Origin of the sequence: Dapis hubbardiae BLCC-M172 (assembly GCF_050016015.1) — a bacterium.
In the GTDB taxonomy this organism is placed as follows: domain Bacteria; phylum Cyanobacteriota; class Cyanobacteriia; order Cyanobacteriales; family Microcoleaceae; genus Trichodesmium.
Genome location: NZ_JBNHEQ010000069.1, coordinates 1 through 57,671, shown reverse-complemented (window position 1 = coordinate 57,671; position 57,671 = coordinate 1). Strand labels below are relative to the sequence as shown.

Annotated in this window: 39 protein-coding genes and 1 pseudogene (1 of these 40 running past the window's edge); 20 read left to right on the top strand and 20 right to left on the bottom strand. The window is 34.5% G+C overall.

The annotated features are described in order from the left end of the window. Together ACP6PK_RS07060 and pcrA are read right to left on the bottom strand one after the other, a co-directional pair. Positions 1-1,688: the 5' portion of an ArnT family glycosyltransferase gene (locus ACP6PK_RS07060; protein ID WP_426558971.1), read on the bottom strand. 67 nt of this gene lie to the left of the window's left edge; 1,688 of the gene's 1,755 nt are visible here — the first part of the coding sequence; the start codon lies at positions 1,686-1,688; its stop codon lies beyond the left edge, outside the window. A 610-nt stretch (positions 1,689-2,298) separates the two neighbouring features. Next, a complete protein-coding gene (gene pcrA / locus ACP6PK_RS07055; protein ID WP_426558969.1) occupies positions 2,299-4,635 on the bottom strand; it encodes a DNA helicase PcrA in 2,337 nt (778 codons plus the stop codon). 678 nt (positions 4,636-5,313) lie between these two features. Between pcrA and ACP6PK_RS07050 the strand changes: the two genes are divergently transcribed. Next, positions 5,314-6,402, top strand: coding sequence for a pentapeptide repeat-containing protein (locus tag ACP6PK_RS07050; RefSeq protein ID WP_426558967.1), 1,089 nt, complete (start codon positions 5,314-5,316; stop codon positions 6,400-6,402). Between the two features lie 131 nt (positions 6,403-6,533). On the opposite strand, the gene ACP6PK_RS07045 is transcribed toward ACP6PK_RS07050, so the two are convergent. Both ACP6PK_RS07045 and ACP6PK_RS07040 read right to left on the bottom strand, forming a co-directional pair. Beyond that, positions 6,534-6,791 (bottom strand): type II toxin-antitoxin system Phd/YefM family antitoxin, encoded by a 258-nt coding sequence (locus tag ACP6PK_RS07045; RefSeq protein WP_426558965.1) that lies wholly within the window; start codon positions 6,789-6,791, stop codon positions 6,534-6,536. Positions 6,792-7,126: 335 nt separating this feature from the next. Then, a pseudogene (locus tag ACP6PK_RS07040) lies at positions 7,127-8,215 on the bottom strand (AAA-like domain-containing protein). A gap of 389 nt (positions 8,216-8,604) precedes the next feature. On the opposite strand from ACP6PK_RS07040, the gene ACP6PK_RS07035 reads away from it, so the two are divergent. Beyond that, on the top strand, positions 8,605-9,375 hold the full coding sequence (locus ACP6PK_RS07035; RefSeq protein WP_426558963.1) for a hypothetical protein: 771 nt from the start codon (positions 8,605-8,607) through the stop codon (positions 9,373-9,375). 262 nt (positions 9,376-9,637) lie between these two features. Here the strand turns inward: ACP6PK_RS07035 and ACP6PK_RS07030 are convergent, their stop codons facing one another. From ACP6PK_RS07030 to ACP6PK_RS07020, 3 genes are all read right to left on the bottom strand, one after another. Further along, on the bottom strand, positions 9,638-9,832 hold the full coding sequence (locus tag ACP6PK_RS07030) for a hypothetical protein (protein WP_426558961.1): 195 nt from the start codon (positions 9,830-9,832) through the stop codon (positions 9,638-9,640). Between the two features lie 186 nt (positions 9,833-10,018). Further along, positions 10,019-10,426 carry a phosphomannose isomerase type II C-terminal cupin domain gene (locus ACP6PK_RS07025; RefSeq protein WP_094676149.1) on the bottom strand — a complete coding sequence of 136 codons (408 nt, stop codon included), beginning with the start codon at positions 10,424-10,426 and terminating at the stop codon, positions 10,019-10,021. A gap of 132 nt (positions 10,427-10,558) precedes the next feature. Then, positions 10,559-12,787: a PDC sensor domain-containing protein gene (locus ACP6PK_RS07020; protein WP_426558959.1), complete on the bottom strand. Its 2,229-nt coding sequence runs from the start codon at positions 12,785-12,787 to the stop codon at positions 10,559-10,561. A gap of 832 nt (positions 12,788-13,619) precedes the next feature. On the opposite strand from ACP6PK_RS07020, the gene ACP6PK_RS07015 reads away from it, so the two are divergent. Beyond that, complete coding sequence (locus tag ACP6PK_RS07015; RefSeq protein ID WP_426558957.1) at positions 13,620-14,747, top strand: mechanosensitive ion channel family protein; 1,128 nt, start codon at positions 13,620-13,622, stop codon at positions 14,745-14,747. Between the two features lie 702 nt (positions 14,748-15,449). Here the strand turns inward: ACP6PK_RS07015 and ACP6PK_RS07010 are convergent. From ACP6PK_RS07010 to ACP6PK_RS07000, 3 genes are read right to left on the bottom strand one after another with little or no spacing between them, the layout of a single operon-like run. Beyond that, positions 15,450-15,551, bottom strand: a complete 102-nt coding sequence (locus ACP6PK_RS07010) for a zinc ribbon domain-containing protein (protein WP_426558955.1) — start codon at positions 15,549-15,551, stop codon at positions 15,450-15,452. Then, a complete protein-coding gene (locus tag ACP6PK_RS07005; RefSeq protein WP_426558953.1) occupies positions 15,526-15,756 on the bottom strand; it encodes a zinc ribbon domain-containing protein in 231 nt (76 codons plus the stop codon). The genes ACP6PK_RS07010 and ACP6PK_RS07005 overlap by 26 nt, the downstream gene beginning before the upstream one ends. Before the next feature lie 19 nt (positions 15,757-15,775). After that, on the bottom strand, positions 15,776-16,408 hold the full coding sequence (locus ACP6PK_RS07000; RefSeq protein ID WP_426558951.1) for an RNA-guided endonuclease InsQ/TnpB family protein: 633 nt from the start codon (positions 16,406-16,408) through the stop codon (positions 15,776-15,778). Between the two features lie 559 nt (positions 16,409-16,967). On the opposite strand from ACP6PK_RS07000, the gene ACP6PK_RS06995 reads away from it, so the two are divergent. Both ACP6PK_RS06995 and ACP6PK_RS06990 read left to right on the top strand, forming a co-directional pair. Then, on the top strand, positions 16,968-18,935 hold the full coding sequence (locus ACP6PK_RS06995; protein ID WP_426558949.1) for a CASTOR/POLLUX-related putative ion channel: 1,968 nt from the start codon (positions 16,968-16,970) through the stop codon (positions 18,933-18,935). 235 nt (positions 18,936-19,170) lie between these two features. Continuing rightward, the gene (locus ACP6PK_RS06990; protein ID WP_426558947.1) at positions 19,171-20,607 is read left to right on the top strand and encodes a TIGR03985 family CRISPR-associated protein; all 1,437 of its coding nucleotides are present in this window, start codon (positions 19,171-19,173) and stop codon (positions 20,605-20,607) included. Positions 20,608-20,739: 132 nt separating this feature from the next. On the opposite strand, the gene ACP6PK_RS06985 is transcribed toward ACP6PK_RS06990, so the two are convergent. Further along, positions 20,740-21,300, bottom strand: coding sequence for an HD domain-containing protein (locus ACP6PK_RS06985; protein ID WP_426558945.1), 561 nt, complete (start codon positions 21,298-21,300; stop codon positions 20,740-20,742). Positions 21,301-21,508: 208 nt separating this feature from the next. Between ACP6PK_RS06985 and crn3 the strand changes: the two genes are divergently transcribed. From crn3 to ACP6PK_RS06915, 14 genes are all read left to right on the top strand, one after another. Further along, entirely contained in the window at positions 21,509-21,838 is a 330-nt protein-coding gene (gene crn3, locus ACP6PK_RS06980) for a CRISPR-associated ring nuclease Crn3/Csx3 (protein WP_094670694.1), read from the top strand. 333 nt (positions 21,839-22,171) lie between these two features. Next, on the top strand, positions 22,172-22,774 hold the full coding sequence (locus ACP6PK_RS06975; protein WP_426558943.1) for a hypothetical protein: 603 nt from the start codon (positions 22,172-22,174) through the stop codon (positions 22,772-22,774). Positions 22,775-23,426: 652 nt separating this feature from the next. Further along, positions 23,427-25,937, top strand: coding sequence for a type III-B CRISPR-associated protein Cas10/Cmr2 (gene cas10, locus ACP6PK_RS06970; RefSeq protein WP_426558941.1), 2,511 nt, complete (start codon positions 23,427-23,429; stop codon positions 25,935-25,937). A gap of 353 nt (positions 25,938-26,290) precedes the next feature. Next, positions 26,291-27,043 carry an RAMP superfamily CRISPR-associated protein gene (locus ACP6PK_RS06965; protein ID WP_426558939.1) on the top strand — a complete coding sequence of 251 codons (753 nt, stop codon included), beginning with the start codon at positions 26,291-26,293 and terminating at the stop codon, positions 27,041-27,043. Positions 27,044-27,350: 307 nt separating this feature from the next. After that, a complete protein-coding gene (locus ACP6PK_RS06960) occupies positions 27,351-27,494 on the top strand; it encodes a hypothetical protein (RefSeq protein WP_426558989.1) in 144 nt (47 codons plus the stop codon). Between the two features lie 109 nt (positions 27,495-27,603). Then, positions 27,604-28,962, top strand: a complete 1,359-nt coding sequence (gene csx10, locus ACP6PK_RS06955; protein WP_426558937.1) for a type III-D CRISPR-associated RAMP protein Csx10 — start codon at positions 27,604-27,606, stop codon at positions 28,960-28,962. Beyond that, on the top strand, positions 28,959-29,381 hold the full coding sequence (locus tag ACP6PK_RS06950) for a hypothetical protein (RefSeq protein ID WP_426558935.1): 423 nt from the start codon (positions 28,959-28,961) through the stop codon (positions 29,379-29,381). Before csx10 ends, ACP6PK_RS06950 begins: the two co-directional genes overlap by 4 nt. 40 nt (positions 29,382-29,421) lie before the next feature. Then, positions 29,422-30,588, top strand: a complete 1,167-nt coding sequence (locus ACP6PK_RS06945; protein WP_426558933.1) for a putative CRISPR-associated protein — start codon at positions 29,422-29,424, stop codon at positions 30,586-30,588. Beyond that, entirely contained in the window at positions 30,569-31,471 is a 903-nt protein-coding gene (gene csx7, locus ACP6PK_RS06940; RefSeq protein WP_426558929.1) for a type III CRISPR-associated RAMP protein Csx7, read from the top strand. Before ACP6PK_RS06945 ends, csx7 begins: the two co-directional genes overlap by 20 nt. 434 nt (positions 31,472-31,905) lie before the next feature. Then, positions 31,906-32,868 (top strand): RAMP superfamily CRISPR-associated protein, encoded by a 963-nt coding sequence (locus tag ACP6PK_RS06935; protein WP_094677230.1) that lies wholly within the window; start codon positions 31,906-31,908, stop codon positions 32,866-32,868. After that, on the top strand, positions 32,865-33,389 hold the full coding sequence (locus tag ACP6PK_RS06930; protein ID WP_094677232.1) for a hypothetical protein: 525 nt from the start codon (positions 32,865-32,867) through the stop codon (positions 33,387-33,389). The genes ACP6PK_RS06935 and ACP6PK_RS06930 overlap by 4 nt, the downstream gene beginning before the upstream one ends. Further along, positions 33,382-34,443: an RAMP superfamily CRISPR-associated protein gene (locus tag ACP6PK_RS06925; protein ID WP_426558926.1), complete on the top strand. Its 1,062-nt coding sequence runs from the start codon at positions 33,382-33,384 to the stop codon at positions 34,441-34,443. Before ACP6PK_RS06930 ends, ACP6PK_RS06925 begins: the two co-directional genes overlap by 8 nt. Then, positions 34,443-35,102, top strand: a complete 660-nt coding sequence (locus tag ACP6PK_RS06920) for a hypothetical protein (protein WP_094677236.1) — start codon at positions 34,443-34,445, stop codon at positions 35,100-35,102. Before ACP6PK_RS06925 ends, ACP6PK_RS06920 begins: the two co-directional genes overlap by 1 nt. Before the next feature lie 242 nt (positions 35,103-35,344). Then, positions 35,345-36,010 (top strand): HEAT repeat domain-containing protein, encoded by a 666-nt coding sequence (locus ACP6PK_RS06915; RefSeq protein WP_426558923.1) that lies wholly within the window; start codon positions 35,345-35,347, stop codon positions 36,008-36,010. Between the two features lie 173 nt (positions 36,011-36,183). On the opposite strand, the gene ACP6PK_RS06910 is transcribed toward ACP6PK_RS06915, so the two are convergent. From ACP6PK_RS06910 to ACP6PK_RS06900, 3 genes are all read right to left on the bottom strand, one after another. After that, positions 36,184-36,954, bottom strand: coding sequence for a peroxiredoxin-like family protein (locus ACP6PK_RS06910; protein ID WP_426558921.1), 771 nt, complete (start codon positions 36,952-36,954; stop codon positions 36,184-36,186). A gap of 404 nt (positions 36,955-37,358) precedes the next feature. Beyond that, complete coding sequence (locus ACP6PK_RS06905) at positions 37,359-39,350, bottom strand: adenylate/guanylate cyclase domain-containing protein (RefSeq protein WP_426558919.1); 1,992 nt, start codon at positions 39,348-39,350, stop codon at positions 37,359-37,361. 584 nt (positions 39,351-39,934) lie between these two features. Next, the gene (locus tag ACP6PK_RS06900; RefSeq protein ID WP_426558917.1) at positions 39,935-42,691 is read right to left on the bottom strand and encodes an adenylate/guanylate cyclase domain-containing protein; all 2,757 of its coding nucleotides are present in this window, start codon (positions 42,689-42,691) and stop codon (positions 39,935-39,937) included. Positions 42,692-43,076: 385 nt separating this feature from the next. Between ACP6PK_RS06900 and ACP6PK_RS06895 the strand changes: the two genes are divergently transcribed. Beyond that, positions 43,077-45,140 (top strand): ATP-dependent nuclease, encoded by a 2,064-nt coding sequence (locus ACP6PK_RS06895; protein WP_426558915.1) that lies wholly within the window; start codon positions 43,077-43,079, stop codon positions 45,138-45,140. A gap of 417 nt (positions 45,141-45,557) precedes the next feature. Here ACP6PK_RS06895 and ACP6PK_RS06890 read toward each other — a convergent pair whose 3' ends face one another. From ACP6PK_RS06890 to ACP6PK_RS06865, 6 genes are all read right to left on the bottom strand, one after another. Further along, positions 45,558-46,838, bottom strand: a complete 1,281-nt coding sequence (locus ACP6PK_RS06890) for a CO2 hydration protein (RefSeq protein WP_426558913.1) — start codon at positions 46,836-46,838, stop codon at positions 45,558-45,560. Positions 46,839-47,283: 445 nt separating this feature from the next. Next, a complete protein-coding gene (locus tag ACP6PK_RS06885) occupies positions 47,284-48,777 on the bottom strand; it encodes an NADH-quinone oxidoreductase subunit M (RefSeq protein ID WP_426558911.1) in 1,494 nt (497 codons plus the stop codon). Positions 48,778-49,244: 467 nt separating this feature from the next. Next, a complete protein-coding gene (locus ACP6PK_RS06880; protein WP_426558909.1) occupies positions 49,245-51,083 on the bottom strand; it encodes an NAD(P)H-quinone oxidoreductase subunit F in 1,839 nt (612 codons plus the stop codon). Between the two features lie 577 nt (positions 51,084-51,660). Further along, positions 51,661-52,476 carry an SAM hydrolase/SAM-dependent halogenase family protein gene (locus ACP6PK_RS06875; protein ID WP_426558907.1) on the bottom strand — a complete coding sequence of 272 codons (816 nt, stop codon included), beginning with the start codon at positions 52,474-52,476 and terminating at the stop codon, positions 51,661-51,663. Between the two features lie 175 nt (positions 52,477-52,651). Beyond that, a complete protein-coding gene (locus ACP6PK_RS06870) occupies positions 52,652-54,856 on the bottom strand; it encodes a tetratricopeptide repeat protein (protein WP_426558905.1) in 2,205 nt (734 codons plus the stop codon). Positions 54,857-55,297: 441 nt separating this feature from the next. Beyond that, a complete protein-coding gene (locus ACP6PK_RS06865; RefSeq protein ID WP_426558903.1) occupies positions 55,298-57,508 on the bottom strand; it encodes a tetratricopeptide repeat protein in 2,211 nt (736 codons plus the stop codon). Between the last annotated feature and the right edge of the window lie 163 nt (positions 57,509-57,671).

The following is a 57,671-nucleotide window of genomic DNA, read 5'->3' as shown; positions in this document are numbered from 1 at the left end:
TCTAGAAAATAATTTACTTCTAAATATTGATTCAGAGCATTTCTATATTCAGGACTAATATTATCTTTTTCTGCCAGTAAAATATAACAGGGATTTTTCGCCATAATTTTATCTAATTCTTGCAAAGGATTAGTAGGCAAAATCTGAGACATGGCTGTTAAATGACTAGGAAAAGCATATTTTGTGGGAATTTTTGTCGGCACCAAGTAATAAATTATCGGTTCATAGTTGACTACATAGATATAATCCGTCGATTTAATTCTCTGTCTCAAATATTTAGCAATAAAAGCTTCTCTGTCATCCCATGTATCTATTTTTTGGATATACCGATAATAGATAAATTCCCAATTTTTAGTTAACTTATTATAGCCAGCTTGAGCAAAAGGATATATTAAAATTAAGACCATAATTATATTGGGAAAGGAAGGTAATACAGGAGTTTTTGGCAGAGATGTGCGGAGAATTTCCGGGAATTTTTGGGAAATTATCAAAGTAGGGATTTGACTTTTACCACTTGTTTTTTTCAGTTCTCTTGCTTCCCCATAGTTATGTGCCTCTACTGATTTTTTTTTAGACAAATAAACAGACTTAATAATCACATATCCACTAATCAAACATAAAGGAGGTAATAACTGTAAAAAGTAATGATTATAAAATCGCTTAGATAACAAAACTGCCAAAAAAGCACAGCACAACCAGAGAAATAAATAGATTAAATTTCGTTCCTGTTTAAACTTACCCCTAGCAAATACAAATAAATAAATCGGACTCCAGAACAAACATAACCACAATAAAATATTTCCCAATACCTGTTTTCTAAGTCTACTCAAAAGGTCAGACCAGGAAAAATTAAACATCCCCACATACTTACTATTAGCTATGAGAGTCGCATAAATATACTCATCAAAATATCCAGAAAATTGATAAATAGCTACGATAATAACTGCGGGTAAAATTAAGCCTGCACCTAAAATTAGATAAAACCTAAATAAGGAAAAAGTAAGATTATTCAAAACAAATGAAAATTTTTCCTTTGTTAATCCCTGAAAATTATTTACAGGTTTTCCATTTTCTTTCCTCCTTCCTCCTTCCTTCTTCCTTCTTCCTTCTTCCTTCTTCCTTCTTCCCAATAAAACTAATCCCAAAACATCCATAATTACCAAATATTTTATTTGCATCCCAATTCCAAGAATTAGACCTATCAGAAATACTTTAATATTTGATAATTTCCTATCCTGAAACAATAACAAAAATGCCCCAGTAACAAAAGGAGCAAATAAAATTTCTGCATTGGCAGCCGCACCATCATTATGTAGAGAAAAAATCGCATATAAACTTCCTGCTAATAATCCTATTTTGTCTCCTTGCTTTGGGTCGATATTTGCACCAATTCTATATAAAAAATAACTGGTAAAAGTTGTAGCAATAATAGACAAAATTCTGATAGATACTATAGAATTTCCCAAGATTAGCATTGTTAGGGAAAACAAGATAAAAATACCTGGAGGTTTATTATCCCAAATTTCTATATAAGGGAGGTTGCTATTTAATAGACTATCTGCTGCTAAAATATAGATACTTTCGTCTTTGTCTAGTACAGATACAAATAAAGTCCAGAATCTTAGGAAAAATGATAATAGTATAAATGCGAGAAAAATTATTAGTTTTTGATTGATTTTTTTGGTCATATTGATAAAAGTTTAATGCTTTCTTTCATGGTAGTTTCTTTTGCTGCTATTTCTAGAGAAATTTTTATTGAATATTATTTACTTACCGAAAAATTAAGGTATAAAGCCTCTCCATTCATGGAGAAAAGACAAAAAAAAATCTTTTGAGTCAATCCTCTTCTTTATAAAAAGAGGTAATAATTAATTATTAATTATTAATTATTGAACCTAGCTACTTCATTGTTAGTTCATTCTTTCGTAAACATTCAGATATTAGCCTTTCCTACAGAATGCCACCCATTTATGTCGCGCAGCGTTATGTTGGTGACAGCCGCAAACAGCTTTTAATTAGTAATAATCCTACACCAAGTAATTAATAAGAAAGATTACCAAAGAATGCTGAAAGTAAGTTTAAATTTTCCCTCAATCTTTCAACTTTGATTCTTCCTTGACAAAGAATAATTTATATCAAGTAACATTAATTAACCCTACTGTACGGACGTTGCTACTGTAGGGACGTTGCATGCAACGTCCCTACGAGGTTGGGGAAAGATGTTTATTACAGTCATTTAATGAAACATGATATTAATGGATTACAACTAATAGCTGATGGCTAAATACTTAAATTATTTCAATTCAACTTTTCCATGGGTGCAGTTTTCGGGTCAATAATTTTTTTACTCTTACCAAATTTGATACCTAAACTCATTTTCCTTCCCTCTCCCAAAACATTAGTTACTAACCCCACGCCAAAATTTTCGTGCATCACTTTATCCCCTACTTGCCAACCTTCTGTTTGATTAGTTGTCGCTTTTTTCACAACAGTATTTTTAATCTGACGTTTTGACCGATAAATTACTTTTTTAACAGCATTAGTATTAACCAAATCTCCTGGTAATTCTCCCAAAAATTGAGATGGAATTGTGGCATCTCGCGCTCCCCAAAATTGTCGTCTTTCTGTGGCATAAGAAAGAAATAATTGTTCTTGCGCTCTGGTAATTCCTACATAACAAAGTCGCCTTTCTTCTTCCAAAGATAAAGGGTCATCTATACTCCGAAAATGAGGTAACAAACCCTGTTCTAAACCTACCATAAATACTACCGGAAATTCTAAACCTTTAGCCGAATGTAACGTCATTAACGATACAGCTTCCTGCCCATCTTGGAGGTTATCTAAATCAGAAGCCAAAGAAGCATTTGCCAAAAAACCCCCTAAACTTGTATCCTCATTATCCTCTTGAAACTGAGCAACAGCACTACATAATTCACCTAAATTTGCCAGTCTGTTATCTGCATCTTCCGTACCCTGTTTTTTCAAATCTTGAATATAACCAGAATCCTCCAAAATTCCTTCAACAATTTCCATAGCAGTCAAATTTTCTACCTCATCTTGCCAATGTTGAATTATCTCAGCAAATTTATTCACCGCTTTTGATGAACGACCTGCCAAAGCATTAACTGAAGTTGGATCATTAATAATTTCCCACAAAGGTATTGCCATCTGGGAACTAGCATTTAATAAACTATCAATTGTTGTCTTACCAATACCTCTTCTGGGAGTATTAATAATTCTGATTAAACTAACAGTATCAGCCGGATTAGCAATTACCCGCAAATAAGCCAAAGCATCCTTAATTTCTTTCCGATCATAAAATCTCAATCCCCCAATTATCACATATTTAATATCATAATGAATCAACTTTTCTTCAATAGGGCGTGACTGAGAATTAGTTCGATAAAGCACAGCAAAACTACCTAAATCTAACTCTGGGTTTTGGTCTGTAATTTCCTCAATTTTACTACAAATAAACTCAGCTTCTTCTCGCTCACTTTCAGCCTCATAACAATAAATTTCTTCTCCTAAACCCCTGGTTGGTTTGAGAATTTTATCGATACGTTGAGTATTATTTTCAATCAATTTATTCGCCACTTCCAGAATATTTTCCCGCGACCGATAATTTTCCTCCAACTTAATCATTGTCCGGGTATCTTCATCAGGCAAACCATCACCAAAATCATTCTGAAAATCCAACAAAATTGTATAATCTGCCATGCGGAAAGAATAAATAGATTGGTCTACATCTCCCACCACAAAAACAGAACGATTTTCCCAGTTATTAAAATATCTAGGCTCTTCACCATTAGTAGCTAAATATCTAATAAAATTATATTGAGTCCGATTAGTATCTTGATATTCATCCACTAAAATATGATTAAAACTTTGATGCCAATAAGCCAATACTTGCTCATTTTGGCGAAATAATTCTACAGGTATTCTGATTAGATCGTCAAAGTCAAGAGCATTATTTGCAGCTAAATTATCTTGATAAATTCCGTAGACTTCAGCAATTACTCTGCCCCGATAATCTGGCTGTGATTTTTGAAATTCTTGAGGTGACATTCCTTGGTTTTTAGCATTACTAATAGCATATCTCATAGAACGTGGTTCAAATTTTTTATCGTCTAAGTTTAGCTGTTTAGTAACAATTTGCTTAATCAAACTTTGAGCATCACTTTCATCAAAAATAGAAAAATTTTTATCCCAACGACGTTTTTTTTCATCCTGATATTTGTTAATATCAAACCGCAGAATACGAGCGCAAAGACTATGAAAAGTTCCCATCCATAAATGCTTCGTAATATTTTTATAGACCTGCGATCGCAACCTTGTCTGTTCTTCTGCTGTCAAAGCTGAAAAGGGTTTACCATATTTAGCTTCCGCCTGTTGTTGGGCAAACAATCTCTCAATGCGGTCTTTCATTTCCCGTGCAGCTTTATTTGTAAATGTCACCGCCAGAATATTTTCTGGGTGTACCCGATGATGACGTATTAGATGGGCCACACGATAAGTCAACGCCCTAGTTTTGCCGGAGCCAGCACCCGCCACAACCAACATTGGTCCGCAGAAATGTTGTACTGCTTGGCGTTGAGATAAATTTAGCTGAGAGAGAAAGTCAGTAGTTTGCATAGTTTGGATATTATATACAGCAGTTAATATATTGCATATTATCACTAAAGAGTCCATCTAGTAGGGTGTGTTAGACGGCTTAAATTCAGACTATGAAAGAGATTTAGTAATCCGTCGTAACGCACCATCAATAGTAACAAATGGTATATAGTCTGTTAGACAGTAACGCAACAGAGTGCAATAAGCGTAGGTTGGGTTGACGCAGGAAACCCAACATCAAGAAACGTCGTTTACATTAGCATAGTTTTTTTGTATAAGGTCAGGACTTACGCAAAAAACGAAATTATAAACCATCTGTAGGGGTTAACGTAGTGGTTATGCGTAACTCCTGTAGGTGTAAACCTAGGGTTCGTGCAACGAGTGGCAACCTTATAAAGTTTTGTAAAGATTATAGCCCCCACAATACTGAGGCATTTTTGTATCAATTCTGTTGTTGAACCAGAAAATAAATAAACTTGTCCGCCATCAAACCCTTTAAACAAATCTGCAACATTGACGGAGAACAGTTGAGTTGTTGCTGTAATTATCCGATTGTTATTCCTTGAGGATTATTGGAGGTCAAAAGTAAAATGTAACTATTCAGGTTGAGGTTAGCAAAGTCAAATTAAGTATTTGTACTGTTTGACTTGAGTGAAATTTTGAATAGACTGGAAATACAAAAATTGGAGATTAAATATAATGGCTAATACTGAGCAGCTAGAAATTTTAAGAAAAGGGATTGATACTTGGAATCAGTGGCGAAAACAACAAAGAGATGTTCAAGTAGACCTTAGTGAAGCTAACCTTAGTGAAGCTAACCTTAGTGGAGCTAACCTCAGAGAAGCTAACCTCAGAGAAGCTAACCTCAGAGAAGCTAACCTTAGTGGAGCTAACCTTAGTAGAGCTAGCCTTAACTATGGATCTAACCTTAGTCAAGCTAATCTTATTGGAATTAACCTTAGTCAAGCTAATCTTAGTGGAATTAACCTTAGTCAAGCTAATCTTAGTGGAGCTAACCTCAGAGAAGCTCACCTTAGTAGAGCTAACCTTAGTGGAGCTAACCTTGGTAAAGTTGACCTTAGTAAAGTTGTCTTTAGTCAAGCTAACCTCAGTGGAGCTAACCTTAGTCAAGCTGACCTCAGTGAAGCTGACCTTAGTAGAGCTAACCTCAGTGAAGCTGACCTTAGTAGAGCTAACCTCAGTGAAGCTGACCTTAGTAGAGCTGACCTTAGTAGAGCTAACCTCAGTGAAGCTAACCTCAGTGAAGCTAATCTTAGTGGAGCTAACCTTAGTGGAGCTAACCTTAAAGAAGTCAACTTTAAAGGGGCTGACCTGGGAAAAATTCAACTGAAATCACAAATTGGAGTAGACTACAATCTATTGCAGGAACTTTTAAGTCAGGGGAGATGGAAGCAGGCTGATCAAGAAACAGAAAGGATTCTGCGACAGATATCTGGTTGCCAAGAGAAAACTAATATTGACAAAATTCTCAATCCTAAAATAACATACGCAGAGACACCTACTCCAATCTTCAGGGGACGTCCGGATAGTGTTATGCCAGATGGTATGACAACCAGTATTCCTGATGAAGACTTAAAGGCTATTTATAGTCTTTGGATAAAATACAGTAATGAATCCTCGGATTTTTCTATAGGATCTCTAGATTTCTGGGTGAGTCTTAAAACTGCATTAGAGCATATATGGGATCAAGACAAAGCACTTCGATATGCATACGATCTACAAGAATATAGTGTAAATTATGCTGATTCTGCATACTGCCATGATTGAAATTTCCCAGAGACTAACCACACTCAATAACCTCAAATTATTCTTATCTGTTAATAACTCTAATGCACGTTGAGAAAGTTTTGATGGCTCACTATCCCACTAAATAAAAGTATGTGTATCTAACAGTAATTTCATCGATTTTCCAACCAAAATTCATCTGGTAAAGGTCGATCGAAATCATCACTCATTACCATGGAGCCTAAATTTAATCCAGGTTGAGGTATTTTTTCTAATGGCAATCTAGTTTCAGCAACTGGATTCAGTAGAGTCAATCTAGCAACCGGAATATTATCATTAGTAATGACTATTTCTTGCTCATTTTGAATCGAATAGAGTAATTCAGTAATACTGATTGGTAATTGTTTCAGGTCAAATGTTTTGTTTGACATAGCTTTGTATCTAAAAGTGATATCTTCTAATTATAGCAATGAACTGAAATTAAGGTTATTTTTTTCATATTTTTGATTTTTTTCCTACTTCTAATAATCCAATTTGAGTCCATAATACAATCGACCCAATTAACTGTCCGTAGGTATTAAGGGCGAATGCCATTCGCCCCTACAACAGATATTTGTTGTTACATATACTTACACTTAATCTGTTTATCCGTGCCATAATCTGTGTGAGCGTCGCATTTGCCTACCATCAACCTTATCTAAGTAGTTATTTCATTAGTCTAGTAAGGTGCATTAATGAAATGTAACGCACCGAGTCCAAACAACAATCAACTCAAAACCCCCATAAAAAACGGACGAAATAACTCACAACACAGACTTGCAAGATCGCCTTCCAAATGAACCAACCCCATCTTTTGCAACTGATAACCAAGGGATACTTTTATTTCTATGGGTTTGGGGTTGTTCACAATTTCAGTAAAAATAGGCAATAATTCATCGTAGCGTTGCAAGTTCCACCATTGTTGTTGTAAATGTTCTGCATAAATAGCAGTTGTACTACCAGAATTTTCTAAAAGTTATTCCAGAGTTATAGTCTGTTGCTGTAGGTAATAAAACGCTAACTGCAAACGATAGGGATGTGCGCCCAGAAGAGTAATTAGTTCCTGGATTTGTTGTTGGGTTATTTCTTGTTCGTAGCGCTGTGCTAGATCCTGTACTTGAGCTGGGGTAAATTCAGGGAAATTAATGACTAATCCAGTATTCAACAGGGAAGGAGCGATCGACAGAGGCATCATAATTTCCGTAGAATGAACTGTCACCAGTCGCAGCTTGTGCCAAGGATTACTTTCTGCTACCCCTGCTTTAGCTTGCTCAGACCAGGTTCGCAGAAGTTGGAGAAATTCACGAGCAATATTGGGGTAAGCCAAAAGCTGATTGAGTTCATCAATAGCTATTACCAAAGGGCGATCTAGGTTTGCTAAGATAACATCATTAAAGTAGTCAGTAGCGATTGATTTGCTGCCCAAGGAATTATCCCAAAAATCGGCTATCCGCTCATGGACAATCGCCGTAGACGAATGCACATCAAGCAATTCTAACTCCTTGCTGACTCTAGCACAGAACCATTGTAGGAAACGTTCTAAGTTCTGTAAAATATCAGCATCAGCGAGTTGTAAGTTTAGAGAAACAGTTTGATACCCCAAGGATTTAGCGTAAGCAATGATGCGACTCATTAGGGAAGTTTTGCCCATTTGCTTGGGGGCGCAGATGTTCAACAGTGTACCTGGTTCCTGGATGCCTTCGTAACACAGGGATTCGATGATAGGACGATCAATGTAAAAGACAGAATCTAGGGGTATCTGTCCTCCCGGTGCTGTTAGCGAACGAGGTTGCAGATCGTCTTCTGGTTGAACCATTTTTTTGATTTGGGGGGCGTTGTTGCGATCGCCAAGTATATCGAAAGCAGAATTGTAGTCTGGTTCCAGGAGCGAGCAGGTTTCGGCAGTTAGCATTGGGTTAAGCTCGACTAGATTATCTTGATTGGAATGCAGGTAGAGATAGTCATCCTCTGTCAAGGTTAGATTAAAAGCATGGAAGCAGCACTGCAACGTGCGTTTATCAACTCCTGATGAGCTGGTAAAGACTTTGCTGAGGGTATTGGGGGTTAAACCTGTTGATTCACTGATAGATTCGAGGGTGTACCGTTTGGAGTGTTGCTCAATTTCTGCCTCAGCTTTTGCCTGATTGAGCTTCCTTAAGCCTTCAATAGTTAAGGTTACACCTCGTCGGCGTGCATGGTGGCTCATTGTTATTAGATTTTTTTATTAAAAAGTTTTATAGTTTATCTGGGAAAAGTGAAGATGTACCCTATGGCTATATTTTACAATATGCCAATATCAACTTATATCTAATCGGGATGATTTTATTATACAAAAAATTTACTCCCGATACATTTCCTAAGCTTAAAGGGATAATGATTAAGATTTTTAAGAAATTAACAGCTAATATCATAGACTTTATTAATCAACATGAAATGCCAAGCAAAACTCCTATGGTTTGCTCTCAGTTTGTCTATCAATGTTATCAAGAAGCAGGTGAAGACTATCATTTACAGATAAATAATGGTTGTTTAATCAATGATTCAGAAGAAAATTTAAGTCTCATAGATTGGATGATTAAACATCCAAAAATTATGACCTCTCAGCAACTATTAGCAATGAGAGAAAATCAAGCTAACTTAACCTTAAAAAATAAACCTGAACAGTCTGACCAAGAACTTGCTCAAGAGTTACTAGAGACGTTACAAGCAAAAGATACAAATGTACTCTTAGCAACTGCTGAGATTCCCGAAGACTTAGACGAAGAATTGATATTAGCTGCCCATGAATTGGGAGCAGCAATTTATCAAGCTAATACAATACAAAGGAGTCAACATTTAGAACTTTTGCAGTCGAGTGTACCGATAAATATAGATAAGATTTTGAGTTATCTTAAAGAACAACAAGCTTACTTCGTCACTCCTGGAGATTTATTTAACCACTGTGAAAATTTGATCCAAATAGGTTGCATTGAGTAGCGATCGCCACTCTTGTAGGGTGCTTTAATGAAATGTAACGCACCGCCTATCCCAGGATGTTTCGGTGCGTTACGAATTACGCTTTTTCCTGACGGAATGCTTCGCAAACATGTTGCGGAGCAAAACACGCCCTATTGGACTTTTCAATAATTGATAATTGATAATGGATAATTGATAATTACCTCTCCCTAAAACGGATTGGATTGAATAAAAGGAAAATAAATTCATTGTTTCTCCACGGTGAGTGAGAGGCTTTATACCTTTATTTTTCGGTAATTATCTCCATGGGTAGTCCTGCATAGTAATGGTGAAGATATTTGTAATTTTTCCCGACACTTCCCACACTTCCCACACTTCCCACACTTCCCACACTCTCTCTACCATTACTATGCACCACCAGCATCTCCATGAACGGTGCGTTAGCGACAGCGTAACGCACCCTACTGGACTGTTTCATCTTAAATGTTGCAATAGAAAACTCGCACTTAGATTGCTATCCTGACGGACTGCTCCGCATTCGGTCAGGAAACGCGTTAGCGTTGCGCAGCATGGGACGTAGCAAGATCCCGTAAGGGTAACCCAAAAACAATCTTTCTCCCGTAGGAACGTTGCATGCAACGTCCCTACCCTACTTCCTACTTGGTTAATTATCCTCATCGGGAAAACGAATAATATCGTCTTCGCCAAGATATTCCCCATTTTGAATTTCAATCATTACTAAAGGAATTGTACCAGGATTTTCTACACGATGAGCTGTATTTGCTGGAACATAAGTTGATTGTTTTTGCAAGAGTAATTTTTCGTGACCATCAAACACAACTTTAGCAGTACCAGAAACCACTATCCAATGTTCACTACGATGATAGTGCATCTGGGTACTAATATGATTTTTTGGTTTGACTTCTATACGATTAATTTTGTAACGGGGACCTTGTTCGAGAATTGTGACTTTACCCCAAGGTGGTGTTCTTATCGGACTTTCTTTTTGATTATTAGCTTGTGAATCTAAGACAGGGGTTGCAGGCTGTTGATTATTGTTGGCTTCACTCATAATATATATTTTCTGGATTAAATTCAAGAATAATCTACTTTTACATTCTACCAAAGCTGATGTCATTTAGCTGTGTCTTTTTACCTTCCCTTTATTTCCTACTCCCTACTCCCTACTCCCTACTCCCTATTTTCAGATAAATACCAAAATAGTGATTATGAGCAAAACCTTCAGCATAGTTGGCCAATAAAAAGCTTTCAAAATAAAGTTATCTTTATACTTAAAAAGAGGAAAATGTGGTTTCAAACTCCAGAGGATAAAATTAAGAGATACCAAGAAAATATATAAATAAACAATAAAGTAAAAATACTCTAAGTAAACAATTCCTCTAGTAATTATTTGTTGCCTAACTGTCACCTGATCCAGGATAACAATAAATACAAAACCTGCACAAGATCCTAAAACTTCCATGGGTTGGTCTTGATTAGAAACTAAGAGGACAGCAAATAATAGGGTTAAAACTACAATCATTGGTCCAACTTTAGAAATAAACAAACCCAAGAAATCTCTTTGTAGAATGATGGTAAATTCAAGTTCCGGAAACTCAGTTTTTGGTACAGTATCAATCAAACCAAAGTTAGTATTATATGTGTTAAATATGTACTCAAAAAAACTATCCCTCAGATACCATTCTCCAAGTACAATGTTTTTGTCTACCCCTGGAGCAGTTCGTGGATTAATTACAGAATAACTCTGAAAGTCAGGGACAAGAATAACCTTACGATTTAACTCTCCATTATTAAAATCTTGATGCCAAATCCGAATTTTTAAATCTTTATCATCAAAAGGATAATAGCTAAAATCAAAACTCATACGGAGGGTATAAGCAAAATACCAACCGATAATTTCTATACCATCTTTTTTATATCTATAATCTTCTCTTAGTTCATAATCACTATCTTCAATTGCATCAGCAAGTATAATACCACGAGATAAATCATCATGTACACCATCTTCGTATTTTTGCCATATATAACCCGTAATAAAAACATCTTTCGGACTTGTAAAATCAAATGATTGAATGAAAACTCCTGTAGGAACAATTAGAGGAGGTTCTTGATTTAATTCTTTACTTAACTGTATTTGAGGAGCTAATAATTGTCTGACAGCAGTATCACTAAGCAAAAGGTTTCGAGTTGCTGTATAAGTTCTTGCTTCTAATACTAAACTCCAAACAAAACCAATATTTGCTACAAATAATATACTAATAATAAATGATACTAATGAGATTCGTTTTACCCCCCCCATATAAGCTCTAAATAATAGAATAGAGAGAAAAACAGCAGACCAAAGATAGGCGATACTCAGAGCAGTTAATTTCCTTCTTGTAACTGATGAATCTGGAACAATTTCATCTTCAATAAATACTATTCCTACTATCCATCCATTCAGATTAGTTTTCCGCAGAAATAACCAAGAATTTTGACCTGTTACTGTATCGCTTAAATTTGCTTCTACTGGTTCACCTTTCATTGCTTGAACAATCAATTCTCTGAGTTGTTCATCCTGCTGTTGATAGGTAAGATCAAAGACATTTAGTTGAGCTTTAAAATATTCTTCATTGGGATGATAAAGGTAGGTTCCTGTTTCAGAAATAATAAATCCGTAGCCAGTTCTACCTAAGTTTAGAGACTGCACGACCTCTAGAATTTTTGTTAATGAATATTCGCTATATACGATACCTTGTGGAGATTTATCTTTAGTATTTCGGTCATAAAAAGGAATAAAAATTCCGACGACTGGATCGCTGTTCAGAGAAGTGTCACTCCAAAAATAAGGTTCACCCCAATTTGCCCCTTTATTTAGGGTATTATGATACCAAGAATATTTAGGTTTTGTATAGTTAACTTTAGTTTCCTTTAGCTCTATTTGGTTATCTATTCTGGCATAATATGGAGCATAAAGTCTAACATCCGATCTATAAGCAAAGGGTTTATAAGCAACGCCAACATCTAAAAAATCAGTATTTTCTTCAATTTCTAATTTAAGTCTATCTAATAATTCTCTATCGCTCAATTTGCCAGAACTCAGGTCGTTGGCTACAGAAATAGCTGATTTTTGGGCAAAATATAGTCTCCTATCAATCTCAAGAGCAACTCTAGCTGTTGCCCGTTGAGCTTGCTGTTTAGCATTATCAAATGTCTGTTTTTGTTCGAGTGTATATAATAATGACCCTAATATTGCAACTGTTAAACTAATTCCCCCCAAGATTAATGATGTGTAAAATGCTAGTATTTGTGGTTTACTAGCATTGTTAATGGTTAATATTCTATGTAGAAAAAGATAGATTTGTGTTTTGATTTTTTGATATTTTTTCTGTACTTTAATCGGGTTATCTTCGATTTTTTTGTTGATTTTCATAATCTTTTTTTCCTATATATTTTTTATTTTTGGAAATAATATCAGAGACTTTGACAATTTTTAGCTTTGTTTATTAGTATTTATCAAGCTGCGATCGCCTCGGCTATCTCCAGGATAATTGGATCTTATTGATCTTAGGTGTAAATAACTATTTCTCCTCTCTAAATATATTAAGTTATAGGTGATTTGATATTTTACAAACAAATATGATAGTTATAAAAGGAAGTCTATGTATATATACAAGATTATCTATCTATACAGGAATAAATAGGAATATCTCTGGCAAAAATTACTCACAAATCGAAATATTCATTTTTTGCCATTCTAACTTTTCCTTTGACAACCCTGGTATAAATCTATATTATTTTCATATATTAAAATTCTTTCAGTGATTAATCTAAACTGTCTAGAGTCCAGGGCAAATATTGCAATTGTCGGCCAAATAATATGATAAATTATCAAGTATGAATATCAGCTATCGACGGGATATTAAAATTATAGTCGGTAACTATAAGTTTTAGGTAACAAATAATTATATAATTTCCTATTACCTAGACAGCTAATTATGGGAGAATTACAAAAACTTGGATTTTTACTTTAAAGTCCAACAATATTAAGAAAAATTAAATTTTTCTTAATGCTTTGTATAACAAAGATTATTGGTAAAGTATAAAAGCAGAATATAAACTATATTTAGTCAAAAAGTATAACTTTTGAATCCTAAAAATTTGCTTAGACTTTGCATCAGACTATCCCTCAGTTGAGTAAAATAGAAAATATTTTCTCCTGAGAAACAATAATCTCAAATGGAAATTTGATTAAGGAATAAAGAATGGAATTCTTACAAACATTTTGGACAAGTATTGAAGCAATCAGTATTGCTGGGATACCAGCCTATAAACTAATATTTGCATTTGGCGTGCTGCTGTTAACCCTAATATTGCAGGGATTTATTGCTGGAGTAATTATTAAGTCCATCGAGCGTCTTGCTGCTAATACTGAATCTGACTTAGACGATCAATTAATTGCTGCCATCAAAAAACCCTTGACCTGGTTAATTTTGGTAGGTGGACTATGGATAATACAGATTATTTTAGCAGAAAATTTAACTCCTCAGTTAAAAACAATTACATCGGATTTTCTTGCTTTAGCTGTTATTGCTCTAATTGCTTATACAGTTTACGCTGCAGCTCCCGTGTTAGGTAAGGCGCTAGAGTTCCTAACTCTGCACACTGATACAGACCTTGATGATTTGCTGGTTCCCTATTTACCCAGACTATTTCGCATTGCAGCAATTGTTGTCATAGCTATTAAAGCAGCAGAAGTATTTTTTGGGCAATCAGCAGGAGCGCTTATTGGTTTGCTTGGTGGTGCTGGTGTTGCTCTAGGTTTGTTGTTCAAAGATATTATCTATGACTGGTGTTGTGCTGTAATTATCTATACTGATAGATTGTACAAACCTGGTGATTGGGTAATAGTTTCAGGATTAAGTGGTTTTATCCAAGTGGTAGAAATAGGCTTAAGAACTACAAAATTGTATTTATGGGAGTGGGGTTCTATTATTAAAATGCCTAATTCTAGAATGGTGAGTGGTATTGTAGATAACTGGTCTCAAGATAAAGCTAAGGATCAAGAATGGGGATTTACAGAAACTTTAAAAATTGATGGCATTACAGCAGATCAAGTAGAGAGAATTATGGCGGGAATTGACGAAATATTTAAAAGTATTGATGGTTTTTATCCTAATTATTCTCTCATGTTCAATGGTCTTGAAGGTAATGCTCGTGTGATTAAATACGTTTCTTATATAACTCCTGCTCGTTACTTTCCTGCTGCTCGTGAATTTCGCTTGAGTGTAATGAGATTATTAGAAAAAGAGGGTATTGCTGCTAATAGTTTCTATGTCATTACCGACCAAGACACCTATACAAAAAACATGAAAATGGCAAGCAAGAATTGAGAACTAAATCTACCTCAATTATTGGGATTAAAGTCAGACTAATTTATCCTCACTATGTAATAAGCATTTCCTGCGGAATGCTGCACAAATAGCTACCAGCTATTAGCTGTTAGCTTTTTATTTCTACTGTAAGCATTCAGCTATTAGCACTCAGCTATCAGCTACGGAATGCTATGCAAACAGCTACGGGAAAATAGCTAGGAGGCACGGGAATTATAAGCTGTTGTGTATCTAGATTTTATATTCCCTATTGCTAGGAGCAAAAATTGAATATATGGTCGTTCATAGTAAGCGCGCTTTTCATGATTCTAATGAATATAGAGATTTTGGCTTAAAGGTAGAAGGCAGAGGGCAGAAGGCAGAAGTAATGCAAGTCAACAGAGCCGTGAAAACCCCTATAAACATCTTAGCTGATAGCTGACGGCTGACGGCTGAATGCTTACTTTCTACTTATCTAAATTTTATCTTTATTGATATTCAGAGTAGATGTTTTTTCCCAATTCCGTTCTACTAAACTTACCCAAACTTACCCATGAATGATTGCATGAGCTTTGTAGGGGCGAATGGCCATTCGCCCCTACTTCCTGTTTTGCTAACGCAAAGCTGCGCTAACACAGAAGACCACTGACCGCAGTCTGTGTACGGACGTTGCATGCAACGTCCCTTCTTCATCCACAGGCTTAAAATCGCTTGAAACTCAAGCTACTGACGTGCATAATTTTCTAGGTTGACAGCAGCATTAAAGTCTCTGTCAGCCTGAAATCCACAGTTAGCACAATTATAAGTTCTCTCGCTCAATGGCATTTTCTGTTGATGCCCGATAGGGAGAACATATTTGAGAACTTGGGTAAAATCTATCTGCTATTACTAACTCACTGCCGTACCATTCACATTTGTATGTAAGCTGACGTTTAAATTCATAAAAGCCACAATCTGCTATGGCACTTGCTAGTTTATGATCTCTTGGTGCGCGTTCCGCAAGCGAGCTGTCGTCGTCGCGGGGTCGCACCGCTTTTTGAGCATTCCACTTACATTGTCATACTTCTATTACTATGGTGCTGTGGTTCAAAGCTCGCCCATGTTGTCAGTTGATGGAGTGTGTCTACTCTGATATCTGCTACTGCTTGGTGCGCGTTCCCTTGCGCCGTGCGACGGCGCGGGGTCGCATCCGCTTTTTTGTGTAGTCTTGCTAGCTTTTTGATGGCTTTAGCTCTGTTTTTGGAGCCTGGCTCTTTTTTGATGACACGGTGCTGATAACGAGTTAATCGTTTTTTAGCTTGTTTATAGGCTTTGAGGTTAGGGTAGGTTGTTCCATCACTACAAGTTGCTAGAGAATTTATACCAACATCTACACCGATAACATCTCGTTTTTTTGTAGTAGGGTTGGGTTGATAATCATATGTAAAACTAATGTACCAATCACCTGCACGTTTAGATATTCTTACATTTTTGACTGGCACAGAGGGTAAGATACAGTAAGTTTTTACTATTCCTATTCTGGGTAGTTTTATATAGTTTCCTTTGAGGATTTTAATGCTTCCTTCTAGATAGAAACTGTCTTTTTTCCCTTTTTTCTTAAACTTAGGGAATCCACGTTTGGGGACAGTTAAAAAGTTCTTAATGCCCTCTGTAAGTCTCTTAATGCTTGTTGAGGGGCGCACTTTGATACTTCATAGTACCAAGGATTTTGACTTTTAACTTCAGCCACCAAGCGTTTATGTAAAGTGATGGCACTCAGTCGTTTCTTGCTTGATTCATATTCAGAAATACAAGTAGCTAATCCCCAGTTATAAGCAGTCAGGGGCTACACCTGCGTGCTTGGCAAGTATTGTTTTTTGTTGATTGTTAACTTTTAATTTAGTCTTGATTGATTGCATTTCAATTGAGCAGCCACCTCTTTTAAGAGTTTAATAAGTTAGACATAAATCTAGTGTATCATAGTAAATGTCTATTTATGTTTAACGCATGTCCAATTATTTTAATACTGTTGATAGCCCCAAGAATTTTTCAAACATTTTCGGTAGCAACACAGGTCGTTAATTACCTGTGTTGCTTTTTACTGGTTCTTCAATGTAGAAGCTTTGCTAAAAAATTCCTTATTCTTTTAAACATACATATATAGTATAATTATTAATGACAAATAAAATTATAGTTATCTAACGTAGTCGGATATATATAAACAGTTCGGTGTAAAGTTATATTAGTTTGAAGAAAAAATCTATGTCTGCTCAAAGTAAATTTTCTTGGCAAGAACGCTTTCAATATAAATTTGACAACTTTATGTCAAAGGGTGGCTTCTCGGTATTTCTGGCATTAGTATCAGCATTTTTTGGAACTTTCCTATTAATGACAGGTCTACGTTACCTTTCTGAGTGGATTTTCCCAAATCAAGATTTAGAAAGCGATTTGCTTTGGGATGTATTTGTACAACTAATTGGTCTTAGAGATACGGGAGACGAAGCAAATTTTTCTACTAAAACTGTAGGGGTATTAACTATTTTTCTAGGCTTGGTACTGTTCTCTAGTTTAGTAGCTTTTATTACTCAAGAATTTGAATCACGACTGACTTTGCTGAAGAAAGGTAAAAGTTTAGTAGTAGAAAAAAACCATACTTTAATTTTGGGTTTTAATGACAGAATTGTTGATATTATTACTGAGCTTGTAATAGCTAATGAATCAGAATCTGATGCAGTGATTGTTATTATATCAGAAAAAGATAAGGAATATATGGATGATTTTCTCCGGGAAAAATTAGGAGATTTAAAAACTACTAGGGTAGTTACTCGTAGTGGAGTAGTAACAAATATAAATAATCTGAATAAAGTAGGAGTTAAAGTTGCTAGATCGGTAGTAATTTTAAATGATGCGAAAGGAACAGATCCACAAGATGTGAAAAAGTTATCGGATGCGAGAGTTGTTAAAGCAATTTTAGCCACTGTAGCAGCTAATGAAGAAAAAAAATCATCTCTACCACCAATAATAGCTGAAATTCACTCAGCACAATATCGTATTTTAGGGAAAAGTATTGCTCCTCAAACTGTAACAACTTTGAATGAAGCTGATATTTTAGGGAGAATTTTAGTCCAAACTTCACGGTCTGTAGGGTTAGCAACAGTATACTTAAATATCGTAGGTTTTGCCGGAAATGAAATTTATTTTTACCATCCTCAAGTTGATTGGCAAAACCTCAGCTTTTCTGAATTACAATTTCATTTTTATCAAAGTATTCCTTTAGGTGTACGGGATAAAAATGGGGATGTAATTATCAAACCAGATAGCAATTATCAGTTAAAAAATGCTGAATCAATAATTATTTTAGCAGAAGATGACTCCCAAATTAAATTTCACCAAGAACCTTTACTTAAACCTGAAATTTTAGGTTATGTTGATGTCAGAAAAACCATTGACAGAAAAACAGAAAAACATTTAATTATTGGTTGGAACTCCAAAACTCCTATCTGTCTCCGAGAATACGCTAAATATGTAGTTGAAGGTTCAGAAGTTAATCTAGTAACTCACAAATTAACATCAGAAATTGAAGCCAAGTTTGAGGAAATTCGTAAAGCTTATCCTCAAGTTTTGATGCAAATTAGGCAAATAAATGTAGATGTTGTTGAAGAACTCAAAAGTCTCGAATTATATAAATATAATAGTATCTCAATTTTAGCTAGTAAAGGTAAAAATTCTGAAGAAATTGATGCTAAAACTCTGACAACATTGCTAGAAATTAGGCAAATATTCCAAGAATACAAGGAAGAAACTGGAAACCCAGTTACAACAGAATTAGTAGTAGAACTTGCTGACTCGGAAGAAACAGATTTAGTAATTAAAGCCGGGGTTCAAGACTTCTTACTTTCTAATCAATTTGTGTCTAAAATTTTAGCTCAGGTATCTCAAGAACCAGATGTAATGTTAATCTACCGGAATTTATTTTCGGCAGAAGGTAGCGAAATGTATATTAAACCGATAGAACTTTTCTTTCCTCCTGAAAAAGTTGGCAAATTATCTTTTGCTGACTGTGTATTTGCTGCTCAATCTCGTAATGAAATTTGTTTAGGGGTGAAAATAGCCTCTCAAGTTCAAGATAAAGATAATAATTTTGGTATTTATTTAGCTCCTAGTTTGGATGCTAAGTTTTCTCTAACTCTTGCAGATGAACTAATTACAATTGCTGAAGATGAAACATAATTTCAGTTATAGTAGGGAACAGGGAACAGGGAAAAGGGAACAGTTGGAAAAACATTTCCACAATCTTGATTCATCATTAGTAATTATTAAGGGCAAATTCTTTTTTAGCTATATCAATTATCAGTTTTCAGCTATTAATTTTGAGTCACAGCAAAAATTTAAAGTTATTTACATCGCCAATTCGACAGTTACCCCCCTATCTAAATGTTCACTTTTGAATTTTGACTTTTAAATTTTGACTTTTTTTAGCTATTTTCCAACTCCAGAAATATTAGATTGGTTAGCATTAGGGCGATTAGGAGATAGATTTAATCGCTCAATTAGACTATGGGTTTTATTAAATTATTTTTACGGAGAAAAAAATAATTTAGCTGCCAAATTACCAAAAAATTTTGGTTACATTGACTTCCGGGAAGAATTTTTTTCCCCGGAACATCCTTTGAGCGATCGCTTCACCACAGAACAAATAAAAACGGAATGTCCGGACGAAAATTGTATTTGTAAAAAGTCAATTAAAGAGTTAATCAAAGTAGAAATTTATCCTCAATCAGTTAAAGAGTGGCAACAGAAAATTAGAGATAAAATGGGTGGGGAAGTTATAGAAATAGAGCAGCGTCCTTTTGCGACAGTACATCGTACTATTAGAGATGATTTAAAATATTTAGCTAAGTTAGGATGGCTACAAAAATCAAAAACTCAAGTAGGAGAATATCACTGTCAACCACAAAAAAACTGGCCTCAGCCTCCTCTAATTAAAACAGAAAGATGGGATACTTCAGAATTATCCTCGACTCAAAGTTGGGAGTTATTAAAGATTTTAGAGTCGCTTTCTTTTGTACAACCTAATTTAGAATTAGTAGTAGAATCTTTGTGGGAAAAAACAACTCAACAAAAGTCTTTAGTAAGAGATGAACCACAAAAAAGAATATTTATACATTTAGATTATATTCTGTCAGATGAAACTCAAGATAGAGTTGATAATTATCATCAACAAATAGAGGAATTGTGGCATGAATCTCCAGGGGGAGTAATTAAGTTTCAATATTGGATAGCGAAAACAGAAAGAGAACTAGAAATAATAGTTTATCCAGTTTGTCTACATTATGCACGTCGGGCAAAATATTTAACTGCTTTTGGTACAGATCCTGATGGTAAATTTGGCTGGCATAATTATCGTTTAGACAGAATAGTATCGGAGGAATTAACTATTTTGAAATGGGGTAATTCTCAGATACCAAAGAAATTGTCTGAGTTATGGAAAAAAGGCAAATTACCAACTGTTGAATTTGTAGAAGAAGAACTAGAAAAAGCTTGGGGATTTAATTTTTATTTGCCACGGGATTTGTTAATAATGAGATTTGAACCTAAGTTTGCCCGTGGGTATGTGGATGGTACTGTGCGACATGAGACATTTAAACCTATTAAGTATCAAAGTTTATCAAAGTTAGTTCAAAAAGAAATAAAAAATCCCCAAAAAAGACAAAAGTTATTGAATATTATTAAGGCACGTTCTCCCAAAGATGCTTATTATTGGGGATGGATAAGAAATGGAGATATTAATGTTTTAATGCGGTTAAGAGATTGGCGGCCGAAGGGAGAAGTTATTGCTCCTATTTCTATTCGAGAAAAATTGAAATTGGAGGCAGAGGAAGAGTTAGCTAATTATGATTAATTAGGGAATAGGGAAGTAGGGGATAAGTAAACATAATTGTAGGGGTTTGGTGACCAAACCCCTACCAAAGGAGTTTTTACCAAAACTGATAGTAAAATATTATTCTCCAAAGTAAGCTGATTTTATATACACCTAAAACTTTTCTAATTCAGCAATAATTCTGATAAATTCTTGTTTGAGATAATTATCATCTTCATAACAGGAAACCAAAGAATGATAAAACCAAAAAGTTTTTTCTTTACCTCCATTAAAGCGCCTCCATACTATTTTTCCTTCTTGACGTAATGCAGCTAATAAGTCTCTCCCATTATGCAGTTTATCAGCAAGAGAAATAAGTTTTACAGATTTACTGCCATTAGATATTTGCTGAAGATAACGTAATTTTCGCTCTTCCCAGGGTGGTTTAGGAATAGTCTCCGACTCCGTACAACCATCAATAATATCAACAACTGTTTCTCCAAATAATTCCAGAATATGTTGACGAGTTGCCATACCTCCCTTATCTTCTACTGCATCATGTAATAAAGCAGCGATCGCCTCATCTTCATTCCCACCATTTTCCAATACCAAAGCAGTAACACTTAAAAGGTGAGCAATATAAGGTGTACGTCCGTCTTTGCGTAACTGTTGAGAATGTAAGTTGTAAGCTAATACCAATGCTTGTTGAAATCTTTCTGTGAGTTTGATGCTCATAATTTTTTCCTCCTAATATTTAAGTATACGGAGTTGTAGAAGAGGATATTTCTATATTATGAGGCCAAATACTGAGCAGAAGAGCTGTCTTCTACATCATGTTAGAATATCAATAGTAAAAAAATAAGGTCTTGGAGGTACTAATAACTAAAAACTAATAACTGAAAGCTGATAACTGATAACTGATAACCCATAACTGATAACTGAAATGACATCTATACAACTTAAATTAATTTCCCATCAAACTACTGATGGAATGCCATATCAACATCTTCATATTGAGATGACTACACCAGACGGTATTATTACACCTGCTGACTTAAAAGGTTTGAAAATACCCCCGAATATTCAGTGGCAACAAGGTGTTGTCATAGAAGGTAAAGCACCGATATGGTTATATGCTTATTTGGTTCACGAATGCCATCCCGCACCGTGGGTTGGTTGTTACGATCCTCGACTTGGTGCCGTTGTCGTTTCTACTCATACTCATGCTGTTACTATTGGTTCCATATTAACTTTAGAATTACCGAATAATTAACAATTAACAATTAATAATTAAGCATTTTGTAGGTTGGGTTGACGTTAAGGAAACCCAACAACAAACTGATTGAATGTTGGGAAGGAGTTCAATAATTAATAATTAATAATTAATAATTACCTCTTATTGAAAAGAAGAGGATTGATTAAAAGGGAATTTTTTTTCTTTTTTCTCCTTTAAAGGAGAGGCTTTAAACCCTTATTTTTTGGTAAGAATTTTTTTCTTTTTTCTCCATAAATTGAGAGGTTTTAGAACTTAATTTTTCGGTAACTTTAATTTTAACTAGAAAAAAACCTTACTATTACAATTTTTGATAATAATTAAACTTAGATTATGTTTAATCGTACTCCCGGAATAGCAATTTTAATCGGCGGACCTCCTAATAGTGGGAAAAGTGTTTTTTCTTATGCTTTGCGTCGTTCTTTATTTGAGAAAGATAAAAACTTAAAAGTATTTACCCAGCGAGCTAATTGGGATGGGGAGGGAAATTGGGCTTTAGAAATGAGCGATCGCCAAAAAGCTAAAGATTTAAAAGATACCTATACTCGTAAAATTCATCAATTAGAAAATAGTGAAAAATTAATGAATGACTACTTTAAGTATCATGCTCAAGCTATCAAAAATATTCGGGATGTAATGGATATAGTTTTGGTTGATGTGGGTGGGAAAGTTCAACCTGAAAAACATCCTATATTGGAGCAGTGCAGTCACTATATTATTATTAGTAGTTCTGAGAAAGAGGTTGGGAAATGGCATGATTTTTGTAGAGGTTTAAAACCAGCGGTTGTTATTCATAGTGTGTTGGAAAAAAAGTTGTTTAAGTTGGAGAATAATAAAGATTATTTGGAAGTAATAGCTGGTCCTTGGATAACTGGGGAAACTTTTAGTGTGCCGGATGTTATTGTGGAAAAAGTGTTGAGTTGTTGTGGAGAGTAAGAAAGTTTCGTTGTTTAATTTCTGAGAAGGTGTTTTGTAGGGGCGAACGGTGTTCGCCCTTTTTCGTTTCAATCTCTAAATAGGGATTAGGGTTTGGGAAGTGGCAAAGGCTGCAAATGCAGGTGCGCTTGGAATTGCTGGTTTCAATCCCTCAAATAGGGATTAGGGTTTGGGAAGTTTACCTACAAAAGATAAATAAAAAACCACCCTTTAGCCACCCTTAACAAGTAAGAAATGACTAAAAATATATAACTATTTATTTATCAAGGTTTTTAACTGCATATATACTAACTTCTACTTTTCTTCCCTGTCAAGTGGACTAAAAAATCAATTTTTGACAATATTTTTGCCAGATGTCAAATTTTAGAGGTCAAAATCGGCATCTAGAAAAGGGCTTTTCTACATGATGTTAAACTATTAACAGTTAGAACAAAATTTCCGATATAAAGAAGGCTTTATAGCTTAATTTTTCGGTAATAATTAACTAAAGAGAAGTTTCGCGATCGCTAAATTATAAAATTATAGCAAATTCCAAGTACAAGTATTATGAAGTACAGGTAGTCTGGCAAAATAATTTGTTGGGTTGCGCTCTCGCTTTTTATGTCAGCGACAGCCAAAAATCCAACCTACAAATTAAGTATTAAAAAAATTTATGTTAGAAAAAATATACAAAGGAATTGCTTGGTGTCTGGCTTGGGGAAATGAAAAAGAACTAAAGTTTGACATCCCAACTTTTGAAAAACTTTCTAATTCTACATTAGAAAAAATGTCTCATCCCACAGAGGAAAATGAAATTGCTGAAAAGCTAGAAAACATAATCAATAAAGTACAAAAACTGCAAGATATTGATAATTATTTTCCCGAAAAAATTACAGATTTGAAAAATGAAAAATATAAGGAACTTTGGGATGAAGAAACACCAATAGGTTTAGTTTATGGTGGAGCAACTAAAATCAAACAATACGTTTTTGAGGCTGCCAAACTAACAGATATTCGTGGAGCATCGGCAATCTTAGATAAGATAAATTTAGTAGATTTGAAAGAATTTTTTCAGCCTGATACAAAAAGTAGAAAATGGCTAGATGAAGAGAGAAACTTTCCCGGACTTTCCCAAGCATTAATCCATGAATTAATAATCTATTCTACCGGGGGAAATATTCTGGCATTTTGTCCAGCAGCTTTTGTAGATGACTTAGCAAATGCCATCGAAAAACGCTATACAGAAGAAACTTTAACCGCAAATTCCTGTGCAGTTGGAAGTACATTTAGACTACTAGAAATACGATTTGGTTTGCTCCGAGAAAATATCGTAAATACACCTTGGTTAGATTGGTATTTGGAAAATTGTAGAGATAAATTAGTAGAAAGTTACTTTGGATTAATTAAAGGAAAAACCAAAGAAGAAGTAGAAAAAGAAATAAGAGAAAATTTCCAAAATCGGAAAAGTTTCAACGAACTAACCAGTAAATTAGCAACATTGTTTAATCAGCGTCGAAACGGCAATGATGATGTTAACAATAATCGCCCCAGTCGGAGATATCCGCCAATGTTTGAAACTCATCCTTATATGCGGAGAGATGAAGGCGATCGGCGGATAGCAGTAGCGCAAGTAGACTTACCTAATAATCCCTATTATTCGGAAGTATTAGCCAGGAAACATTTAGTAGGGCAAAAGACTAAAAGAGATTCTCGACAAAGTTGGTATGAAAAAGCAGGTTTTACTTGGCAACCAGACACAGCTAATGATTTGTATTTTTTGGTTATTTCTAAGTTATTGAATGAACAATACTTTAGATTATTAAAATTTTATTTTTTCATCTTAGTTCAGGAACGCCAATATCTGAAAAGTTGGGGAACTAAATTTGAAGAGTTTTTAGCAGAGCCAAAAAACCAAGAATTAGCCAAAAAATATAATCCAAAATATCGTCGATTACAAACAGCAAGAAGTCTCAGAGAATTAGGAAATGTTTATAAGGGTTTTATTGCTTATATTTATGCCGATGGTAATAACATGGGAGGATATATTCAGAAAATTAAAACACCGGAAAAGTACAAAAAATTTAGTCAAGATATTTTTGATGCAACGGAAAAATCGGTTTATTTTGCTCTAGCAGAACATCTCCATCCACACCAATTAAAAAATCTCACCGATCCAGATAATGAAAATCGTAATGAGCATTGGATTCATCCTTTTGAAATATTGGCAATAGGAGGTGATGATGTGATGTTAATTGTACCTGCTAATAAAGCTTTGGAAATTGCCAAAACTATCGGCGAAAAATTTGAAGAAATCTTAGCAGAGAAAACAGGTTATGAACCAGCAAACTCTGAATCTACTTATGACGCAAAAAAAATACATCGTTATTTGAAAGAAGCAGCTAATGAAAATGAATTATCCTTGAGTGATTCAACTAAATATACTCCTATTTATTATGAAAATAAATCCTCCCTGAGTATGTCAACGGGAGTTTTAATTACAGCGGAAAATACTCCGGTTTATTATGCGCAAAACTTAACAGATCAACTGTTAAAATCTGCCAAAAAACGAGCTAAAAAATTAAAAGAGAAAAATTATTTAGGAGGTACAATAGACTTTTTAAGTTTGAAGTCAGTGACAATGGTTTCTTCCAATATTCAGGAATTTAGAGAACAAGGATTAATTAAGGAAATAGAAGGTAAACTCAAAACAAAACCTACCAAACTAAAATTATATGCAGCTCCTTATACATTACATGAAATAGGAGGTTTAATCGAATCAGTCAAAGCATTAAAAGAGTCAAAATTTCCTAGGTCGCAAATTTATCAAACTCGTAGTTTTTTGGAGAAAGGAAAAAAGACAGCAATTCTGAATTATCGTTATTTTCGTTGTCGTTTACAAACACCGGAAAATAAAAGAGTTTTAGAAGAAAAATTTGAACAACCTTGGTGTGCAGCAAAAACCAATAATGGTAATTTAGCACCTTGGATATCCCAAGTTGAAGACCAAGAAAATTCAGAAGATAAAAAGGAAAAAAAATCAGAAGCTAAAGAGGAAACAACTTATGAAACAATTTGGCGAGAAATAGTAGATATTTATGATTTTATCGAGGTAGAAACAGAGACAGAGAAAAAAAATAACCTAGTATGTTGGGTTCAGGAACAAAACCCAACAAAACCTTATTAATTTTAGGTTTAGTTCCATGCTTTTATTGTCATTAACTATGATTAATAAACTCTATTAATCTTTGGTTTTGTTCCTTAAGCTAAACTACATTTATTGAATTATTTTCGTTGTGTCTATCTACTACAAGCCAAGCAAATTAATTATGATTAAGCCACTTGATTAATGTTGGGTTTCGTTCCTTAAGCCAACCTACGTTTATTGAATTATTTTCGTTGTGTCTATCTACTACAAGCCAAGCAAATTAATTATGATTAAGCCACTTGATTAATGTTGGGTTTCGTTCCTCAACCCAACCTACGTTTAAATTATTTCAGGTATTTATATCTACTACAAACAAAACAGGAGGTTAAGCAATGATTTCTCTTCAACAGTTAACAAACTCTGTAGAAACTTATTCAATTACTGCTATTATAGATACGGCATTATGTGTCGGAGCGGGAGGTTCTTCCGGTTCATTAGCAGATAAACCAATTGTTAGAAATGCCGAAGGAAATTTATTAATTCCTGCTTCTCAAATTAAAGGTCGTTTGCGCCATGAATGTGAAAAAATTGCCAGAGGACTTAACTGGGCAGTTTGTGAATCTCCCAACCCCGAAACTATGTGTCCTCAAAGAGTAGGTTTAACAGAAAATTTTTGGATTGACGAATATAAATTTTCTGACAAAATTAATGGGAAAGATATTTATCACTGTTTAATTTGTCAAATTTTTGGTAATCCTTCTTTACCCTCCCGAATTATCTTTAACGACCTAATTTGTGAAGAAAATCCTGAATATTTACCAGAGATATTACGTCCGGGAGTTACAATTAATCGTCGGCGGGGAGTGGCAGAAGAAAACAAACTTTATTTCCTAGAAACTTCTCCAGTTAATGCTCATTTAAAATTTACAGGAGAGATTTTAATTCAGCCAAATATTAATCCTAAATATGTAGATTATGCTAAGGCATTAATTTGGGCTGGTTTCAAACAAATAAATGCTTTGGGTGGAAGTAAATCTGTTGGTTTAGGATGGTTAACATGGGAACTTCCAGAAATTTCAGTGGATGAAAAAGTCTGGGAACTTTTAGCAAAAGCAGAGGTAGTGAATGGAAGTGATGAATCATAAAAAATTATCCCCCCAACCCCCCTTTGAAAGCTATGCTTTATAAACATCTTTCTTCACATAAAACTTGACATGCACAGACGAGTTATGTGTAAGTCTTGGAGCGGCTTTTTCTACAGAAAAAATGTACTTATTAATACATTTTTTCATAAATTTAAGTAGTTTTACTTAGCTACTATGACTCTTTCTCCCCTGCTCCCCTGCTCCCCTGCTACCCACAAAGTTTTCAGGAGTTCCTTATAAGGGATAGCTTTGAAAGGGGGGAGAAGAGGTTACCAGAGGTTTTTAGTAATCTATAATAATTAGAGAAATGAAAAAGATAGAATTAGAAATTAAAGCTCTATCTCCCTTAGCAATTAGTCGTCAAAAACCTGGCAGTTCAATTAATCAAACAATGGATAATATGGCTAGTTCAGTAATTAGTAAAAACCTCACCGCCTGCCCCCTTTCCTGAAGCTGGTGGGGGGGGATTAAAGCCTATCTCCTGGCAGGAGAGAGTTTTGGAGGGAGGTTTTCGTGACCTAAAAATTTCTGAGTAATCTATATAATTAATAATCAGAGAAATGAAAAAGATAGAATTAGAAATTAAGGCTTTATCTCCTCTGGCAATTAGTCGTCAGAAACCGGGCAGTTCAATTAATGAAACAATGGATTATATTCCTGGTTCAGTAATTAGAGGAGCAATTGCTGCAAGAATAATTCAAGAATCGGGTAATGAATCTGAAGATTTATCAAAAGCAGAAAATGGAGGTGATTTTCAGGCATTATTTTTGAGTGAAAATCCAGCCATATTTCAAAATGCTTATCCGGCAAAAAATGTAGAAATTAAAGATAATTATGCAAAAAAGGTAAAAGGTAAAGGTAAAACTAAGCAACCACAAAATGTAGAAACTAAAAACGAAATAAGAACTCAAAAAGATGTGAAAGTTTTACCTACTACTGCGGTAAGTTCTAAAACTAAACCTGGATTTAAGTCAAAAGATAAACCTCTAGAAAATAATGGAGTATTTGATACTTTAATCGATCGCTTTTGTGCCGAAATAAATGGTTGTCTTTACGACCCAAATTGTCCTGTAGATGGGGGTAGGGTAGAACCGTTTAGTGGATTTTATAGCTATCATCAAGAAAAAGAAAAATATTATCAACATTCTACAAGCAAACGTCTATTAACCAGGACGGGTATTAATCGAAAAAGAGCAACTTCAGAAGAGGAGGTATTGTATAGTATAGAAGTAATAAACGAACTTCAAAAAGTAATAACCGAAGATAAAAGTAAAAAAAATGGAGAGCTAATATTCTGTAGTGCAATTTTAGTTCCCGATAAATTAGCAGACTCACTGGCAAATTTTATTAAACAGAGAAACGATTTATTTCGTTTCGGAAATTCCAAGTCGAGAGGATTAGGTAAAGTAGAAATTACTGCTAAAGTTGTCGATATTAAACTAAATTTAGAAGAACGAATCACAGATTTTAACGAGCAATTAAAAGAGAGGTGGGAAAAATGGCAAGTATTTAATAATCAAGAAGAAAAACAACCATCGCTAAAAAATAGAACTTACTTTACCCTAGACTTACAATCAGATGCTATTCTGACAGAAAATTGGCAAAGAACTATGGTTATTTCTCCAGAAATGTTACAGGAATTTTCAGGAGTGGAAGATTCATCTTTAGAACTTCATGTTGCCTATAGTTCCTACGATTATTTATCCGGTTGGAACTCTGCCTGGGGTTTAATGAAAGATGTGGAATTAATAACTAGAAAAGGAGGAGTTTATTTATTTAGTACGAAACAATTAGAACCTTGGTTAGAAGGATTAGGAAAAGTAGAAAATCAGGGAGTAGGAGAGCGTACTTTCGAAGGTTTTGGTCAGGTCATAATTTGCGATGAATTTCACTTAATATTTAGAGAGGAGGCAGTATGAACCAACCCCTAAAAGCTAAACAACAACTAAAGATTCAAAAAGAAATACTTCAAGTTGAAGATAAACTTGTAATTGCTATACAAAATGCCTTAGATGATACACAATCTTACGGTAAGTTAGAAGAATCACAATTTCGGAATTTACTTGAAGTTGCAAATACTACCGAAAGTACAGAAGTCATAAAAAACTTCTTGTTTTATCAAGTAGGGCGTGACAAAAAATGGGGTAGAGGAAAAGAGTCTTTAGCAAACAAAATAATTGATGATATTAATAATGAAATTAAAAATACTGCAAAAAAAATAGCGGGGGATACTCAGACTAATGAATTGACTAATTATATTTGGTTAGAGTTAATCCGTCGTTATTTAGGATATGGTTCCCGTTATTTAGTTTACAAAAGAAAAGGTCAATCTGCTTAAAGCAAATATCTAGTATTTCATACTCAAAAAGGAAAAAATTATGGAAAATAATGTAGTTATTTCTACAGTAGGCACAAGCTTACTAACTCATCAAATTAATCGCCCACAGGAGAATGAAGCAACAAAGCAGGATGAATCAAATTGGTTCTATCAGTTGCGAGAAGTTACTAATTTTAAGGTAGATGAAGTAGAAAAAAGTTACCCAGAAGTTGCAGAAATTATTCAAAAGTTAAAAGGTAGGGCAGAAAACAAATTAAAAGAGAGTGACAAAAAAACAATTAGGAGAATAAGTGCCGAACTAAATGGTATTTATGGTTTCTATAATAACGAACCAGAAAAAGGAAATAAAGACGTTCATTGGTTAATTGCTACAAATACTGCCCAAGGAATAGTTACTGCTGAAATGATTAGAGAGTTTTTAGTAGACAAGGGAATTACTAATACAAATATTTACCAATCAAACTCTAATTTTTCTACAGCAAGTACCGATGAATTTTCTCAAGGTATTGCGGAAATAATACCCTGGATACAAGAGCTTACAGAAGGATATAAATCACAAGCAAAAATAGTCTTTAATTTGGTAGGTGGATTTAAAGCTGTTCAGGGATATATGAATACTGTAGGAATGTTTTATGCACATGAAATAATTTATATTTTTGAAGGATCAAATGAATTAATTAAAATACCAAGACTTCCTGTTGATATTAAATTACTTGAGGTTAAACCTCATAAAGTTCCTTTAGCAATGATGTCTCAAGGAGAAGTATTAACTTCTTGGGAAGAAGCTCAAAAAGTTCCTAAAGATTGGGTTTTTGTTCTTGAAAAAGAAATGACTTTATCAACTTGGGGGCAATTAATTTATCAACAATGCAAAAACAAGTTTTTGTCAGAAGATAAACCACTAAAATTTCCTAAAATTGAATACGAACGAAGCTTTCTAGATGACTATCAAGATAAACCAAAATATGAAAGAATTATCTTACAAGAAAATCTGGCTAGGTTAGCTTGTATTCTAAATATGAATAAAGATGGTATTAGTGCTGTAAAACAGGATGGTATTTTTCGCCTTCGTCGCTATAGTGGTAAGCACAAAGATTTAGATCATTTTGACCTTCCAAAAGATCGTCGTGTTAGTTGTTTAACTTCAGGTAATACTTTACAACTCCGTCACTATGGAGAACATAATTATGTCAACGATAACCCCTAATTATTCTATGTTTGATACATTTAAAAACCGCTTAGAAATAGAAGGAAAACTCACAACTGTCACCGCATTACGCATAGGTGCAGCACGTTCCACTGAACCCATCGGTTCAGACTTACCCGTTGTCAAAGACGTACTCGGACAACCTTTAATACCGGGTTCCAGTTTCAAAGGTGCATTGCGCTCCCGTCTGGAAAGTTTCCTCAGAGGTATTTTGGGAAGCAACCCCCGGTTGGTTGCTAACCCCGCAGTCAATGAGGAATGGTGTATTACAGCAGAAGCAATGAAGGAGCTAAAGGAAAAACACACTAACGACGCTCAACTAACAGCAGCAATATTAGAAAAAACAGACCTCATTTCCCACCTTTTCGGTTCCCCCTGGGTTGCCAGTAAATTTCAGGTGCGCGACTTAACCGTTTTACCCGAAAACTGGTTTGGGCAATATCAAGAAAGAGACGGGGTAGCGATCGACAGAGATACCGAAACCGCAGCAGATGGAAAACTTTATGATTTTCAGGTTGTACCTGGAGGAACGCCTTTTCTGTTTAAAGCAGTTGTCGAAAATGCTGAAGACTGGGAGTTGGGTTTGTTGATGGTTGGTTTGCATCAGTTTGAAACGGAACAAATACCACTGGGGGGTGGGCGATCGCGCGGTCTAGGTGTTGTGAAATTAGAAATAGAAAAAATGAATTGGTTTGATGCTAGGAATGAAGAAGACCCGACAAAAACTGACCCCCAGAAATTAATTGGGTATTTGCAACAATTAGTTAGTGAGAAAACTCCTACTTTTGATGATGGAAAGGAGCTGAAAGATGATTGGGTAAAAGCATTAATTAATCATCTTAAACAAAAAGTTTCTACCACTGTTGAAGTAGAGATTCAGTAAAATTTGTAGGGTGTGTTAGACGGTTTAAGTTTAGACTATGAAATATATTTAATAATCCGTCGTAACGCACCATTGCATAAGTGTCTATCCACTACTCAATACCTCATAGAAAAAATAATTTTATTCTTGTACAAAATACTCAACGGTGCGTTACGGCACTCTGTAATTTTTTAGACTTAAATCCTAGTTTGTAGGGTGTGTTAGACGGTTTAAGTTTAGACTATGAAATATATTTAATAATCCGTCGTAACGCACCATTGCATAAGTGTCTATCCACTACTCAATACCTCATAGAAAAAATAATTTTATTCTTGTACAAAATACTGAAAGGTGCGTTACGGCGCTTTGTTATTTTTTAGAATTAAATCCTAGTTTGTAGTAAGCGCCTAACGAACCCTACACTTTTACCTCAATCAAAATTAACCATAGTAATTATGCACAAAAGATTCGTTAATCATTGCACTATTGATATTAATTTAATTCCCGACAGACCAATATTAATTAAGTCTGGAAGAGAAGGTGCTGACCCCACAAAACCTCAGATGGAATTTGTTCAAACTTACTACAATGGTGAGCCATCTATCTATTTACCAGGTAGTAGTTTAAAAGGTGCTATTCGCGCTCATGCTGAAAGAATTGTTAGGACAGTTGGTAGGGAAAAAAGAGATGAAAAAAATCCCGATATTCTTTGGGCAAGTAATCCTGTAAATCAAGGTGAATATGACTATTTAAAAGATTTACCACCCCATGAAATTTATCATAAATCGTCTTTTACAGACCAGATGTTTGGTAATACTTCTATTGCTAGTCGTATCAGAATAGAAGATGCTTATCCTATCGATATTAAACAATTAAAAACAGAGGAAAGAAATGGAGTAGCAATTGATAGAGTATTCGGTTCTGTAGCAGTCGGACCTTTTAATTTTCAAGTTTGTACTTCTGGAGAATTTAAGACTAAAATTCATCTGAAAAATTTTACATTAGCTCAATTAGGTTTAATTGGTTTGGTATTGAGAGACTTAAATGAAGGTTGGTTTGGCATCGGTTTTGCTAAATCTCGTGGGTTAGGAACTGTGAAAGTTAAATATAATTCCGCAGTTGTCAAATATCCTAGTTGTCAAGTAGAAGAAAAGCAAATTTTTACTTTTGGCAAAGACAAAAAATCATGGTTCCATCCCCATAATTTTTTATTAGGAGCTGGAGAATTTTTATCAGAAGATGAGGCAAAAAATTATGGTTTTCCTAAACCCGATAAAATAGAAACTCCTGTCGTCGCTCAACCAATGGAATTAGGATTTGGAGTTGAATTAACTTGGGATGGAGATGAGCAAGTTCAGGATTTATTTAGAAGAGCGGTTAAAGTTTGGAGTATACTTTTAGGAGGAAAAGCAGCATGAGTTTTGTCGGAACTAAACAAATAAATAATCCCGATGAGTTGAACAAATTATTAACTAAAATTTCTGATGAAAATAGTTATTATTTCCTACGTTTTCCTCATAAAGTAAGCGGTATTGTCAAAAAAATACCATCTGAATTTCCTGGTATAGAAGGGCAAATGTTTAACCAAGATTTAGAGTTGCGTTGGAAAAAAAATCTGAAAGGTTATCAAATTTTAGTTTTGAGTGATTCTGATTCTATACCTCAGTCTATATCTGACTTTAAACCTGTAGGAAAAACTTGGGAAACTAAAAGAAGAAATATTGTTGCTTATAGAAAAAAAGAGTTAGAAACTTGGGAAGCTAAAAGAACATATATTACTCCTTATATAACAGCAGAAATAGAAACTCGCTTTCCTAGAAAATTTAAAGTAGAACTTGACGATAATCTAAATATAGCTCAACGCTATTTTATGGATTCTCAAACTGCTACTGTACATTTTATTGCTTTAACAATTGTAGTAAAAAACCAAAATGACTAATAATCACTCTGAAGAAAATCCTGATTCTAAACCATATCAATTAATCCCCTTTTCTGGCAGAACACCCCACCTAGAATCTCCTGCTGGACACAGTAAATTTAAAGGTGATTTGTTACATGGAAATTTATTCTTAAATCTCACAGTCAAGACAGCTTTACATATTTCTACAGGTATAGTTGTTTTAGGTACTGATGTGGGAAAAAACTCAATTCCTTTGATTAAAACTATGACTCAAGACATGAATAATAGTTTGATAATTCAAGGTAGTTCTTTGAAAGGTTGTATTCGTTCTGTTTATGAGGCAATTACTAATAGCACTTTAGGAGTTATTACAAACAAATATGATAGTAGAATACCTCGAAAATATTTACCATTTGGTCATCGAAATAGTTTATGTTCTCTAGATGAACTTTGTCCTGCTAGTCGTGTATTTGGTGCTATGGGTTGGCAAGGTTTAATTGAATTTACAGATGCTAAATATAAAGAAGTTAGTTCTGTAGGTTTTATGCCTTCTTTAAATCGTCCTAGACCGGAAATTAATGATGAGGGGAAAAAAAATCCTATCTATTTTAATGAAGAAGGTAAAGTTAGAGGTCGAAAATTTTATTACAATACGAATAGAGCAATTGACAAAGGTAAAGATAAAGGTATTCCGGTACAGCAAGCTAAAGATAAATATATTTTTACCACTAAATTGCAGTTTAAAAATTTAAAACCAGAAGAATTAGGAACTCTATTTATTGTTCTGGGATTAGACGATAATTATCCCCTTGCTTTAAAAGTTGGTGCAGGTAAACCAGTAGGTTTTGGTACTATTAAAATAGAAGTAACTGAAGCTAATATCTTCCAAAATAAGCAAGATTTGAAAAATCGCTATTCTAATTATACACCTCCAGAAAGTAACAACTTAACTGGAACAGAATTAAAGGAATTTATAACTCAAAAAATTGCAGATGCTCACAATAGTAATTTGCTGGATAAAAATCTATTAGCAGGAGTAGCTGAAGTGCTAGAGTATCCAACTAACCGCGAACCAAAGGAGGGAAATTATTAATGGTTCTAAATGACTCTCAAAGTGAAAATTTAACAGACGAACAATGGAATATTGCTCATAAAATAGCCAATGATTTGACTATAGAAGAAACCGATGTCAATGAGTTGAGAAAAATTATTTCTTATCTACAATTTACTAACAGAGATAATATAGGTTCTAGTTTTTTTGTATATTTAAAAGTTTTAGCAAGAAATGGAAATAATACCCGACATAGTAAAAAAACTCCTGAATATGACGAAAACTTGGAAATTACCTGTAAAAAACATCTCAAAAAATATGAGAATAATCCTCAAGTAATGTTAAAAATTTTGGGTTGGGCATCTCGGTTAATGAAATATTATAAAGTTGCTCCTGTTGGTGAAACTGTAGATAATAGTTCTAATATTTCTGAACCTACAATTTCTCAAAGACAAGAAAAAATAGAGGAATCAAAAAAAGCTCTTCAATTAAAAGAAGGAGATATTTTAGATGCCAAAGTAATTAAAAAGTCTTCTACTGGCAAAAAGGTTACTTATGAAATTGATGGTATTCCTTATACGGAAAAAGAGCCAAAGAATTTCGATAATGAAAATCTTGTTGAGAATGGAAATGTCAAAGTTGCAGTTAAATCTTTGAAGGAAGATGGCAGTATTAACCATATTAAATTTTACAAAGAATAGGTTGATTGAATCAAGACTTACGCAGAACCAAGATATTAGACATCTCCATAAAAGACGGAGTAGGGAGAAAAAATTGATTATTTCTGTACGATAATTGATTTTAATTTTTATTATTGGAGATGTCTATTGAGCGAACGGCCGTTCGCCCCTACAAATGGTGTACAATTAACTGTTTTGCGTAAGTCCTAATTATTGATTATAATATGAATAAAATGTAAAGTTTTATAAACTAAAGGTCAAATATGCAAAATCTAAGTTTAGAACAAATATCCGCTCAACTAGATAGCGAAAATTCTCGCGATCGCCTCCTCGCTCTTGCTTCTCTACGGGAAGTATCTGCGACTGAAGCGGTGCCTCTCATCAAAAAAGTATTGTATGACCCCAACTTACCAGTACGTTCGATGGCAGTATTTGCTCTGGGTGTGAAACAGACAGAGGAATGCTACTCAATTTTAGTAGAATTATTGGAAAAAGACGAAGATTATGGTGTTCGTGCTGATGCAGCAGGAGCTTTAGGTTATTTGGAGGATGTTAGAGCGTTTGAACCTCTGGCGCGAGCATTTTATGAAGATACCAGTTGGTTAGTACGTTTTAGTGCAGCCGTTTCTCTGGGAAACATCAAAGATAAACGTGCCCACGATTTATTGATAGAAGCTTTGGATAGTCAGGAGTTAGTAATACAACAAGCAGCGATCGCCGCTTTAGGAGAAATTGGAGACTTAGAAGCAGTAGATCATATTCTTAAATTTGCCTCTTCCGAAGATTGGTTGATTCGTCAAAGGTTAGCAGAAGCGTTAGGAAATATGTCTACTCCGAAAAGTGTATCTGCTTTGAAATATTTGGAAAAAGATACTCATCCTCAAGTGTCTCAAGCAGCAAGTATTTCTTTGCAACGTTTATTAGGGTAGGAGTCAGGAGTGAGGAGTTAAGAATCAGGAGAAATGGTAATTACAGAGGAAGATAGCTGCTCTGTTATAAGGGAGCATCATAATAGGAAAACCCTAACATTGATTGGTTTTCCCCACTCCCCCACTCCCCCACTCCCCTACTCCCCTACTCCCTACTCCCTACTCCCTGTTCCCTAGTTCTTATTTAAAAAAGATAGAGGATTACTTTTATTCTCGGCAAAACCCAGAATACCAGGATCGCAATGTTTATACAGCAAATTTCCCCCATTGTCAAATAAAAAAGTTGCACCTCTTTGAGTCAAATAAGCAGAATTAGGCACATAAGTTGACCAATTACTAAGAACTTCGGTCATATTTCTTAACCTCAGTGTCGCTAATTCAAAAGGACGTTGAAAACCTTTTCCACCTGCCATATTAAAAAATGAACCTTTTAGAGGTGGTAAAGGTTTAGCATGAATTACTTCATCATCATCAATTAATTGAGGTGCTTTTTTATCTCCTGTGTAACCTCTAAGCACTTCTGCTAAAGTACCCGGACTCCCAATACCCGCACACATTATCATCAAATTCAAGAAAGCACTTTGACCTATATTTAATAAGGGGAACTTAAAAGTTAATCCCTGATATAATTCTAATTCTTGATGTAATTTAGCATCTGGATCGACAAATAGTGATTCAGTCGGAAACCCAGTAAATTCACAAAATTTCTTACCAGAAGCATAATTACCAATACCAATTGCTCGTATTGTCACCCCCAATGCTTGCAATTTTGCTGATTCTCTTTGTAACCACCAAGCATATTCTAGGTTATCAAAATCGCCCAATTGTGACCAAATTAAAACTAAAAGACGATTCACATTTTCACAACCGCTGAGAATAGGTACAATCTGGTTATCACTAATTCTTAGACGTTGACTTTGATTTAAGATTTGATAGATATTCATTTTCAGTTATTAGTCTTTTTCAGTTATCAGTTATAGCAATCCTAAATAGGTTTTCATTAATGGATAATGGATAATTACCTCTGGTTAAAATCGTTCTTGATTGAATATAAGGAAATATCCTAGCACTTTTTTCCCCTTTAAAGGGTCAGCTAATAAACCTGAATTATTTCATTAATAATTATTAATTATTCGGTAAGATTTGCTCGTTTGGGTTTGGTCTCCAAACCCAAACGCCAAGGGATTTGGAGACCAAACCCCTACAGTTTTTTCTCACGAATGATTTGATATTGCTATATCAGTCTTTTATCTTAATATCATTTCCGGATAAGCAAATCATCAATTGTTTTGTTTCTCCACCCTCCCCACCCTTCCCACACTCCCCATCTCCCCACCCTTCCCACACTCTACTTTTTCCCTTGCAACCAATAAGTAACCATTTTCCCTCTACCCTTAACAGTAATTATTCCCCTTTCTTCAAATATATACTTATCTTTTAATAGTTCATAAGTTGCAGTTGTAACTTGAATTTTTCCCGCCTCTCCAGATGATTCCATTCTCGAAGCTACATTCACAGCATCTCCCCACAAATCATAAATAAATTTCTTTTTACCAATTACACCTGCTACTACAGGACCAGAATTAATACCAATTCTAATTTCAAATTGCTGACCAATATCTGTTGTAAATTTAATAATTTCTTGCTGCATATCTAATGCCATATTAGCGATCGCTTCGGCATGATTTTTTTTTGGTACTGGCAACCCACTTGCTACCATATAAGCATCTCCAATAGTCTTGATTTTCTCTAAACCATAGAATTCAGCAATATGGTCAAATTTAGAAAATATTTGATTCAGCAAATTAACTAATTCTATGGGAGAAATTCTGGCAGATAGAGGAGTAAAACCAACAATATCAGAAAACAAAATTGTTGATTCTTGAAAATAATCAGCTATGGCACTGGTATCATGTTTGAGTTTAAATGCAATAGATTCTGGCAAAATATTCATCAGTAAACGCTCTGACTTTTCTTGTGACTCTTGTAGTTCTGCAGTCCTTTCTTCCACTCGTTTTTCTAACTCAGTATTAGTTTTCTCCAACTCAATAAAAGATTCTTGTAATTGCTGTGCCATTAAATTAAAAGATTCTGCTAATATCTCTAATTCATTCACTCTTGTGACTTCTATTTTTTGGTTGAGTTTACCTCCTGCAATTTCTCTGCTTGCAGCACTTAAGAGCATCACAGGATAACTAATCCAACGAGAGGTTAAAATTCCTACTATCGTTGCTACCAATAAAGCTATCAAACATAATTTAATTGTGGTACGAGTATTAACATTAATTTTCTCCATAAAATCTGCTTCTGGAACCACAACTACAATTAACCAATCTAAATTATTGCCATTAGAAAAAGGTAAGACTTGTAAAAATTGTCGCTCGCCATTTAGTTTAAATTCTAATTGTTCTGACTGGTTAATTTTGCTAAAGTCACCGAAATATTCTCTCAAATATTTGGCTGTATTACTAATTAGATAATTATCAACATTTTCCGCTTTAATTCTTGTGATTTTATCTGCCTTTGAACTAAATGGTTTTTGGGAAGTAGAAGAAGCAACTAACAATCCAGAACGTTCCATAATAAAAGTTTGTCCCGACTTACCAATTTTCAAACTTTGGAGAAATTCTCTGATGTGGGAAAGAATAAAATCAACTGCAACTACTCCTATAAGTTGATTATTATCTTGATAAACAGGTTGAACTAAAGCTACTCTAATTTTGTCTCTTCTAAAGCCAAGATAAATATCACTCCAGGTTTGTTTCTTTGCCTCTATTGCAGTCTTATACCAAGGTCTAATTCTGGGGTCATAAGCATTGCGAATTTCTAATAATTCTATAGGGTTTCCCTGACTATCAATTCCATAATTTTGCAATTTTCCTTTTGTAGATTTACCAGCTGTATCAATTCGCCATTGATTACCAGTTCTAAATAAACCAACAAATTCTCCCTCAGTGTCACCAAAATAAATGCCAGAAATATTAACTGAATCAAATAAAGATTTTTGTCGCCAAAATTCCCGAGCAACACTAGCTGTATCCTGAATATTAAAATTACCTAAATTAATATGATCCTGATTAATTTGAGCAATAATTGGAGGCACTTCTAAGTAATTTTTTAGTTTTTCCTGAATCCGGGTAGTAATTTCATTTCTTAATTGAGTTGTGACTTCATTAACTGCTTGCTGGCCATTGCGTAGAGATAGCCATCCTGTTAAACCTACTGCCGCAAAAATTTGAACTACAAAAGGTACTATTAAAATAGCTCTTAGAGGTATGCGTATGCTGACTTTAATCGAGGAAATAAAGTTTGTAGGAGCGGGATTTCTATTTATGGCCATAGGATTTTATGACTGTCACTTGATTTTGTTTATAGTCATTTTAATTGAGATTGAGACAAGTATTTATTGCTATAAGATACTTTCAGAAGAACAAGTTTTCCATACTTATTTGAAATGACTATAATTTGGATAATAGTAACTTCTCATTTTTTTTATTTCTACTTCTAGGAAAGATGGAAAATAATACCTGGAATTTTTTGATAGTTTTTGAGGGTTGTTATTATTTTTAAGTCAAACTATATAGCAATCAGGAATCAGATGTGATATTTTGGTGGGAATTAGGAGTCATGAGTCAGGAGTCAGGAGTCAGAATACAAAAGAATTTTGACTGATATTAATGATTCTTAAATATCTCACAAATCACAACTGATTGCTATAGTTTTCAATTTAAACCACACAAAGTAAATTATTAGTTATTAGTTATTTATCTATAGTCATAACTTACGGCAAGAAACCGATTTTTTAGGATAAATCGTTGTTTTTAATCATTAATATTCACGAAAAAAACAGGTTTATGGGTTAGCCTCCGTAACTCCTGGGGGGAAAGAAAAAGCACAGAAAAGATTAAAAATATTTCCCACACTCTACTTTTTTCCTAGTAACCAATAAGTAACCATTTTACCTCTACCCTTAACAGTAATTATTCCCCTTTCTTCAAATATATACTTATCTTTTAATAGTTCATAAGTTGCAGTTGTAACTTGAATTTTTCCCGCCTCTCCAGATGATTCCATTCTCGAAGCTACATTCACAGCATCTCCCCACAAATCATAAATAAATTTCTTTTTACCAATTACACCTGCTACTACAGGACCAGAATTAATACCAATTCTAATTTCAAATTGCTGACCAATATCTGTTGTAAATTTAATAATTTCTTGCTGCATATCTAATGCCATATTAGCGATCGCTTCGGCATGATTTTTTTTTGGTACTGGCAACCCACTTGCTACCATATAAGCATCTCCAATAGTCTTGATTTTCTCTAAACCATAGAATTCAGCAATATGGTCAAATTTAGAAAATATTTGATTCAGCAAATTAACTAATTCTATGGGAGAAATTCTGGCAGATAGAGGAGTAAAACCAACAATATCAGAAAACAAAATTGTTGATTCTTCAAAATAATCAGCTATAGCACTGGTATCCTGTTTCAGTCGAAATGCAATAGGTTCTGGTAAAATATTCATCAGCAAACGCTCTGACTTTTCTTGTTCTGCGTGTAATGCTGTTTCTGCTTCTTGGCGAAGAGTAATATCTTCCACAGTACCTTCATAATAAAGTAATTCTCCATTAAAATTACGGACAGCACGAGCTTTTTCACAAATCCAAATTATACTACCATCAGAACGATAAACTTGAGATTCAAAATTTGATATTTCCCCATCTTTATTAATAGCATCAATAAATTCTTGTCTGCGGTTAGGGTTAACATATAGTTGTTGTTGAATATTAGTAATATTAGTAATTAATTGTGAACAGTCAGAATAACCATACATTCTTGCTAAAGCTGGATTAGCACTTAAGAAAAAACCGTCAGGTGTAGTTTGAAAAATACCCTCAATAGAATTTTCAAAGATACTACGATATTTTGCTTCTGCTGCTTGTAATGCTTCTGCTGCTTCTTGACGTTCTGTGATATCTTTAACTATTAAAAGTAAGCAAGATTTCTCATCCAGGCAAATAACTTCTCCTGATAATAACCCAACTCCAATTTGTCCTGACTTTAGCTTAAACTTAATCTCTTGATTGCGAATTTTACCTTGAGTTTCTAATATTGTAAAAATGCGAATTCGCTCTTCAATATTTCCCCATAAATTCAGTTCTAATGCTGTTTTACCAATGACTTCTTGACGACTATAACCTGTAGTTTGAATAAAGCTTTCATTGACTTCAATTAATCTACCATCGGCAAGATTACTAATAGTAATTACATCTGGACTTGCCTGAAAAGCTAAAGCAAATTTTTCTTCTGACTGCCGTAGTGCTGCTGTTCTTTCTTCTACTCTTTGTTCTAACTCAGCATTAGTTTTTTCTAGATTAATAAAAGAATCTTGTAATTGCTGTGCCATTAAGTTAAAAGATTCTGCTAATACCTCCAATTCATTAACTATTTTGACTTCAATTTTTTGATTAAGTTTTCCTCTGGCAATTTCTCTACTTGCATCACTTAAGAGCATAACAGGATAACTAATCCAACGAGAAGTTAAAATTCCTACTATTGTGGCAACAAATAAAGCAATTAAGCACAATTTAATTGTGGTACGAGTATTAACATTAATTTGATCCATAAAATCTGCTTCTGGAACCACAACTACAATTAACCAATCTAAATTTTCTCCATCAGAAAAAGGCACTACTTGTAAAAATTGTCGTTCGCCATTTAGTTTAAATTCTAATTGTTGTGATTGGTCAATTTTGCCAAAGTCACCGAAATATTCTCTTAAATAATTAGCTGTATTCCTAATTCGATAATTATCAACATTTTCTGCTTTTATTCTTCTAACTTCCTGTTCTTTCAAACTAAATGGTTTTTGGGAAGTAGAAGAAGCAACTAAAAATCCAGAACGTTCAATAATGAAAGTTTGTCCTGATTTACCAATTGTCAAATTTTGGAGAAATTCCCTAATATGAGAAAGAACAAAATCAACCCCAACTACTCCTATTAATTGATTATTATTTTGATAAATAGGTTGAACTAAAGTTACTTTAAGTCTCAGTTCTTTAAAGTCAGCATAAATATCACTCCAAGTTGCTTTCTTTGCCTCGACTGCATTTTTATACCAAGGTCTAATTCTAGGGTCATAATCATTGCCAATTTCTAATAATTCTGTAGGGTTTCCCTGACTATCAATTCCAATACTATGAAATTTTCCTTTTGTAGATTTACCAGCTCTCCCAATTTCCCATTGATTATTATTTTGAAATCCTAAACCAATAAATTCTCCCTCAGCGCCACCAAAATAAATTGCAGAAACATTAACTGAATCAAATAAAAATCTTTGCCCCCAAAATTGCTGAGTTAAACTAGCTGTATCCTGAATATTCAAATGACCTAAATTAATTGCATTTTGATTAATTTGAGCAATAACACGAGGCGCTTCTAAGTAATTTTTCAATGTATCCTGAATCCGACTACTAACTTCATTTCTTAATTGAGTTGTGACTTCATTAACTGCTTGCTGGCCATTGCGTAGAGAGAGCCATCCTGTTAAACCTACTGCCCCAAAAATTTGAACGACGAAAGGTACTATTAAAATAGCTCGTAGAGGTATGCGTCTGCTCACTTTGATAGGGGAGTTAATAAACTTTGTGGGAGCCGAATTTATATTAATGGCCATAGGATTTGATGACTGCCACCTGATTTTACTTGGTTTGTTTAATTGTATAGCGCGTAGCGCTAGGGAATAGGGAATAGGGAATAGGGAATAGTAAAGTGTTAAAGGGTTTTTCCTGCGGAAATGCTCCGCAAACAGGATGTATAAATTTCCTAACCTTAATGCGTAGCGCTATAATTTCCCAGTTTTTTTGATTTCCAGTTCTAGGAAAGATGGAGAATAATAGCTGTAATTTTTTTATAGTTTGCGAGGGTTGTTATTAGTTTTCAGTAAAACTAGAAATTTTCATTATACCACACAAAGTATTTTTACTGTAGTACAATAACTGTTTGTGTTGTTAGAGAAAGTTATATAGCAATTTTTTTGTTGAAATTTTGAGGTGATTAGTATGTATATTTCCAAATTTCAGATATTGAATTATAAGTCGTTTCGAGATTCTGGTTGGTTAGAGTTTCAGCCAGGTATTAATATTATTGTTGGTACGAATAATTCTGGTAAAACAGCTCTATTGGAAAGTCTGGGATTAGAGTTTAAAGATAATCCTTATCTTAATATTAGAATGAGAGATATTCCTGACTCAGACTTGCCTGATGAGTCAGTTGCTAATATTACTTTCAGGTTGAAAAATTCAGAAATTTCTACATTTATCGATGAAAAAGAAATTGATGTTTATGATGAAAATGCTTTCACTATTTATCAGGAATGGCTGGATAAGACTAAACAGATAGAAGTTACTGTCTCCAATTATAACCGTGAATTTGGTAATAAACCTAGTATAGTTATCTCAGATTTTCCACAAGATATAAATTTATATCAATTAGTTAATAGTTCAGAGCCTGAATTGTCTCTTGCTCATCCACTTAAAAAAACAGTATTTTGTCTTGAAACAAAAAAAACAGAAAAACCTAAGCTGGGGGAAGGAATAGAAATATCTGCATACCCCAAAAAGTACTTTCCTAAAATTATATTTAATGAATTTCAAAGAAAAACATACAGATTTAATTCTGAACGATTTCATATTGGTAGTTGTCTTTCTGGGGATAGCTTAATACTTGAGCCGGATGCTAGTAATTTAGCTGAAGTTATTAATCAAATTCAGTTGCGGGGTAAAAGAAAGACTTATAAAAAATTCAATAAATATGTAAATATGATGTTTCCAGAAATCAAAGAAGTTTCTGCTCGTATTCAAAAGAAAGATTCTAGTACTTATCAAGATTACTTGGAAGTTTTAGTTTGGTCTCCAGAAGCATTAGAAGAAGATGAAGAAGATTTAGCACTAAAATTAGCAGACTGTGGAACAGGAGTTAGCCAAGTTTTAGCCATACTTTATGTAGTAGTAACTGCCTCAGAACCAAAAATTATTATTATTGATGAACCTCAATCATTTCTACACCCAAGTTTGATTAGGAAATTAATAAATATTTTTAAAGAATTTCCCCAACACCAATACTTTATAGCCACCCATTCACCCATAGTTATTTCCGAAGCTAACCCCTCAACAATTTTACAATTATCTTATTCTGAAGGTGAAACTAAAACTAAAATTATTAACTCAAAAGAAACAACAGAATTACGCGCCCTTTTCATAGAATTAGGAGTAAGTTTATCCGATGTATTTGGTGCCGATGCAATTTTGTGGGTAGAAGGCCCGACAGAAGAACGTTGTTTTCCCCGAACCTCAGAAGAATTTGGTTATCTTTCAATGAAAGGTATACAAATTATGGCAGTAAAAGATACCGGACGTTTAGAAAGGAAAAACGCTCGTATTATTTTCGATATTTATGATAAATTGAGTGGCGGAAATACTTTATTTCCTCCAGCTATTGGGTTTATATTAGATAGTGAAAATAGAAAGGCAAAAGACAGGCAATATATTTGTGAAATGGGTAAGGAAAAAGTCAAGTTTTTACCACGTTGTAATTATGAGAATTATTTACTCCATCCTCAAGCAATTTTCGAGGTATTAAAACAAGAAAATCCATGTCTTGAAATAGCTGTAGCGGATATAAAAAATTATATTGATGAAGATAAGAACAAAAATGATAAATTATTTGAATCTCAAGAAGATAGAGATGACCTAATTAGTAAAATTTTCTCTAAATTCTCTGTTAAGTATCATAAAATAAAACACTATCAAAAAATTACCAATACCAATGAGAATTTTTCACCCGATCCTCAAGCAATCTTGGAGGTATTAAAACAAGAAAAGCCATCCGTTGAAATAACTTTAACCGATATACAAAAGTATATTGATGAAGCTAAGGAGAAAAAATGGGAATCTAAAGTAGATGGAGCTAAATTAATCGAAGACATTTTTCTTAAATTCTCTAATAAAACTGTTGAGTATCAGAAAACAAAACATTCTCTAGAAATTACCAATTGGTTGCTCGAACATGAGCAGAATTATTTACAAAAACTGGCTGAATTTTTAAAAGAAATAATTGAAGCGTAGGTTACAGCGCTACACGCAAGGCAAAAGTGCAAAATGCAGAAGTAAAATTTTAAATAGATACCAAATCAGTTCTATAAAATCCGGTTATATAGTTATCCCAAAACTAATGACTCTTTCTAAGTTGAAATCTTTTTTTTCCTAACTCATAGTCGTCATTGCGACGATAGGAAGCAATCTCCTAAACCTAGGAGATTGCTTCCTTCCACTCCGTTCCAGTCGCAATGACTTGGGTATAGTAATTATCCAGATGTTATATGAGTCCTCAGTGCTAGGATAACTAATTACCCGGATTTTATATAAATTATCTAAAAAATGTTATAGCAACAGCCAGGGCAATTAGGACATAGACTGATGATAAATCTTAGACTAGGAAACACTTTTCCAACTGTTCCCTATTCCCTAGCGCGTAACGCTATATCAACGATAATCTTGACTCTGAATATTCCGCAACCGAGCTTCTGGACGTTTAAACCTGTCTAATTGTGTTTCAAAAAAGTCACGATTTGCTTTTAAATGTTCTAGATCTGGGTCATCTAAAGGATGTAAAGTTGCTTGTCTTAATGCTTGAATAACCGCCGAAGTTACACAATACATCGAACGTTGAAAAGTTATCCCCAACTGAATCAACATATCATCTTCCCCCCGACAATATTGTTTGTAATAATCCACTAAAAAGGACGGTAAAAAATGCAGCATATCCTGCATTAATAATGTTGGTGGAATCCCAGCATTTCCTACTGGAAAAACATCAGCATAAAGAATCCCATAATGAAAATCTTTTTGATTTTCTGGTACTTGTTTTGCCTGAGCATTATAAGATTTTGTACCCCGGAAAGGAGCAGTCCGATAAAACACAGCTTCTACATAAGGTAAAGCTGCTTCAAATAACCAAGTAAAACCACAAGATTTGGGAATAATTTCATATAACTCTCCCCGAATATAAACATGATGATAAATCGGGCGATCAGCTACAGCAAAAATTCCATTTACTAGAAAATTCATTGCTTCAGGAACGCTAGTTAATTTTCCTTCGTTATATAAATCGAACATCTCAAAAAATACAGGAGCCATTACTTCCCAAAACAAACCCAAGTTGCTGTAATAAGAAAGTTGTCTTACCTGTTCGATAAACATTTCTGGAAATAATTTATATAAACCCAGCATCACAGGATTACCTTGAAAATAAGCCTTAATTGCTTTATCGGCTGCTGCTTTATATTCTGAAGTATCTAAATAAGGGTCAAATTTACCGCCCATTTCTCGATGCCAAAACATTGCCCGCATACAAGCTTCGGCAAATTCCATATTAATTCTGTCGTGCCATAAGTGATGTAACAACTTAGATTTTTTGCCAGTTTCTCCCTTTTCAATAAATGCTAAAAGTTCTGGGTGAGCTGTTGCTTCCCCGCGCCAAACTCTCAAGTCCGCATCATCACCAGCATAATGATTATGTAGGTCTAAATATGACTTTGGCAGGAAGTATTTAAAGAAGGGTAAAGGGTTTAAAAATACTCTTTCAGCAATATAAAGTAAGTCGCGCCAATAGAAATCCATTGGTACTGCATAAGCTTTATAAATACCAATAATTTGCATCAGATTTTCTGGGGTATCTGGTAACATTGCACCACCTGCTTCGAGGCGGTGAATTATTTCAGCAAATTCGTGTTGAGATGGTGGAAGTTTTGTTGTTTGTATCATGTTTTTTAGTATTGACTTTTCGGTGGATAGTGGTAACGTCTAAATCGCTAAATCATTGCTACAAAATCTGTTCAACAATTAATAATATCAAATCTGTTTGCTTCCGAGTTTTATAAGAAACCGGGTTTATGGGAGACAGATGTCAGTATAGTAGACATTTTATATAAACCCGGTTTCTACGCTTTGGTGAATAGTGGGAATTTCTCCCTTGCTAAATCATTAGCACAAAATCTGTTCAACAATTAATAATATCAAATCCGTTGGCTTCGGAGTTTTATAAGAAACCGGGTTTATGGGAGACAGATGTCAGTATAGTAGGCATTTTACATAAACCCGGTTTCTAAGATTTCGTAGCTATTTAAAGCTATTAAATAAATATAAACCTTACAGTTTCATCTCTTAATTTACCAACACCCCCTGTTCCCTGTTCCCTATTCCCTATTCCCTACTTTATATATTGACTTATTGACTGAATTTCTATTTGAGATTTAAGCACTAAAAAATTTGAAGTTTCTTCACTCCAACGCACTAACCAAGTAGGTTGAATTCCTAAAAAGAAAATCGCTACTGCTAATACCAAAGCAGGCGCACGTTCAGACCAAATAACTTTTGGATAATAAGCTGTATCATTATCTAGTTTGCCGAAACAAGTACGGTTTAACAAAATAACAAAATAAACTGCTGTTAAACCACTAGCAATAATACACAAAAGAGTGGGAATTGGAAACTTAGAAAAACTGCCCTGAAACACAATAAACTCAGCAGCAAAACCTACCATTCCTGGAATACCTGCACTTGCCATTCCACCCATAATTAATAAAGCGCTCGTAAAAGGTAAACCCCGCACCGGACTCATTAAACCATTCAAAACGGATAATTCGCGAGTGCCGACTTTAGTTTCTACTACACCCACCAGATGAAATAGAATCGCTAAAATTAGACCATGAGCTACCATTTGACTGATCGCTCCCACTAAACTTAGGGGTGTATTCGCAGCAGCAGCAACTATAATGTAACCCATGTGTCCAATGGAACTATAAGCCACCATTCGTTTGATGTCTTGTTGAGCGATCGCTGCTAATGCTCCATACAAGACGCTAATGGTACCAATAATTGCCATTCCGGGTGCGATTATTTCCCAAGTTTGGGGAAATAGTCCCAAACAGAAACGCAATAATCCGTAAGTGCCTAACTTTGCCAATATTCCACCCAGTAAAATGGTAACGGGGGGAGATGATTCAACGTAAGCATCTGGCAACCAAGTATGTAGAGGTACCAGTGGTATTTTGATGCCAAATCCTACTAAGAGAATTGTTAGTAAGATAAGTTTAGTTATTAGGGGTAATGATTCGGTAGATATGAGGTTATAGTCAAAACTAGGAGAATTGCTTAACCAAGTTATGCCTAAAAATCCTGCTAATATAAGAATCCCAGAAACTGCGGTATAGATGAGAAATTTTGTTGCTGCATAGCCTCGTTTTTCGCTTCCCCAAATTGCTATTAATAAATAGATAGGAATTAATTCTAGTTCGTAAAACAGAACGAAAAGTAGTAAATTTGCTGAAAGAAAAGCCCCTGCTACACCTGCATTTACCAACAAAATTAAAGAGTAGTAAAGTTTCGGACGTTCGATATTATTGCCGTAGCCATAAACTACGATAAATGTTAGTACAGAATTGAGGACAAGTAAGGGTAAAGATAAACCGTCTACTCCAAGATTGTAGGTTAAACCTAATTGCGGAATCCAAGCAAATGTTTCTTGAAATTGCCAATGGGGATTATTTAAGTCAAACTTTAGAGCAATTTGTACAGTCCAAACTATGAGAGATACGGCTATTGCTAAAGTGACTTTTCGTAATTTTTCCGCAGGAATATTTCCTGGAAAAAATCCTACTAATATTGCCCCTAATATTGGGATGATAATTAAAACACTGAGCATAATTTTTTGTTAAATTGTAATTGATTAAATTAGCTATGAATCATTGAATAATCAATAATATCATGTTCGTTTAAATAGTTATGATTAGGACATAGATGGAAGAGATATCTCAAACCCCTGAGATTGCTATCCGTTCCGGAATGCTCGGCAAACCTTCCACTCCGTTCCAGTCGCAATGACTTTATAGTTAGTGTTTATCCGAACATGATATAAGGGAAAATTGTATGAGAATCGTCAAAAAAAGGTGTTTTCGTCATTGCGACCAATAGGGAAGCAATCTCAAGCTCTAGTTTTTCGTACCTCAGCGTAAATTCTGCTAATTATGATTCTGATTATTGATTATATAGCAGTCGAAGCCAAGGTTAGGACATTTATAAATCCTGTTTGCGGAGCATTTCCCCAGGAAAAACCCTTTGAAAGCTTACTATTCCCTGTTCCCTATTCCCTATTCCCTATTCCCTTTTTCTCTAAAATAAACCGACAGCTAACCAACTTAATAATAGGGTAAGACCAATCAAAATTGTCAACAAATAAAACTGAGACTGACCAGAAACATTGTATTTTAAACCCTGACCTCCAAAAATAGTCGCGAAACCAACTAAATTAACTACTCCATCAACAATATAGCGGTCTATCCAAGAAATAATTTTTGATACTAAACCCACTACAAAAACAATTGTAATTTTATACAATTTGACTGTGTAAAAATCGTAAGCAAAAAAGTCTTGTATTGCTTGGTAAGGCAATTTAATTGGTTTCTCCCACTTGTCATTTATATAAATCAACCCACCAATACCAAAACCAAGTACACTGGATAACAGTAACAAACCAGCAACAGATTTATTAATAGTTGCAATATCTGGTAATAACTGCCAACTTGCTAATAACAACGGAACGTGCAATGTAAAACCAGCCAAGATAGTCATCGGCAAAACCAACGCCCATAAACCTTCAGGCGATCGCTCAGTCATTGGCTTAGTTTTACCACAGAAAATTAAACCAAACTCCCGAATAATACTAAAAGCAGTTAACCCATTCACCACAAACAACACCCCAACCAACCAAGGTTGAGTCTGCCACAAATGATCTGCCATTTGTAACAACGCCCAAAAACCACCCAAAGGAGGGAAAGCAACCAATCCCGCAGCACCGACTAAATAAGAAATTCCAGAAATAGGGCGACGAGACCATAAACCGCCATATTGAGTCAGGTCTTGGCTAATACAATTTAATATTACTCCACCCGTACTCATTATCAACAAAGCCATCGCACAAGCGTAGGTGAATAATAATATTAAAGCAGTTTTTACTTGACCGGTGCCAACCGCAATAAATACCAAACCCATGTATGCGCTGACAGAATAAGAGAGCGCTCGCTTCATATCAATTTGGGCAATAGCAATTAAAGAAGCACAAACTGCTGTAAACACTCCCACTCCTACCATTACCGTAGAAGCTACAGGAGACAAAGCTAAAACTGGTTGCAACTTAATCAATACCCAAGCTCCAACAGCTACTACCACAGAATTTCTGAGAATTGTACTTGGTACCGGTCCTTCCATTGCTTCATCTAACCACAGATGCAAGGGAAACTGAGCGCATTTACCTAGAGGACCCGCGATTAAAGTTAGACTTAATAGGGTAGCAGTAGTGGGAGCAATATTTGCAGTTTTCGCCCACTCACCGAGTTCCGTATAATTCCAAGTTCCTGCCAGGGGTAATAGAGCGACTACTCCCATCAACAAAAATAAGTCTCCAACCCGTTTAGTCAAGAAAGCGTCTCTTGCTCCCGTAACTACCAATGGTTGAGAATACCACAAACCTACTAATAAATATGTACCCAGAGTGAGAATTTCCAGAATAATGTAACTCCAGAACAGGGAGTTGCACAAAACTAAGGCACACATTCCCGCTTCGAATAATGCTAGTAGGGAGTAGAAACGCGCCCATCCCCAATCCATTTCCATGTAGGCGATCGCGTAGATTTGGCTGAGGAGGTTTAGACCTGTTATTAATATAGTCGCCCCAATGGTTAGGGTGGATATTTCTACAGAAATATTGATGTTGAGTTCTGCTACTTGTAGCCAGGGTATTGATAATTCTCGTGCAGGTTGATTCCAACTTGCTGTCAAAGCAATTAAACCATGTAAGAAAGCGATGAAGGTCATTATTAAATTGATGTAACCTGCTGGTCTTGGTCCGCTGCGGTTAATAATTCCGGGCGACCAAGGCAAGGCTAAAACTGCACCAGTTATGGCATAGCAAGGTATTAGCCATATTGTTTCTAGAAACTCGTTCGATAACATTATTTTGGTTTTTGCAAGATATTAGATAAATTATGTGCTTTTTATTTAAAAATTAATTTTATCTTAATTTTGATACAAAGATTAATATTTTTTTGGAGTATAATTTAATACGCAAAGAAACCCGGTTTCTACGGTAAATCATTGTTTTGAACAATAGACATCTACGAGAAACCGGGTTTCTGGGTTCGCCTGCGTAAATTCTGTTAATTTCTTTATCTGTAGATTTTGGACTTTGGACAAAAACCACAAATAGTTAGCATAATATTTAGGCTAACCAAGTCTGGCAATATCCCTCTGTCTTAAGTCAAAAAAATCACTGAAAAATAGAAACAAAATATAAGGTGAAGCAGATTAAGGAGTTGGGTGATTCTCTGAATATCTGTAATACTAATTGGTATAACTAATTTATTTCCTACTTGTCACATTCTTTTACCAGCAATCATTCCAGGTAAAATCAGGCATTAAATATAAATTATCTTGCCAAAATACCTGATTTGAAGTTATAATTACTATTTACTTAATATTAAGTAGTTCAATTATATCTATGTCGCTTCAATGCTAACTGCTGATTCCTCATTTAAAACCAATGAATTTCAACTCTATCCCCATACTTTAAATTAAGTTTATCCTCAGCACTACCACCATTAGCAGCAATTTCTACAAAACCATGAGAGCCAATAATTCCAATTAACTCCCCTGGTTTACAATCAGCATAAGTATTACCACTAGAAATTGTTTTACCCGCTGAAAAATCAACATTATTACTAACAATAACCGACCAATTTTTCCCGAAAACATAACTACTAGAAATATTAGTAATTATATTGCCAAAATGGTCAATATGTTGAACGCAACCTGCAATACCTGAATCTGTAAAAGTAATATTATTTAAAGGCAACTTCACCAAACTTTCTGGATTAATTTTTTCTCCCAAATTTTCTAACTTCACCCCACTAGCAAGATGAGCAGCAACAGGAGCAAATATATCTCTAGCATGAAAAGTTGTACTCGGTATTTTTGTACCCCAATACTCAGAATTAGTAAGGGAAACTACCTTAATATTTTCTATTTCTAAATTTTCTAATACTCCACTAAAAATACCATTGTCAGGTCCGACTAAAAAAACATTCGGTAGTTGAATAGTGATCGCTCTTCTTGTACTCCCAACTCCCGGATCGACAACAGCAACATGAACTGTTTCTGGGGGAAAATAAGGATAAGCATTTTGCAAACAAAATCTGGCAGCAAATAAATTTTGGGGAGGAATTTCATGTGTAAGGTCGATTATTTTGAGATTAGGATTAATTTGACAAATTACACCTTTCATTACACCAACATAGACATCTTTGAATCCAAAATCAGTTAAGAGTGTGATAATTTTTTGATTTGACATTATTATGTTTAATAATTAGGGTTTCCTGAAAAAGTCTGTTATACCAATTTGAAAAAAGAATGCTATACTTATCAGTAGCGTGTTGATAATTCTGATATTTACTACTCCCCTACTCCCCTACTCCCCTACTCCCCTACTCCCCTACTCCCCTATTCCCTATTCCCTATTCCCTAAATTATTTCCATCTATCAATTTGATATTTAGCATCTTTAAAACCCCCTGTACGACCTTGTTCTAAATAAAGTTTAGCTGCTTTTTCAAAATCACTAATTGCTCCTTTTCTATCTCCGATATTAATTCTAACTAATCCTCTATTGTAATAAGCACCCGCATATTCTGAGTTAAGTCTAATAGCTTGAGCATAATCGGCGATCGCTTGCTGATAATTTTCTTGTTCTGAATAAATAGTAGCACGATTTGCATAAGCTTCAGCATTATTTGGACTTAATTTTATTGCTTGAGTATAATCTTCTATTGCTTTTTCTGGTTGATTAGCTGTAGCATAAGCTAAACCTCTATTTGTATAAGCTTTAGGATTTTCAGGATCGAGTTTAATTGTTGCAGTGCAGTCAGATACAGATTTTTCATACTCTTGTAAATTTAGATAAGCAATACATCGATTATTATAAGCAATGTAATTTTTAGAGTTAATTTCAATTGCTTTAGTACAATCAGATACAGCGTTTTCATACTCTGCTAAATTCAAGTATGTGCTACAACGATTAGCATAACCTTCTTCATTTTTAGGATCTATTTCAATAACTTTATTGTAATCATCTAGAGAACCTTGATAATCTCCCATAAAAAACCTAGTTCTGCCTCTGTTATAATAACCATCTATCTCTTTTGGTGCAATTTTAATCATCTCAGTGTAATCTGCTATTGCTCCTTGTAAATCATTATTGGCAGCACGAGCTAACCCTCTTGCATGGTAAGCATTAATATCATTTGGTTGCAGTTTCAGAACTTGAGTATAATCTTTAATCGCCGCCGGATAGTTTTGGGATTTATAGTAAACAAATCCTCGTTTGTAATAAGCTTCAGAATCTTGAGGTTTCAGGCGCAACACCTGGGTAAAATCATCAATTGCTCCTGCATAATTTTGGTTATCAGAATGAACTCCCCCTCGGTTAAAATAAGCATTAACATAACTGGGATTAAGATTAATCGCTTGACTGTAATCAGCAATAGCATTTTGATAATTTTCTAAGTTGTAATAAGCATTCCCCCGTTGGTAGAAATACTCTGCTTGACCAGGATTCAATTTAATTGCTTGATTAAATGCTGAAATTGCTCCTTGTTCATTGCCTTGATTAACACTTTCTACCCCTCTTTCAAATAGTCTTTCTGCTTTTATCGGGTTAGGACGATTCAAAAAACTTACTATCCCAATCAGCACTGCTATCACCCCTAAACTTGCAAAACCAAATACAACTAACCATAATGAATTGGATGCTATACCCTTACGACTTGTTTGAATTTGAGGATTTATACTGCTTTCATTTATGGGTATTGACGCCATCATTTTGTGGGGGCGACCGCTAATTTTCTGTAGCGCTTTGACAACTTCTGCTGTAGACTGGTAACGTTTTGTGTAATGGTAATGTACCATTTTCTCCATAATATCCGCTAGATTTGAGGAACATTGTGCGCGATTTCGCCAGAGGATACCACTAGGATTTGATGGAGAGAGGTCTTGTAGTTTTGGCAGTTCACCACTAGGAATACCTGTCAGAGCTTGAATCCCAATCATACCTACTGCATACAGATCGCTATTATATTGAGGAATGCCTTGAAATTGTTCGATCGGCATATAGGAGGGGGTACCTGTAGCAATAGTTCGTTGCATTTCTCCGTTTGCTTCTGCGATCCGATGACTAACTTCTTTCACCGAACCAAAGTCAATTAAAACTAATTTTCCATCTGGTTGACGTCTAATTAAATTTGATGGGTTAACATCTCGATGAATTACTTCATGTCCATGTACAAATCCTAAAATTTCTAAGATTTCTAATAATAGTTGAATTACTTGTTTTTCCTGCCAAGGTTTACCAGGAATAATTTCTTTATTTAATGGTGTTCCAGGAATAAATTCTTCTACTAAATAAAATTGATTATTTTCTTCAAAATAAGCTAATAATAAAGGAATTTGATCGTGTCTTCCTAATTTTTCTAATATTTCTGCTTCTTGCTTGAACAAACGGTGAGCAGTTCTGACAATCGTAAAACTATTACCAGGAGCCCTTAGTTGTTTGACCACACATTGAGGATGCCCAGGGCGACGAGTATCGGCAGCCAAGTATGTTTGTCCAAAAGCACCAGAACTCAGGACTTGAACGACGCGGTAACGTCCATCTAGCAGTTGACCTATCATGTTCATGTTATTTATTTTATACCATTTTTCTTAACTATCAAGAGAAATTAAGTCAGAATAGGGCACAGGGTATATACAGAGTAGATTAAGTGATGAATTAATACCAATTCACTTTAAGGATGTCACAAATAGTTTCCCACTTTAAATGTCAAATAATTGCCGGAAACTATTGTCTTGTCAAAGTTTTTCGTCAAGTTAATTCCGCCTTTTGTACGGGTGATTTCCTATGGAATACTCCTAATTACGCGAATTATCCCTTCTGACTTATGACTTATGACTTCTGACTTCCGTGAAACGGTATAAGTCTCTCACTATTTTTGGTAGTTGGTATTATTTTATATGATATATTAAATAAAATAAATAAGAACAAAAACTCTTATTTAAAATAGTTAAATTTTAGCTTTAGGTATAATTTAAAATGGTAATTTTTTTTGTTAAAACAGTTAATTATTGCAGTTTTTCTATCATATTGAGGGAGTTTTGATAATCCTTTATTTTACCTTGTTCTAAAGATAAGTTAGCACTTTCCCGAAAGTCTGCTACTGCTGCTGGTAGCTCTTGTAATTCATACAGAATAATTCCTCGATTATAGTATGCTTTAGCATTACTGGGATTGAGTTTAATTATCTGGGAAAAATCTTGAATAGCTTGATTATAGTTTCCTATTTCTGAGAAAAGTATTCCTCTATGATTATAAGCAAGGACATCTTGAGGATTGATTTTTATTGCTGTGGTAAAGTCTTCTATTGCTGCTTGAAAATAGCCATTAGCAGACTGTGCTAAACCTCTGTTTATGTAAGCTTTGGCATTTTTATTGTCTATACCAATAGCAATACTACAGTCTTCTGTTGCTCTCTGATATTCTCCTAGATTAAAATAAGCAATACATCGATGATTGTATGCTAAATCATTTTCAGGATTGATTTTTATTGCTTGGTTACAATTAGAAATCGCAGCTTGATGATTTGCCAGATTTAGATAAGCGCTACATTTATTTGTATAAGCATCTGAATCATCTGGTTTTAATTCTAATACCCGTGCGTAATCTGCGATCGCATCTTGATATTTTGCCATTTCTAAGTGAGAGTTACCTCGATGATGATATGCTTGTACATCATTGGGGTTGAATTTGATAGCTTGAGTGTAGTCACTAATTGCACCTACTCGATCTCCTATCGTTCCTCTTGCTGTTCCTCTATTAATATAGGTGTTACTATCTTTGGGATTAAGTCTCATTGATTGACTGTAGTCTTGGATGGCATTTTTGTAGTCTCCAATTTCGTAGTAAATTTGCCCTCGTTTGTTATAAGCTTTAGTATAGTTAGGATTGATTCTTAATGTTTGCGTTAAATCGGTAATTGCTTTTTCATTGTTATCTAGTTCATAATAAACTAGAGCGCGTTGATAATAAGCATCGTTATAGTTTCCTTTGATTTTAATTGCTGTTGTATAATCTTTTATTGCTTTTTCATAAGCTCTTTGAGAATAGTAAGAGTTGCCTCTTTGATAGTAAACGGAGGCATTTTTGGGGTTTAGTTTCAGTGCTTCGGTGTAGTTGGCGATCGCTGCTGGTTGTTTTCCTTGTTTGGCTAATTCTTGACCTTGCTTATAAAGTGTTTCTGCTTTGACTATAAATTGGTATTGCCAAAGAGCGATCGCTACTCCTACTATTGTTATAAATGTTGAACCAACAATTAATATATTTTTTTTGTTGGGTTTGGGTTGAGGTGGTGTTGATTGAATTTCTCTAGCTTCAGGTTTTGTAGTTATTGTTTCTGGTTTTGAGAGAATTTGATTATCTACTGAGACTGATATCTTACTTAATTCTGTTAAGACTTCTGTTGCTGACTCATAATTTTGTTTACTTTGACTATTTACCATTTTGTCAATGATATCTGATAGTGCTAGAGAACATACTTGTAAATTCTGCCAAGGTATTTCTATTCCTGGAGTATTGTTAGCTTGTTTTTGCTTCAATAAATCTTGAGGTGATAATCCTGTTAGTGCTTGAATAGCAATTATCCCTAAAGCATAAATATCACTTTTTTTGTCTAGTTCCTGCTGATTTTTATCTAAGGGTATATAAAGTAAGCTATCAGAGTTATTTTGGTTGTAATTTTCTGATATTAATGGTTCTTGATTTAATTCTAAAATTCTCTGAATTTCTCTTTCTAACCCAAAATTAATTAAGAATAATTTTCCATCTAAGATTCGTCTAATTAAATTTCCTGGCTTAATTTTCCCATGAGTTTCCCCTTGACTATGAATCAAAACTAAAACTTCTAGCACCTCCTTTAATATATTAATTACTTCTGCTTCCAACAAAGGTTTATTTTGGGCTAACTCTTCTCTTATAGAAAGACCTACTATATAATCTTCGACCAAGTATATATTATTGTTTTCTTCAAAATAAGCTAATAAGTTCGGTAGTCCCTCATGTTGACTCAAGCTATAAATCTTTTCTATTTTTTCTTCAAATAATGATAGTATGACCTCTCTATTTTCAGAGTTAAAATTGCCTAGTTGAATTTCTCTAACTACGCATTGGGGTGAACCTGGACGGTGGGTATCTGTTGCCAGATATGTCTGCCCTAAAATAGTTGAACTTATAGGTTGGATAAAACGATAGCGTTTATCTACGATTTGGCCAATCATCATTTACTCTCATCCGATTACAGATATGTCTTTATAGTGGGATAATTGATTTGATTTTTAGCGTTGCATGATCGGGAATCCGAAAGTAGATATTTTTAGAGACTGTTTGTAAAATAAGTATTAAGCAAAAAGTTTCAGAATTCAAGCTTTAAGATTGAATAAGGCA

Coding starts and splice junctions, on each gene's coding strand:
- ACP6PK_RS06910 (WP_426558921.1), bottom strand. CDS start 36,954: ATGAATATCTATCAAATCTTAAATCAAAGTCAACGTCTAAGAATTAGT.
- ACP6PK_RS07030 (WP_426558961.1), bottom strand. CDS start 9,832: ATGAAACAGTCCAGTAGGGTGCGTTACGCTGTCGCTAACGCACCGTTC.
- ACP6PK_RS07015 (WP_426558957.1), top strand. CDS start 13,620: ATGGAATTCTTACAAACATTTTGGACAAGTATTGAAGCAATCAGTATT.
- ACP6PK_RS07045 (WP_426558965.1), bottom strand. CDS start 6,791: ATGTCAAACAAAACATTTGACCTGAAACAATTACCAATCAGTATTACT.
- ACP6PK_RS06930 (WP_094677232.1), top strand. CDS start 32,865: ATGAGTTTTGTCGGAACTAAACAAATAAATAATCCCGATGAGTTGAAC.
- ACP6PK_RS06875 (WP_426558907.1), bottom strand. CDS start 52,476: ATGTCAAATCAAAAAATTATCACACTCTTAACTGATTTTGGATTCAAA.
- ACP6PK_RS06895 (WP_426558915.1), top strand. CDS start 43,077: ATGTATATTTCCAAATTTCAGATATTGAATTATAAGTCGTTTCGAGAT.
- ACP6PK_RS06935 (WP_094677230.1), top strand. CDS start 31,906: ATGCACAAAAGATTCGTTAATCATTGCACTATTGATATTAATTTAATT.
- ACP6PK_RS06865 (WP_426558903.1), bottom strand. CDS start 57,508: ATGATGATTGGCCAAATCGTAGATAAACGCTATCGTTTTATCCAACCT.
- ACP6PK_RS06900 (WP_426558917.1), bottom strand. CDS start 42,691: ATGGCCATTAATATAAATTCGGCTCCCACAAAGTTTATTAACTCCCCT.
- ACP6PK_RS06920 (WP_094677236.1), top strand. CDS start 34,443: ATGGTTCTAAATGACTCTCAAAGTGAAAATTTAACAGACGAACAATGG.
- pcrA (WP_426558969.1), bottom strand. CDS start 4,635: ATGCAAACTACTGACTTTCTCTCTCAGCTAAATTTATCTCAACGCCAA.
- ACP6PK_RS06925 (WP_426558926.1), top strand. CDS start 33,382: ATGACTAATAATCACTCTGAAGAAAATCCTGATTCTAAACCATATCAA.
- cas10 (WP_426558941.1), top strand. CDS start 23,427: ATGTTAGAAAAAATATACAAAGGAATTGCTTGGTGTCTGGCTTGGGGA.
- ACP6PK_RS06890 (WP_426558913.1), bottom strand. CDS start 46,838: ATGATACAAACAACAAAACTTCCACCATCTCAACACGAATTTGCTGAA.
- ACP6PK_RS06945 (WP_426558933.1), top strand. CDS start 29,422: ATGGAAAATAATGTAGTTATTTCTACAGTAGGCACAAGCTTACTAACT.
- ACP6PK_RS06950 (WP_426558935.1), top strand. CDS start 28,959: ATGAACCAACCCCTAAAAGCTAAACAACAACTAAAGATTCAAAAAGAA.
- ACP6PK_RS06975 (WP_426558943.1), top strand. CDS start 22,172: ATGTTTAATCGTACTCCCGGAATAGCAATTTTAATCGGCGGACCTCCT.
- ACP6PK_RS07025 (WP_094676149.1), bottom strand. CDS start 10,426: ATGAGTGAAGCCAACAATAATCAACAGCCTGCAACCCCTGTCTTAGAT.
- ACP6PK_RS06965 (WP_426558939.1), top strand. CDS start 26,291: ATGATTTCTCTTCAACAGTTAACAAACTCTGTAGAAACTTATTCAATT.
- csx10 (WP_426558937.1), top strand. CDS start 27,604: ATGAAAAAGATAGAATTAGAAATTAAGGCTTTATCTCCTCTGGCAATT.
- ACP6PK_RS06880 (WP_426558909.1), bottom strand. CDS start 51,083: ATGTTATCGAACGAGTTTCTAGAAACAATATGGCTAATACCTTGCTAT.
- ACP6PK_RS06885 (WP_426558911.1), bottom strand. CDS start 48,777: ATGCTCAGTGTTTTAATTATCATCCCAATATTAGGGGCAATATTAGTA.
- crn3 (WP_094670694.1), top strand. CDS start 21,509: ATGACATCTATACAACTTAAATTAATTTCCCATCAAACTACTGATGGA.
- ACP6PK_RS06905 (WP_426558919.1), bottom strand. CDS start 39,350: ATGGCCATAAATAGAAATCCCGCTCCTACAAACTTTATTTCCTCGATT.
- ACP6PK_RS07020 (WP_426558959.1), bottom strand. CDS start 12,787: ATGAAAATCAACAAAAAAATCGAAGATAACCCGATTAAAGTACAGAAA.
- ACP6PK_RS06995 (WP_426558949.1), top strand. CDS start 16,968: ATGTCTGCTCAAAGTAAATTTTCTTGGCAAGAACGCTTTCAATATAAA.
- ACP6PK_RS06915 (WP_426558923.1), top strand. CDS start 35,345: ATGCAAAATCTAAGTTTAGAACAAATATCCGCTCAACTAGATAGCGAA.
- ACP6PK_RS06870 (WP_426558905.1), bottom strand. CDS start 54,856: ATGAACATGATAGGTCAACTGCTAGATGGACGTTACCGCGTCGTTCAA.
- ACP6PK_RS07050 (WP_426558967.1), top strand. CDS start 5,314: ATGGCTAATACTGAGCAGCTAGAAATTTTAAGAAAAGGGATTGATACT.
- ACP6PK_RS07010 (WP_426558955.1), bottom strand. CDS start 15,551: ATGCCATTGAGCGAGAGAACTTATAATTGTGCTAACTGTGGATTTCAG.
- csx7 (WP_426558929.1), top strand. CDS start 30,569: ATGTCAACGATAACCCCTAATTATTCTATGTTTGATACATTTAAAAAC.
- ACP6PK_RS06960 (WP_426558989.1), top strand. CDS start 27,351: ATGAAAAAGATAGAATTAGAAATTAAAGCTCTATCTCCCTTAGCAATT.
- ACP6PK_RS06985 (WP_426558945.1), bottom strand. CDS start 21,300: ATGAGCATCAAACTCACAGAAAGATTTCAACAAGCATTGGTATTAGCT.